Below are 55,934 nucleotides of genomic sequence, written 5' to 3' on the forward strand. Positions count from 1 at the left end.
TCCGAAACTGGCCCGGCTCCAATCCCGTAAACGGGGCAATCCACCCCGACCGCGACGCCGAGATCACCTGCACCACACCATGATCAACTACCGGCACCTCCAGACCCGCACCGGGTTACGAGACAGCAAGTATGGACGTCAATCGTGTCGCCCTGGCGCCACCCAGCAGATCGAGTACTAACGCCGCCGGTATTGCTCCGGAAATATCCATGTTCGCTGGCCCAGGTCTTGCTTCGGCGGGCGGTGCGGATTGGGACGAGATATCCGACTGGACCAGGTTCGGCACCGGCGCCGCACGGGCGATGGTCACGGTCTCGCAAGACAGACGGTCGACTGATGGGTCCGGGTTCGACCGTGAGCTGGCCGAGCGGCGCGGCGCCAGCCGGACAATCCCTTTCGGCGGATCTGCGAGTACGGTGCCGTGGTCGAGTTCCATCGCCAGGCTGCCGAGGAGCTGCGGCGGATCGCGGTGGAGTTGAGTGGCGGGCTCGACCGCGGCGGTGTCCTTCGCGCGCACATCGCCCGGCACACGAAGATCACCGTGCGCACGTTGACCATCTGGATCGGCCGACTCCGCCGGCGTGATCCCGAAGACCGGTGTGTTGTCGCGGAACGGCTCTCCGAGTCCGCAGGCCTGATCACGTCGCCGACGATGAGCAGAATAAGGCTGAGCAGGTAAGATGCCGAAGCGAAGATGATCAGCGCGGCGTCGTCTGGCATGCGTTTTTGTGATCGGCGCGGGCGCCTTGAAGCTGGCCATGGCGACCAGGAAGCCTGCTGGAGGAGTTGCCCGTGGTCGTCATTCGCGGCGGTGCGACAGCGTGCGGCGAGGGTGAACGACGCCCGAGGCCGGCGGTTGACTGGCAGGGATGGCTGGCGTGCGCGGCGGCGGCCGTGGGGTTCGTGCTGTGCCTGGTCGGCTGGCTGGCGGGCGGTGGCGCGTTCTCGTTGCCGTGGGCGCCGACCTTGGATCTGCGGCTGAGTTTCGCGCTCGACGGCCTCGGTGTGCTCTACGGGTTGCTGGCCACCGGTATCGGTGCCCTCGTCTTCGCCTACGGCACCCACTACTTGACCTTGCATCTGGAACATCAGCGCCGCCCGGCGGTGGAGCGGTGGCGGTTCTGGCCGTGGATGGTGCTGTTCGCGGTGGCGATGGTGGGGCTCGCCACCGCACAGGACCTGGTCCTGGTCTTCGTGTTCTTCGACCTGACCGCGGTGTGCTCGTACTTCCTCATCGGCTTCGACAGGGCCGAGCGGGAAGCGCGGACCGCGGCATTGATGGCGTTGCTGGTCACGGTGGTCGCCGCGGTGGCGATGCTCGTCGCCGCCGTGCTGCTCTACGCGGAGCACGGGACGTTCTCGATACCCGAGCTGCTGGTGCGGGCCGGTCCCTCGACGACCACCACCCTCGCGGCCGCGTTGCTGGCGGTGGCCGCGTTGGCCAAGAGTGCGCAGGTCCCGCTGCATTTCTGGCTGCCGCGGGCGATGGCGGCGCCGACCCCGGTGTCGGCCTACCTGCACTCGGCGGCGATGGTCGCGGCGGGCGCGCTGGTGATCGGGCGGGTGCACCCGCTGCTGGCCCGCAGCGAGGCGGTGCTCACCGGGATGGTGGTCGCGGGGGCGGCGTCGGTGGTGGTGGGCGGCGTGCTGGCGCTGCGGCGGGACGTGCTCAAGCATGTGCTCGCCTACTCCACGATCTCGCAGTACGGCTACGTGGTCATGATGTACGGGATAGGGGGAGCCGCCGGCAACGGTGCGGCGGCGTTCTACGTGCTGGCGCACGCGACGGCCAAGAGCGCACTGTTCATGACCGCGGGGGCGGTGACCATGGCCACCGGCGAGGACCGGTTGTCCCGGCTGGGTGGGCTCGGCCGCCGGATGCCGGTACTCGCGGTGGCGGCCGGGGCGGCGGCGGCATCGCTGGCCGCGCTGCCGCTGACGGTCGGGTTCTTCAAGGACGAGCTGTTCTTCGCCGCGGCGCTGGGACACGGGCCGCTGACCGCGGCGCTCGCCGTCCTCGCGGCGGTCTTGACGTTCGCCTACATCGGACGCTTCTGGCTGGGGCTCTTCCTCGGGCCCGTGCGCGGGCAGGTGGGCGCGACATCCGCGGTGCTCGTCGCCCCGGTGGTGATCCTGGCCGTGGTCGCGGTGTTCGGCGGCCTGGTCGTCGAACCGTTCGCGCGGCTGGCCGGGGACTCGGCCGGTGTCTCGGCCGGCGGACCGGTCACGATCTCCCCGGCCTACCACCTCGACGCTCGACCGGAGAACTTGATGACCGTCGCCGCGTGGGGGCTGGGCGCGCTGCTGTTGTTCCTGCCGCGGGTGGCGGACCGGGTGTCGCGGGCCGTGGCCGCGGTGGGGGAGCGGTTGGGGCCGCAGCGGGTCTACGAGGCCGCGCTGCACGCGCTGAACCGTCTCTCGGCCGTACTGCACGACCGGGAGGTACGGGACCTGCGAACCAGCATCGCCGCGGTACTGGTCCCGGCCGGGCTGTTGGTCGGCCTCGCGTTCGCCGCCACCCCGACGGCCGGCGCGTACGTCGTCGGCGTGGTCTCCGGGGCCGACTGGCTGATCCTGCCGCTGCTGGCATTGGTCGTCGTCGCGACCTTCGTGACCGCCAGGGCGCGGGCCCGGCTGGTCGTGGCGCTCGCCCTGTCCGTTGTCGGCTTCGCGCTCGCCGCGCTGTACGCACTGGTCGGCGCCCCCGACGTCGCGCTCGTGGCCGTCGTGGTCGAGACCATGCTCACCCTGGTCTTCGTCGCGGCCCTGACCCGGATGCCGCACGAACACGCCGAGCACGACGTCGTCGTGCCCGCCCATCGCAGCAGGCGCTGGCGCGACCCGCTCGCCGGCGGGGTCGCCGGGCTCGCCGTGTTCGTCTCGGTGTGGGGGTTCCTCTCCCAACCCGCAACTGACAGCGTCTCCGCCGAGCACATCCGGCTCACCCCGGCCGCGCACGGCGGCGACGTCGTCACGGTGATCGTCGCTGACTTCCGCGGCCTGGACACCCTGGTCGAGATCACGGTGCTGCTGGCCGCGGTGATCGGTGTGGCGACCCTGATGCGGCGCGGGAGGTTGTGGTGAGGCCCGATGATGTCGGCGTCCCGGACTCGGTTGTCCGGGCCGTGGCCCGGCTGCTGCCCCGCCCCAGCCTGATGGTCGCGGCCGCACTGATCGTCAAGGGGTACGCCGAGGTGGGCGACGGGTTCGCCGCCGGGGTGGTCGTCGCGCTGGCGGTCGCGCTGATCTACGTGGCGTTCGGCGCCGAGGGCGCGGAGCAGGGGCTGCCGATGCTGCGCTACGCCCCGACACTCGCGATCGGCGGCCTGCTTCTCGCGCTCGCGAGCGGGTTCTTCCCACTCGCGTTCGGCGAGCCGCCGGTGACCCATCGGCCCACCCCGGACGAGCACGTCGTCAAGATCGGCATGCTGGAGCTGTTCACGCCGCTGCTGTTCGACATCGGCATCTTCCTGCTCGTCGTCGGCGTGCTGACGATGTTGTTGCACCAGCTCGGCCGGCCGCTGGGGGAGGGCCGGCGATGATCCTCGCCTTCTCCCTCGCCGCGGCCGTCCTGTTCGGCTCCGGCGCATTCCTGTTGCTCAAGCGGGACCTGATCCGGATGGTCGCGGGCATCATGTTGATCTCGCAGTCCGCCGTCGTCACGATCATCGCCTCGAGCCTGAGCCGCGGGCAGGCGGCGATCGCGGTGGCGCCGGGCGACACGGTGAGCGACCCGCTGCCGCAGGCGCTGGCGTTGACCGCGCTGGTCATCGGGCTGGCCACGGTCGCGCTGCTGCTCGCCCTCGTGCACCGGGCCATCGTGGTCTTCCGTACCGCCGAGCAGGACGAGCTGGCCGCGACGGAGGCCGAGCACGAGGCCGCGCTGGAGCGGGCGCGGCAGGCCGATCGCGAGGAGGTCGAGACCAGCCCGGACGACGAGCGCCAGGCCGACAGCGAGCGGGCCCGCTGATGCTGCTGTCGACAATTCTGCTCGTGCCGTGGGCGTCGGGCGCCGTGCTCGTGGCGTTCGACGGCCGCCGGCGGGCGCTCGCCTGGCTCGCCGTCGCGTCGCTCGCGGCGAGCCTCGTCCTGCTGTGCGTGCTCGCCGCCGACGTGTTCACCGGGGGCAGCCGGCAGGTCGTCACCGGCGGCTGGCCCGCCGACGTGGGCATCGTGCTGAAGGCCGACGCGCTGGGCGTCGCCTTCGCGTTGCTGTCGGTCCTCGTCCTGCTCGCCGCCACCGCCCACGAGGCGATCGGCGGGGTGCGGTCGCGGACCTTCCCCGGCCTGGTCGTCCTGCTCGCCGCCGGGCTGACCGGCCTGTTCGTCACGGCCGACGTGTTCTCCTTCTATGTCTTCTTCGAGCTGGCCATGACCGCCTCGTACGTGCTCAGCGCCTACGGGGGCAAGCGGCGCCAGCTGCGGGCGGCGCTGGTGTTCACCGCGGTCAACCTGCTGGGCTCGTTCATCTTCCTGCTGTCGGTGGCCGGCACCTACCGGGTGACCGGGGCGCTCGCGATGGATCAGGTGGCCGAGCGCATGCCCGCCGTCAACCCCAACGCGGCGATCCTGATCGCCGCGGGGTTCTTCATCGCGTTCAGCGTCAAGCTCGGGCTGTTCCCCTTCCACTTCTGGCTGCCCACCGTCTACGCGGGCGCCCGGCCGGCCGTCGCGGCGATCCTCAGCGGGGCCGTCGCGAACATCGGTGCCTACGGCCTGCTGCGCTTCGGCGCCGGCCTGTTCCCCGACCAGCTGCGGCTCGCGGGAGTCGCGCTCGTCGTCCTCGGCGCCGCGTCGATCATCTACGGCGGCGTGCTCGCGGTGGCCCGTGGTGACACCGCCGAGATGCTGGCCTACTCCGCGATCGGGCAGGTCGGGTACGTGCTGGTCGCGGTGGGTGTGGGCGGCCCGGTCAGCCTGACGGCAGCGGTGCTGTACAGCGTGATCAACTCGCTGAACAAGGCGCTGCTGTTTCTCGCCTCGGGCGTACGGGGCGCGCTGGTCGCGGGCGCGTTCGCGATCGGGGCGCTCAGCGTGGCGGGCGTGCCGCCGGTGGCGGGGTTCGTCGGCAAGCTGGAACTGTTCCGCACCGGCATCGTGGCCGGCAGCGCCACCCTCATCGTGCTGCTCCTCGTCGGCAGTGCGCTGTCGCTCGTCTACATGTTCCAGGTCTACCAGCGCCGCTTCTGGCGCACGGACCCGCTGGCGGCCGCCGCGGCGACCTCGCTGCCGCAGCGACTGGTCACGGCGGCGCTGGCGCTGCTGGTGCTGGTCACCGGCTTGTGGCCCGAGCCGCTGCTCACGCTCAGCAGCCAGGCGGCGGGCGCCCTGCTGGATGGGGTTCCCTGATGACAGTCCGAACGGCACCGGAGGTTGGAATGATCGGCCCGCTGCTCCGCGTCATCACGCTCACCGCCGTCTACCTGCTCGTGTTGACGAGCCTGCACCCCGGGGACATCCTGACCGGGCTCGTGCTGTCGACGCTGGTAGTCGCCATCGCCTCGCGGGTCTCCTCGCCGAAACCGGCTCCGCTCGCCCCGCTGGGCCGCCGGCTGGCGGGCGTGCCGGCGCTCGTCGGCGGGACCCTGGTGGACCTGGCGAGAGGCACCTGGCAGACCGCCGTCGCCCTCCTCGGCCGAGGCCTGGCCGACGGCGGGCTCGTCGAGGTCCCGATACCCCGCACCGGCCAGGCGTCGGCCGCGGCCTGGGGGGTGCGGGTCGGGTTCGTGCCGGACACCGTCGTCGTCGAGGTCGACGAGAAGCGGGGCCGGATGCTGCTGCACGTGCTCGACGCGCGAGATCCCGCGGCCGTGGTCGCCGCGCAGCACGACTCCTACCAGCGGCGCCAGCGCCGGGTCTTTCCCTGACCGCCGTGCCCGCCTTCGTCGTCATCCCCGCCCTGTTTTGGGTGACACTCCTGCTGGTGGCCGGTGGTCTGGCGCTCGTCCGCGCCCGTGACGTGCTCCAGCGGGTCGTCGCGCTCGACCTCCTGGCGGTGATCGTCATCTCGCTGCTGGCGCTGCTGAGCTACCTGCGGGGGCAGGCGTACTACCTCGACGCCGCCGTGGCGCTTGCTCTGCTGTCCTTCGTCGCCACCGTGGCCGCGGCCCGGTACGTCGACTAGGGGAGTTCGAATGATCTCGATCCTGCTCGACGCGGTCGGAGGTGCGCTGCTCCTGCTGGGCCTGGCGCTGCTCACGATCAGCATCATCGGCGTCCTGCGGCAGCCCGACACCTACGGCCAGTTGCATGCCCAGGGCCTGGCCACCGGGCCCGGAGTGATCGCGATCCTGGCGTCCTCGGTCGCGACCGAGGACGCGGCGATCATCACCTTCGCCGTGCTCGCGATCGCGTTCGTCGCGCTCACCTCGCCGGTGTCCAGCCATGCGATCGCCCGCGTGGCCCACCGCCGCGACAGCCGGGACGTGGACGAGTCCGACGGCGAGTCCGACAGCGGGTCGGATGGCAAGGGCGAAGCATGAGAGCCGACGATCGACATCGTCGGCGGACAGATGTCGCGGCTGAGGCGATATCTGAGGCTAGACGATGGACATGACGACCGAGCCGCCGCTGTTGCTGGCGCTGGATCTGATCGGCACCTTCGCGTTCGGGCTCAACGGCGCCTTGACCGCGGTGCGGGCCGCCCGGCTCGACATCGTCGGCGTGGTCACGCTCGGGGTGATCACCGCGCTGGGTGGGGGCATCATCCGCGACGTCCTGGTCGGCGACGTGCCGCCGGCCACCTTCCGCGACTGGCGCTATCTGGCGTTGGCCGTCGGGGCGGACTGGCGGCGTTCGCACTCAGCCAGTGGCTGAACCGGCTGGAGATGCCGATCAACGTCCTGGACGCGGTCGGGTTGAGCGTGTTCGCGGTGATCGGCGCCAGCAAGGCCGTGGCTTTCGGGCTCGGCGTGGGGCCGGCCATCATTCTGGGTGTCATCACCGGGGTGGGCGGGGGCACGATCCGGGACACCCTCGTGCGGCAGGTCCCGACGGTGCTGCACAGCGACCTGTACGCGATCCCGGCCCTGATCGCCGCCGCGCTCACGGTCGCCGCCATCCATGCGGGGATCTATTGCCTGCCGGCCGCGCTGGGCGCGGTCGCGATCTGCTTCGCCATCCGGATGCTCGGCGTCGTCCTCAGGCTCAACGCGCCGCGTCCACCCGGCGATCGCGGCGTGCCGGACGAGCAGTGAGTCAGCGGGCCAGCCAGGCCAGCGCCGCCACGACCAACGCCTGGGTGCCGGTGTCCAGGGTCGGTTGGTTGACCGGGATGTCCTGGGACAGCCGGCCGGCCTGCTCCGCCTGGCGGTAGGCGTTCGGTTCGATGCCGCCGAGAACCCCAGTAGGTGGCGGGGATGCCGAGCGCGGTGGGGATGTCACTGAAGTTCTCGCTGGCGCTCTGCTGGTCCAGCGGCCCGGCCCGCCCGCCGACGAACTCGTCGAACGCGGCGGCGACCCGGCCGGTGGTCGCGGGGTCGTTGGCGGTCGACGGGAATGGTCGAACAGCTCGAACTCCGGGTCCTTCGAGCAGCCCGAAGCCTGGCACTCCGCGGGACACGATCGTCTCTGCAACCGGATCATGATCATCGCTGCGGAGTACCACCGGGTCGACCGTTGCCTGGGGCGTCGACCCGTGGCCACCCCGACCGTGCACGGTTATCCGCATGCTGTCGGCCGCGGAGAGCACCGGACCGGCGCGGGTGCCGAGCCATCCGGCCGGGTCCGCAGCACGTGCTGGGCCAGCGCCACCTCCGGGGCCGGGGTGATCCGAGCCAGGCCGTCGTCGAGCATCCCGTGGGCGCCGTCCCCGGTCTCCTCGCCGGCTGGAACAACGCCACCAGCGTTCCGGCCCACCGATCAGGCGCCGAGGCGAACAGGTGCGCGGCTCTCAACAGGCAGACGACATGCACGTCGTGACCGCAGGCGTGTGCCACCGGCACCTCGGCCCCGGCTTTCGCCCGTGGCCGAGCCCGTGGCCGTGCTCGCGTAGGCCAGGCCGGTCGCCTCGCGCACCGGCAGTGCGTCCATGTCCGCCCGCAGCAACACCACCGGCCCGTCACCGTTCTCCAACACCCCGACCACGTCGGTCCGCCGATCCCCGCACGCGTTCGAAGGCCGGAGCGCTCGAGCCGCTCGGCCACCCGCGGTCCGATGCTCCTGGTGCGTTCATGCCGGCGATGATCTCCGCCTCGCGTCAAGCAGTCGCGTCAGGGGGAAAGCCCGAAACGTCGCCCGTTGCGAGAGCGACGCCCCTTGAGAATCGGTCTCACCGTTCGGCGGGATTGGCGACGCTCGTTGTGGTCCGGGTGTGTTCCGCGTGGGCCCGCTCGAGCAGGGCCATCAGCTTCTCCTCTTCCCGGATTCGGGCTCGGTACCTCTCCGGGAGCTGCTTGAGTGTTGCTTCCTCGGCGAGCAGCGCGGCGAAGATCGCTGCGCGTCGATCTGGGTCGGTCTCGACGTCCACGTACTCGATCGCATGACGGCGGGCGGAGGCGATCACGTTCTGTGCCCTACCCCAGGCGCTGGTCATGGACGCGACGACGGTGACGAGCAGGACGCCGATGATCACACTCAGGGACAGTTCGGTGCTGATCTCCACCACCTCGACCGGCTGCCCGTTGTTGATGAACGGCACGTTGTTCTCGTGCAGCGCGTGCAGGATGAGCTTCACGCCGATGAACCCGAGGATCACGGCCAGCCCGTAGGCCAGGTAGATGAGCCGGTTCAGCAGCCCGTCGATGAGGAAGTACAACTGACGCAGTCCCAACAGCGAGAACGCCGTGGCGGTGAACACGAGGTAGACGTTCTGCGTGAGCCCGAAGATGGCCGGGATGGAGTCCAGCGCGAACAAGATGTCCGTGCCGCCGATGGCGACCATGACCAGCAGCATCGGCGTCATGGCCCGCCGGCCGTTCTCGATGGTGAACAGCCTGTCACTGTCGTAGGTGTCGGTGGTGTGGAAGAGCTTTCTGGCAAGCCGAACCACGATGTTGTCCGCCTCGTGGCTGTCCTCGCCTTCGGGCTTGAGAAGGTTGCCGGCGGTGACCAGCAAGATCACGCCGAAGATGTAGAAGACCCAGGCGAACAGGTTGATGAGGGCCGCGCCCAGCAGGATGAAGCCGGTACGGGCGATCAGGGAGAAGACGATCCCGAACAGCAGTACCTTCTGCTGGTCGGCGCGGGGCACCTTGAAGCTGGACATGATGATGAGGAAGACGAACAGGTTGTCCACCGACAACGCCTTCTCCGTCACATACCCGGCGAAGTACTCCGTTCCCATCGTCGAGCCGCCGAAGACGAACACGCCGACACCGAAGACGATCGCGATCCCCACGTAGACGGTCGACCAGAGCGCCGCCTCGCGAAGGCTCGGCACATGTGCCTTGCGCACGTGCGCCGCGAAGTCGAACAGCAGCAGACCTGCGATCCCGGCGATCGTGAGCCACCAGACGACCTGAGGCACATCCGCTCGCTGTCCGCCTTCTCCGGTACGAACTGTTTCGCCAGGGCACCACAGCGCGCTGTCGCACGCAACTGCGCCGGAGCGGTCGGGCGTCGTGCGGAGGTCCCACGCCGCGGGTGCGCGTTCCCTCGACTCGCTACCAGTTGGCCGGTGGATCGCTGGCCGGGAATGATCCGTGACCCCAGATTTCGACGATGTCGGGCGCGGTGCGCGGGTGGTGGGCGGCTGCGTCGCGGACGTCGGTTTCCGTGTCCTGGGAGGGCTGGTCCGCTCCGATGACCGCGACGGGGCAGCGGGCACCGTGGATCACCGCATGGCTGACCGAGCCGAGCAGCATCCCGCCAAAGGCTCCGCGCCCGCGGGTGCCGACCGCGACCAGTTCGGCGGCTGCCGAGGCTTCGACGAGGGCCCGTTCGGCCGGCCCGTGCTCGACCACGGTGGTGACGCTCAGCTGTGGGTGCGTCCGGTGGACCACCCGACGAGCCGTGTCAGCGATCTGCTGTGCGGCGCCGCGTAGCCGGTCCGGGCTGATCCCGGCGGGCGCCCGCTCGCCGGTGCAGGTGAGGATCTGCAGCGGGCTTGAAGTCGCGGCGGCGTGGTCGGCGGCGAACCGCACCGAGCCGGCGGCGCCCGGGGAGCCATCGGTTCCGACCACGACACCGCGTGCGGGTCCGGTCGGTCGGGGACTGGCGTCGGTCTTGACCACGACCACAGGACAGGAAGCACTGGCGGCGACCGCGAAGGCCACCGATCCCAACAGGGGTCCCAGGACGCGACCGTGGCCCCGGGTGCCGATCACCAGCAGTCCGGCGTCGGCGGCTGCCTGGAGAAGCGTTTGGGTGGGACTGGTCACCTTGGTCGCGCCGGCGACCCGGAGCTCGGGCTGGGCGGCCAGGGCCTCGATGACGCCGCGGAGGGTTACCTCCTCGGCAGCCTCCAACGCCCGAGGTGATGGATCGAGGAGGCCCGGCCCGGGCCCGAGGGTCATCCCCGGGTAGTTCGCGGCGTACACCACCAGCAGGGGCGCGTCCCGCCGGTTCGCTTCGGCGGCCGCCCATACCAACGCCTTCCGGGCGGGCGGCCTGCCGTTGTAGCCGACGACGACGGGCAGTTGCCCGATGCTCGGGGAGTACCGCTCGGACTCGTCGTAGCCCATGACTCATCCCTCCCGGGCCGCGAGGCAGGCCAGCCACGTCGCTCGGACCAGCTGGACCTCTCCCGCCATGCTGCCCGACGACCGGCAGCTTCGCCTGCCGCGACGGAACAGCCACAGATCTTGCTCGTGCGAGTTGCCTGTGCCACCGTCGGGTCATGGACGTCGAGGTGCGTAGGCGCGACCTGCCGGGGCTGGGCAAGCAGTTCGAGATCGGGTGTGCCAGCGGCGGGCGGGTCGCCGTGGTCGTGCAGAACAACGGCGCACGCCACCTCTACACGTTCGAACCGGACGCGGACGCGGCCAGCAGCGCGCTCCAGCTCGACGAAGCCCAGGCGCGTGTGCTCGGCGCGATTCTGGCGGGTGTCTACTTCCGGCCGGCCGAACATGACGAGCCGGCCGTGTTCGGTGCCGTGGCCATCGACTGGTTGACGGTAGAAGCGGACGCACCGGCCCTGGCGGTCGCCGACCTGGTGCTCGTAGACCATCCCTCGGCCACGCTCGTCGCCATCATGCGTGGCGAGGAGACGCTCGTGAAGCCGGGACCCGACGAGCTGCTGCGCGCGGGCGACCAAATCCTGATCGCCGGCCACCGCGCCGACATCTTCGAGGTCCGCGCGAAGATCGTGGAAGCTGCGCGTACCTGACAGGGGCCTCGACCGCGGCCACGTCGGTGCTGCTCGACCAATCGACGGCCGACCGCGTGGAGATCGTCGCAGATCCGATAGACCCAGGTGGAGGCTTGGCTGCCGACCTTCAGCGGAAGCGTTGTGGCACCTATCGAGGACGATATTGCCAGATCAGTCTGATAGGTCGAAAATAACTAACATCCTGGCGAAAGTGATCGCGAGGTCCGGAAACCCTGCCCACGACCCGTGTCGAATCGACCTGCGGTCACCGGTGTCTTTGAAGGAGCGACATGTGTGAATCGTGCGATGTGGCCGGCGAGGACAGGCCGGACGCGAGGGTGTCTCGCCGTCAACTCCTCGCCGGACTCGGGCTCGGGGCGTCCCTGATCGGGGTGACTGCTCTGGCGACGCCCGCGTCGGCGGCCACGCTGAAGAACGCGGCCTGGTGCAATCCGGCGCTGGGCTACTTTCCCAATGGCGGCCACTACGGAGCGCCGCGGCCGGGCGGCCCGCATGCCGGCCAAGACATCACCAACTCCACCGGCACCGCCGTTTACGCGGCGGCGGCCGGGACGGTGATCCGCCGCGAGTGGGGCGGCGGGCTGGGGGGCCGTACCGGCAACGCCATCGTCATCTCCCACGGTGGCGGTGTCTACACCTATTACGGTCATCTCGATACGTACCGGGTTTCGCTCAACCAGTCCGTGTCGGCCGGTCAGCGCATCGCCGACATGGGCGCGACGGGCAACGTGACCGGTCCACACCTGCACTTCGAGACGCACTCCGGCGGGCTGGGACCGACCGTCAATCCGGTCACCTTCATGTCCGCCCGCGGAGCCGACCTCGGCGGCGGCTGGCCGAGAATCGATCCCGACGCACGCGGTGCGACCGTGTCGGTCATCCAACATCTGATGAACCAGCGCGGCTCCGGGCTCGTGGTCGACGGTCACTACGGCTCGATCTCGGTGAGCGCGGTCAAGCGGTTCCAGTCCGCCAGCGGCCTCGTCGCCGACGGCCAGGTCGGCCCGGCGACGTGGCCAAAGCTGATCTATTCGTTGAACCAGGGGGCCAGTGGCCATCACGTCCGCGGGCTCCAGGTCGCGCTCAACAAGCGCAGCGCGAGCCTGCTGGTGGATGGCGGCTTCGGTTCGGTGACCAGCACAGCGGTACGCAGTTTCCAGAAGGTCAACCGACTGGTGGTCGACGGCAACGCCGGCCCGATCACCTGGCAGGCACTGGTCGGCTGACCTCGCATCCGGGCCGTGACCCCTCCCGGTCGTCACGGCCCGGATCGGGCGTCTAACAGACCACCTGGGCGCTGGTCGACGGAGCCGGAGGGGCTCGGTCTTCTTTGGGTGGTTCCGGACCAAGGACCCGAAGCAGATCGACCGATGTGGTGTCAGGTCAGCTGATGGGGCCTACGAGCTTCCATCCCGACCGCCACGGCCACCCGTTGCGTATGTTCATGGAGATGTTGAGAAACGCCATCTGCTCCAACGCCCTGGCCGCCGGGAGATCACCCACGTCGACCGGCCGGTAGCCGACCGAGGACAGGAACTCGGCCACGATCGTCTTCGCTGTGTCGTTGCTGCCGGCATAGAAGCCGTCCAACTGTGCGTCGTCGACAACGGGCTCGGCTTGGTTGCCGGCGAACACCGTGTTGAACGCCTTGACCACAAATGCTTCCGGAACCGCGTCCTGCAATACCTCTGCGCCTGACCGGTCGGTCACGGCGAGTCCAGACCCATCGGGCAGCAACGGGTTCGTCGCATCGATCACCGGCTTGCCCGCAACTCCCTCCGCGATCTCGCGGGCGACGCCGGCCACCGAGTCGTAGGGCACCGCGATCACGACGGCATCCGCATCGCGCACGCCGTCGCCGTTCGACGCCGCCCACGAGACGTGGAGGCGATCCGCGACCGTCTTCGCGGTGTCCTGAGTTCTCGCGGTGATCACCACGTCGTGTCCCGCGCGCGTGCTTGCCAGGGCAATCGCCTGTCCCACGTTCCCGGCGCCGATGACCGCCAGTTTCATCTCCGCTCACCTCTCCTGAGAAAGTCACGCGATACGTGCGGGCTGGCGCGGCGCGAACGGCGCGCTGCGACAGCGCGCCTCCTCAGCCAACTCCCGGCTTCCACCGACGGGGTGCCACGTCCGGCCAGATCGAAACGGGCGTCGGACGGTCCGCCGGTCGGCTCGCTCCTCCGCCGCCAGGCTGACCGATCGGGACGGAGGCTAATCGTCGATGGCGAGCGCCATGATCATCGCTTGCCTTTTCCCGGTGTCGGCCATATCGATCCTGGTGAGCTCCGTCATCTTCCGGAGCCGGTCGCGGATGGTGTTCGGGTGCACGCCCAGCCTGTCCGCGCCTTGCGCGATGTCGCCACCGGCCTCAAGCCATGCCCGCAGGGTCGGAACGTATCGGGTGCCGTGCTGCGCGTCGTATTTGCGCAGTTCGACGATGGGACCGCGAGCCCGGGTCCTGCCGGCCCACGACTCCGAGTTCTGTAGCCGCGCCAGTTCGCCCGCCACGACTGGTAACGGTTTTTGGCACGCGAGGTGCTCCACCCGGCTATCCGGGGAGCGACCGGCGATTCAGTGCCGCTCTGCGAGCCGCTTGCGTATACCAACCGCGCCGCGACCCGCAGATGAGCTACCGAGTTACAGCCCGCCAATGTTCGACAGCGGCGAAGCCGTGGGCTTCCGCTCACAGGAGGAGCCGGCGGACACTAGATCAGCGACCAGCTGCTCCCAGCCGATGAAGATACCGGTCATCCCGGATGGCGCGGTGGCCAAGGACCCGAGAACGTACCGGTACCGGTCGTGTGCGTCGGGAATGCCGGCGAGTTCCAGGTTCTCGGCGAACTGTTCCCGGTCGGCATAGGCGCGGATGTGAACGACTTCGACACCGCCGAGGTACAGCTCCGCATCGGCGATGCGCGACTCGCCGGCGGGCACCCGCCGGAAGGTGATCGAACGCACCGGGTACGTGGAGTCCCTCCTCGTTGTCCCGCCAGGTCAGCGGCGGGAAAGCGTGCCACGTCGTGTCAGCTGCATCGCGATCATCGCGTCCAGTCGTAGATCAAGCCCGGACATCTCGCTGTGGGTCACCGCGAACTCCTCGCGGCCCTACTCTTCGGACCGCGACCACCGCGTCGGCAGGGGCACCTCGAGGTAGTCGCGGGCACGCAGCCATTCGATGGCCCGGCCATGCAGCAGGCTCGACGTGGCCAGCTGGGGCACTGGTGTCGAGGCGAACAGCGGACTTCCCCCGCCCGGGTGGGCCGAGGGCCGCCTTTGGGTACGAATGGACGAGACACGGATGGTCGTCGGCCCGGTCAGCACGCCCGGTCACGACAGCGGGCACCTCGCTACCGTGGTTCCGCGGCAGGTCCTCCAGGGCGAACCAGCCGCGCATCGTGCGAGTTGGCTCGGGAAGAGCCGAAACACCGGTCGGTGCCGCGTCTGGTCGCGCATTTGTTGCGTGAGGTGGAGTCCAAGACTTTCGCTTGTGGTGACTGATCTTGCTGTTGACGATTTGGATCGGGCGGGTGGTCGGCACGGCTCTGTTCGGCGGTCCCGCTGCACCGGGTGCTGGACGTTGACGATCCGGGTTCCACTCGTGCTGATTCAGGTTGGGTATGCCGGCGTCCGAACTCCAGTAGAGTGCGGCCTGATGGCGGATTCAGGGGTGGGGGTTCATGGGTTGTGGACGGGTACGAGGTTGAGATTGGTCAGCTGCGGGATGCGTCGAGGGCGGCGGGGTCGGCCGCGGATCAGGCCAGGGCGGTGCACCCGGGTAGCGGCTTAGGTGCGATCGCGGCGGCGTTGCCCGGTGGAGATGCGGCAAAGAGCGCGCCGACCCTGGCAACGACGTTCGACGAGCGCGCGACGGGGTGGGCTGGCGAGATCGACAGGTGGAGGGAAACGGTCTCGTCGGCGGCGAAGACATACTCTGAAAATGAGGATGCTGCCGAGAGGGCTTTCGGGGGATGACTGTCGGCTACGACGATGTCCGCAAATGGGACGCTGACGAGCTCGATACGTCTGCCACCAACCTGCGTGGGCGGCGGGACAAACTCGTCGGGCTACAGGACGAACTCGACGACGCCAGGAGGTTGCCGGACTGGCACGGCTCCGCCGGCGAGCGTGCCCGCAGTTCGCTGGGCGATACGCGTAACAAGGCCGAGACGCTGATCGCGGAGCTGTCCGCCGTCGAACGCGCCCTGCGAAACGCGTCGGACGACGTCTCCGCCCTGAAGACCCGGGTCTCCAACAACGACTCCCTCGCCGACAAGTACGAGTTCAGCATCTCCGCCGACGGCACGGTCGTGGACAACAAGCCCGCCGACAACGGCCCCGCGCCGAGGTCGCGATTCGAGGCCGAGGAGCGCGCCGCCGCCCAACGGCACCGCGAAATGATCAAGAAGCAGCTGGAGCAGGAAACAAAGGCGATACTCACCGCGGCGAACAGCATCGACGCCTCTCTCGCGCGGGTCATGCAGCTCGCGCAGGACGGCAAGATCAGCGACCACGGAGCGACCACCCTGGCCGACGCCAGGGGCGCCGGCCAGGTCGATGCCAAGGTGGTCGAGATGGAGCAGTCGCTGCGAGACGCCGGACTGCTGACCGGGCCGCCCGCGTCCGACCACTACCGGCAATGGCTCGAGAATGCCGTGCGCCGAGGCGTGCCGGTCGAAACGATCATGAAGATCGCCGCCGATCACCACATCACGCCGGAGGACTTCGAGGTTCTCGACGGAATGGAGGAGATCCGCGAGGACGAGGACGGCGACGGGATCGCCAAGTCATACTTCTTGATGCCGACCGACATCAGCGGAGACGACGCCGCCAAGGCGGTGCGGATGACCTACATCCTCAACGCGGGCACCGACTACGGCACCGAAGGAGAGGCGACCGACTTCGGACCGACCCCGTACGGATCTGGGGAACTGCAGCGAATCGTCGACCGGCAACGGGCAAATGACTGGAGCTACAACGACGATGTGGCGTTCGTTCACGGCAACGGTGGACGGCTGGTGACCACCCCGAACGGCATGATGATGGGCTTGGGTGGGAACCTCATCCAAGATCAGTTCAGCCAGCGGGGCGGAACCACCTGGGGCGACACGTTCATGCTGAACATCGACGACCCGGCAGATCCCGCGCAGCAGCTTCGCGAGGTGGCCGGGTCGGGCCACGCGTGGTACGACGGCGAAGGCGGCCCTCAGCGGGGCGATCTCGACATGGACCGGCTGCTCCACCACGAGGAGCGCCACTCCCAACAATGGGCACGCGAGGGCTACACGGAATTCCTCGCCTCCTACGCGTGGGAACAGATCACAGGCGGCAATGAGACCGAGGAAGACGCGGGACTTTCCGATGGCGGATATCGCTAGATGGTCGCGCATCGCCTGCGCCGCCCTGCTCGTGGTGTCGGCGACCGCGGCGTGCGACACCGAGGCGCAGTATGCGCCGTCGCTGCCGCCGGCGGCCGGGTTCCGTGTCGATGACGGCGTCCTGAAATTGTGGACGGGAACCCCCTGTCGGGGCGTCACCGGCGTGACATTGATCTTCGACTCCGGCACCGCGAAGAGCGCGCAACAGGTGTGGTCCGCACCGCGGCCGGGGGTGTCGTTGGAGCGCATGGACCTGCTGGGGACCGCCCAGGGATCATCTCCGGACAGTACTGGATCTCTCCTGGTCAAGAAACGCCTGCCGGCGGACTACGACTGGACCAAGGCCGACTCGATCGTCTTCTCCGTCGACGGCCCGAGGGCGTACGGTGCCAGGGTCGACGTCGACCAGGTGCTGACAGAGTCGGCCCGGCATCCGTCCCGGAGCTACCTGTTCGGCCAGGCCGGCTGGATGGACGCGTCGGACGTACAACGAGAGAACCAGAAGTCGTTCCTGACCGTCTGCACTCCCGACCCGGGGTGATGGAGGTGCCCGGCCGGTCTCGACCTCGACACACCCCAACTTGCGGAGTCGAATATGGACGCGCCAGGTAGTACCACCCGTACAAGCCCGCTGCGGACGGCGCTGCGGCGCCTCGTGCTCGGTGCGTTTTTCTGTGTCGTCGTATTGATCGTGTTGCTCGTCGGCGCGGCGGTGCTCAGCGTCACCGGGTTGTCCTTCGACCCGCACGGCTACGGAATGTTCGCGGGGATCCTGTTCGCCGTGGTGCTCATGCCGGTCGCGCTGATGCTGTGGGTGCTGTACCGGTCGATGCGGCGAGGCGGCAATTGACCAGCGGCGCAACTACCTCGACACAGCTCGTGGCAAATCTCGGAGTCCGTCGACCCTTCGATCTCGTGGTAGAGGCTGAGATCGACCGCGAGGACCAGTGAGATTCACTCGGAGGAAGTCCCCGAGGTAGCCCCACAGCCACCGGCCGAAGCGGAACGGATGGCAGTTCGTCTCCTGCACCGGGGGCGATTGTGGCACGGATATGGGCGACGACCCGGCTAGCTGAGCTAGCCGATACCGAGGCCCGGCTGCTGAGACTGAGGTGTGGCACCTGGACCCTCAGACCATGCCCGCCCGAACTCACGTCCCCGACGAATGAGCCCGTCCGGCCAGCATTCGAACTGGCGTGGAATTCATAGATCACGACAGACCAAAGCGGTACGTTGTGCGGTACCCGGGGAGCGGCTCGAAATAGAGGCATCGAAAGTCGTGGGTAAGAGAGTGTCCGAGGACGATCTTGCGCACGATCCCTACGTCTGGGCGTGCCCTGATCTCGCCCCTATACCGCATTTTATGGGGCCGCCGGCCTGGGCTGGCCGCGACAGGGCATGTGCGTGACGCCGTTGAAGTGGCGTTCGACCCAGATGAGGCTTTGTGGGGAGCGAAGCTTCCAACGCGTCCTCGTCCAGCCGGCAGTCCCACGCCACGCAGGCGTCCTCCAGCCGCCGGTGCACCTCCGCGACCGGCCGGCCCGTGAACCCGATGAACACCTCGTCCAACGCCCATACCAGCGACACCACCGCCGGCCCCGGCGCACGCTCATCCACCACACCCATCCTCACCCCGCCAACACGGGCGCGACCAGCGGAAACACCCGAACGAGGTGGGGCGAAATCAGAGTGCCGCACACTGCTCTGTTGTGTCTGTGTGCCGTTCCGTCCGGCTGCTCGCACAGCATGGGCGACAGACCTTCCTGCGGTCTTCCACCTGCCTCACAGTCGCTGCGGGTCGTTGGTCACACAGTCCCGCTCGTGATGCGGTTCGTTAACACATTCCGATATAGGCATATGATGGCCGCCATGGCACGAGCGGCGACGACCTCGGACGCGTCAACGCGATCGCCGAGCCGCAGCGGCGGGAGATCCTGGTGCTGCTGCGGGGCGGCGAGCGGCCGGTGACCGAGCTGGCGCGGGATCTGGGGATGAGCCAGCCGCAGGCGTCCATTCAGCGAGACTTGAATCTCGTTATCCAGTCTGCGTTGAGTTGATCGGCCTGTCGACGGTGCCCGACCACCAGTTGCCGATCCGGCGGAACATTCAGACCGAGATAGTCGAGCACCTTTTGTGCAGTGCGGGGCGGATCTGCCGCCAACTCCTCATACGTCACCTCGCAAGGCACGGTGCTGTGAGAGGCGAACCAGACTGTCCAGTCCGCCTCGGATCTCTCGATCGTGGCGACAAGCCGACCAATCAGCTCTTCGTCGTAATGAGGATCCTGACCTCCGGGCGCGACGGCTTCGCCCGGATGCCAGAAATGGGTTTGCAGTGACTTTGCCCACGACACCGCCTGGGCCACGACGTCGCGTCGCCGCAGGTGAACGAATCTGAGTTGACCCAACTGGGCGCTCAATAGGTCTACATCCGTCACCGTTGGTATAGATGCGGCGGCGGCAAGGCCACTTATCAGTTCCGGCAGCGTCTCTGCCATGATCCTCCCGCCAAAGACACCGTTCGACGTCTTGCCGGCGGTTAGCGCCGCTCGAACGAACGCTTCGTCGATCCGTCCATCACGCGGTCGGGCTATACGCCAGTCGTCGGCGTACTCATTCAAACTCTTGCGATTGAAGTAGGAGGCTGGGTGGCCAGCAACCCCGGACGAGTCCAGCAGACCGCACAGCAAGGTACTTCCCGAGCGGGGTGTCGCGCAGATCAGGTACGAGTCAAAATCTGGGCGTGTCACAATGGAAGACGGTAACCAAGCGTTGACCTGGGACCAACCGAATTCCCGCACGTCGGTGGGCGCGTGAAGACGGCTCTCCGGCATATATGACGTGCAACGTGTTCGGCACCCAGCGGCTGCTCGAGGCGGTGCGTTCGGCGCCGTCGGTCCGCCGCGTCGTGTTCGCCTCGAGCGGCTCGGTGTACGGGGCGACGACGGCCGAGTCGGCGCACGAAGGGCTCGTGCCGCAACCGCACAGTCCATACGGCGCAACCAAACTCGCCGCCGAGCACCTGTGCGGGATGTACGCCGAGAACTTCGGCGTACCCACTGTCGCCCTGCTGTACTTCTACGCCTATGGCCCCCGGCAACGGCCGGACGTCGCGGTGTACCGGGCCATCGAGAGCGCCCTGCGGGGGAGACGTTCCCGGTCTTCGGCAACGGCGCGCGGCGTGACTTCACCTATGTCGGCGACATCGTGGACGCGACGCTGCGTGCCGCATCCGCGGACCTCGAGCCGGCCGCGGTGATGAACGTGTGCACGGCGACCGCGACGAGCGTCGACGACGTCCTCGCCGAGGTCGAGGCAGCGCCCGGACGACCACTCGTCCGGGCCGCGGAGGCGAACCGCGCGGGCTACGTGGCCGGTGGTGCGGGTGCCAACGAGCGGGCGCCTGCTCGGCTGGGCACCCACGACAACGCTCGCGGACGGCGTACGCCGCCAGGTCGAGTGGCAGCGAACCGCTATCTGACAGGGAACCGAGCTGTTCAGCACGAGAAAACGCGCAGACATACCTGGGGGTATTCGTTGCGGTCGCGAAACGCGCCGATTCCCATTGTTCAAGAGTTCATTGGCCCGCGATGAAGGAGTCATTGATCGATATCGTCGACCGGGCCGTCGTCGAGCAGGCCACGATCAGAGCCGTCGCCTTCGACTTCGACGACACCATTGTCCGCAGCCCGGTGTCGTGGCGGTCCGTCATGGCCGAGCTCTTCGTCGAGGTGCTGTACCCGGATGTACTGGCGGCCGACCGCGCCTCGCTGCACACCGGCATGACCGAGCGCATCACCGCGGACTCCGGTGTCTCGCTGTCCGTGTTCATGGACCGGCTTGCCGAGCAGGCCGCGCGCGCCGGAGTCGCCGGTGCGCGTTCCGCGGGCGAGTACCGGGCGCTGTTCGACGCGTGCTGGAGGTCGGCCGCCGACGATGACGACCCGGCACATCAGAGCAGGGCGATCGCGATGTTCGGCGAAGGCCTGCTGTGGTTGAACGCCACCAGGTCACTCGTCCTCGGCGACCTGCGCACGGCCGACGACGTGTGGCGGTTCGTCCACTCGCGCGGCGAGGTGACGCGATGACCGGGGCCAAGCCGCGGCTGCTTGTCCTGTACGACAAGGGATCCTGTGGTCCGCTCGAGATCCATGGCTCCCTCTCGCCGCTCGCCGGGCTGGAGTTCGCGATCGGCCGCAGCGAGCACGCACGGCAGGCGGTGCCGATCCTCGAAGGCCTGGGGACGGTGCGTCCGATCGACGACGTGCTCGATGACCGCGCCGAGGTGCCTGCGGGCGGGTACGCGGGCGTGCTGACGTACAGCGAGCGCATGCTCGACGACTGCTCCGTGCTCATCGAGCGGTGGGACCTGCCCGGTCATTCCACCGAGGTCGTCGCGGGCCTGACGGACAAGTCGGTGCAGCGGGCGCGCCTGGCGCGTGCGGGGCTCGGCGACGTCCGGAGCGTGCCGGCGCGGACGGCGGACGAGTTCGCGGCGGCGTTCGCGGAGGTCGGCACGCCATGCGTCGTGAAGCCCGTGCGTGGCGAGGGGAGCAGGCAGACGTTCCGCGTGCTGGACCCGGACGAGGCACGCCGGCTGACCGGCGAGCTCACGGCGGAGCCAGGCGGGACGGCGCCCGAGCACTACGTCGTCGAGGAGATGCTCCGAGGCGAGGAGCCGGGCCCGTTCGCCGACTACGTCTCCGTCGAGACGATCAGCCGGGCTGGCGTCCATCGCACGGTCGGGGTGACGAGCAAGTTCCCGCTCGCGGAGCCCTTCCGGGAGACGGGCCAGCTGTGGCCCTGCCATCGACCGGTCTCCTGGCAGGCGGAGATCGAGCGTTCGTCGGCGACGTGCTCGACGCGCTCGGCGTGCGCTGGGGAGTGACCCACGCCGAGCTCAAGCTGACGGTATCGGGCCCGCGGGTGATCGAGGTCAACGGGCGGCTGGGCGGCGACGTCGCTGACCTGTGCCTGCGCGCGCTCGACTTCGACATCATCGCGGAGGCGGGCCGGGTGGCGCTGAACACCGGGACCGGATTCGCCGGGCCGTACCGCGGTTCGGACGTGATCTTCCAGTTCAACAACCTCGCGCCGGCGTCGGCCCGGCAACTTGTGGGGGTGCGCGGGGTCCGCGAGCTGCGCAAGGTCGCGGGCATCGCCCGGTACTCCACCCGGATCTTCCCGGGCACGTCGATGGAGGACTCGGTCGGCACGCAGGAGTTGGACACGATCTACGGCGTCGCCGGCAGCCCCGGTCACCTGGCGGCGGTGCTGGCGGAGGCACTGACCGTGCTGACGTTCGAGTTCGCCGACCGCGACGGCGCACGTTCGGTCGTGCCCGCACTGCGTCTGCCGTCCGCCGGGTTCCTGGGGGGAGGGGTGAGCGTGACAGACCAGCATGCCGCCGCCGGGTCGACCCGCACGTTCCTCGTGCTCGGGCTGGTCGACGCCCTGGGCACCGGGTCGTTCGTGTCGAGCAACATCGTCTACTTCAACACGGTGCTGGCCTTGTCGGGCGGCACCGTGTCGGCCGTGCTCTCACTCGCCGGCTTCGTCGCGCTCGTCTGTCTCGTGCCGCTCGGCCGGTGGGTGGACCGGCTCGACGCCCGCGTCGTCCTCAACGTCGGTATGTGCGTGGCGTTCCTGGCCTACCTCGTCGAAGGGCAGCATCGTCCTGTTCGTCGTCGCGACGTGCGGGATCGTCATGCTGCAACGCACGATCGCGCCGGTGATCGCCGCCGCGATCGGCCGGGCGGCGGCGGACCGGGTGGTGGTGCGCGCGAAGAACCGCGTCGCCGCCAACCTCGAGCTGTCGCTGGGCGGGGCGGTGTCCGCGGTCTGCGTCGGGATCGGCACCCCTGCCGCAATGCGTGCGCTCGTGCTGATCAACCGCGCGTCCTATGTGGTCTGTGCGGTGGTGGCGCTGGCCCTGCCGGCGATAAAGGGGGAGGCCGCCGGACGGTGGCGCAGAACCTCGCGTGTGCCCTGATAGTCGCCGGCTGCGCGCTGGTCGGGCTCGCCGCGCAGGTTCCGGTGGACGTGGTCGTGGCGCTCGTCGTGGCGGCGGTGATCCTGCTGTCGTTCGCCGAGCTGTTGCAGGCCGCCGGCGCCTGGCACCTGTCCTACGAGCTGGCCGACGACCGGCAGCTGACCGAGTACCAGTCGGTGTTCAGCCTGGGCGTCGCGGCGCAGAGCGCGTTCGGCCCGATCCTCGTCGCGTCGGTGACGGTCGCGTTGCCGGGCGGGGCCGGCCGGGTCCGTGCTGTCCGCGGTGGTGCTCGGCATCGCCGCGGCCGGCGGCCGGCCCCACGCGCCAGTTCCGCTGGGCTTCAGCGGTACCTTCCGTCCCAATCCGGACGTATCGTCGGTGCTTTGCGCGTTCACACTTTGGGAACACCGAGATCGGCGAAGAGCCGTCGCGTGGCCGGGTCGACCGAATACAGCACGGTGCCGCGGACCGAACGCGTCATGAGCACGCCGTAGGCATTGCGGATCGCGCGTGAGAGGTCGTCGGTACGGATCCTGCTGGCTTTGCTCAGTACGTGTTCGCGGTGGACCTTCCAGCCATTGCCACTCCAGGTGAGGTCCGGTCCCACGATCACACCACCCCATTCGTACTCGAGGCCCTGGGCGGTGTGGACGCAGCCGACCCGCCCGAAGAGCAGGAGGCGGAGGAGATCCGCGCTGCCGGGTCGCCTGTGCTGGCCGATCATTCGCCGGTCGTCTACGGCTTGCGCCCCCGCGCCGACACCAGTGTGGGGCCGTAGATCACCGGGTCACAGGTCTCGTCGTCGAAGTCGGCGATCACCTTGTCCACCTCCGCGGGCGACACCAGCCCCGCGTCGATGAGCCGCTCGCGGAACTGGACGAACTGCGTCTGCCAGCTCGGAACCTGCGGCATGCGTCGGGGGAGAGCGACCGCCTCGGTGTCGACGTCCGCGGTGCCGGCGGCGTGCAGGATGCCGGTCAGCTTCGCGCCCATGTACGGGTCGCCGCCGCCCATGCGGAGTATCCCACCGGGTGCCGCGGCGACCTTCCGCCACGTGCCGTCCGGCGGGTAGGAGATCAGCAGGCTGGCCAGGTCGTACTCCTCGACGAGCAGCCATCCACCGGGCACCAGCGCGCGGAGCAGCTTGTCCACGATCGCGCGCGGATCCGGCAGGTGCGCCAGGACCAGCCGCGCGCAAATCAGGTCGTTGACGGATTCGCCTAGCGCGTCGGTGGCCACGTCGTGGCGCAGCACCTGGACGTTCGGCGCGTCCAACGCCCGCAGCCACGTGGTTTCGATGTCGGTTGCGACGACGTGGCCGGTGTCGCCGACGTTGTCGGCGAGCCATCGTGTCACGGTCCCGCTGCCTGCGCCGACCTCCATGCAGCGCCAGCCTTCGGTGAAGCTCCATGCCTCGGAACCACAAGGTAGCGGCGACTAGCGGCCTCGCAGAAACGCCGGCAGCGGAGCCCCGACCCACACTCCGGAGACCTGTCCGCGTTCAAGAGTTCTTGTGGGGCCACGAATCCGGTTCGGGATGATCGTGAGGTGAGAGCGCGAGGTGGTTCGCCGGTGCGGTGGTGGCAGGCAGTCTTGGTGATCGTCGTTCCGGTGGTGCTGGCCACACGGGCGCGATATTGGTGTTGCGCCACCATGATGGCCGTCCCGGACCCGCTGCCGACCGTCTACTTCGGAGGCTCCTCGCGCGCGGCGCTGCCGGTCGTCAGCTGCTGCGCAGTGTGAGGTTCAGAGCCAAACGCCCGTGGAAAACGACGGACCATGCTCCCGGAACATTGCTACCGAGTCATTCGGCCCGGTCGACATGCACCGGGTTGAGCACCCGTGACAGGAAGGTACGCGTGCGTTCCTCCTGCGGGTTACCGATGACCTGTTCCGGCGGGCCCTCCTCGACGACGACGCCGTCGTCCATGAACAGCACCTTGTCCGCGACCTCACGAGCGAACTGCATCTCGTGCGTGACGACGAGCATCGTCATGCCCTCGTCGGCCAGCCGACGCATCACGACGAGCACGTCCCCGACCAGCTCCGGGTCCAGCGCGGACGTCGGCTCGTCGAACAGCATCACGTCGGGGTTCATCGACAACGCCCTGGCGATCGCCACCCGCTGCTGCTGGCCGCCGGAGAGCTCGCCCGGCATCGCGGTCTCGCGGCCCGCGAGACCGACCCGCTCGAGATTCGCGAGTCCGGTCTGCTTCGCCTCGGCCTTGCTGCGCTTGAGCACCTTGGTCTGCGCGATCGTGAGGTTGTTCAGCACGTCCAGGTGGGAGAACAGGTTGAACGACTGGAAGACCATGCCGATCTTCGTCCGGGCGGCGTCGATGTCGACGTCCGGGTCGGTCAGCTCGACCCCGTCCACGACGACCGAGCCTGCGGTCGGCTCCTCCAGCACGTTCACGCAGCGCAGCAACGTGGACTTGCCGGACCCGGAGGGCCCGATGACGCACACCACCTCACCGCGCTTGACCTGCACGTCGATCCCGCGCAGCACCTCGACGTGGCCGAACGATTTGCGCAAGCCGGTGATGTCGACCGCGAGTTCGGGAGTCTCTGCCGCCGTACTCATGCGTTCACCTCGGTCGATTCGGGTGTGCTGATCTTGCTGCCACCGGTTCGCCGCTCCAGGTGCCGGGACAGGTAGGAGAGCGGGATCGTGATGATCAGGTAACAGACGCCGGCCACCAGGACTGGCGTGAGGCTCCGGGACTCGTTCAGCGCGACCCGACCGAACTGGGTCAGCTCGTACTCGGACACCGAGGCGCCGAGGAACAGCGCCAGCGAGGAGTCCTTGGTGAGCAGGATCAACTCGTTGGTCAGCGGCGGCAGGATGATCTTGAACGCCTGCGGAATGACAATGGTGACCATCGTGCGGCCCGGCGACATGCCCAGCGAGCGGGCCGCCTCGACCTGACCACGCGGCACCGCCTGGATCCCGGCCCGCAGGGTCTCGGCCATGTAGGCCGACGCGACGATGCCGAGCGCGATCATCAGCGCCACGTACTTGTCGAGGAAGGTGTCGAACGCCAGCGGGACACCGGTACCCACGGCCAGGATGACCAGCAGGGCCGGCAGGCCGCGGAAGAACTCGATGTACAGGCCCGAGATCCAGCGGTACACCCGCACGGTTGACAGCCGCATCAGCGCGAGCACGAGCGCGAGCCCCAGCCCGAACCCGAAGCCCAGCGCGGTGTAGATGACCGTGTTGACCAGGGCGACGGTGATGACCTCCGGGAACATGTCCCGGGCGACCTCGAGGTCGAAAAACGTGTCGCGGATCTTGCGCCAGTTGGCGGTGAACGCCACGACGAGAACGACCGCGAGCAGGATGCCGTACTGCACCATGCGGATGACCCGCGCCCGCTTGCGCTTGGACATGGCCATGGGAAGTCAACTCCTCGAGAGTTGGATCGACCAAAGCGAACGGGGCCCGCGCGGCACGCGCGAGCCCCTGGACGACCGGCTACTTGGCGGGCGGCTTCGTGCCGAACCACTTCTCGTAGAGCCGGTCGTACTCGCCGCTCGACTGGGCCTCGGCCAGTACCTCGTTGACCACGTCCAGCAGGGCGGTGTTGCCCTTGCGGACGCCCATGCCGTACTGCTCGCCGGTGTCGAACTCCTTGACGACCTGGAAGTCGGTCTTCTCCTTGACCCAGTCGTAGAGCACGCCGTTGTCGTTGATCCCGGCGTCGACCTGGCCGGACTCCACCGCCGTCAGCAGCAGGCCGAGGTCCTCGAAGTTGACGATGTCCGCACCCTCGGCGTTCTCGTTGGCGTAGTCGAAGCCGGTCGTGGAGTTCTGGGCGCCGAGCTTCTTGCCGCCGAGATCGGTGATGTCCGCGATGCCGGACCCCTTCTTCGCGACCAGCGCCTGAGTGGCCTCGAAGTACGGGTCGGAGAAGTCGATGTTCTGCTTGCGCTCGTCGGTGATCGTCATGCCGGCGGACGAGATGTCGCACTTGCCGGAGTTGAAGTCCGCACCGGACTGGATGCCGTCGAACGGGGTGTCGATGACTTCTTGCTCGACGCCCAGCTTGTCGGCGACCATCTGGACGAGGTCGATGTCGAAGCCGATGACCTCGCCGTTCTCCTCGTACTCGAACGGCTTGTACGGCAGGCCGGTGCAGTTGGTCAGCGTCCCCTCGTTCACCAGTTCCGGGCCACCGTTGCCGGCCTCACCGCCGTCGCCGGAGTCGTCCCCGCAGCCCGCGAGCACCAGGGCCAGCGCAGGCACGAGCACCAACAGTTTCAGCGTGGGGCGACGCGTCACGGTGTCAACTCCTCGTCACTCAGATCTGCTCGAGTGAGGCGCATACTGCCACCCCGCACCGACAAGGCCCAACACCCGCGGTCATTGTTGCGTGCTCTTAACCGATGGCGGGCCACCCCGCCAGCAGCACCGGGACCACCGCCGTCCCGTCTGGTGTATCGTGCCCAGGCGTTCGCCCGGTCTCACCATCGAGTACTCACTGAACGTGATGAGTTCAGTCCATGGCGGAGTCCCAGCTCGTCCTGGTCCGGCGGGGGAGCAGTGCTCTCATTGCGCAACAGCCGCGCGAACCGGATCGAGCGCGCAGCTGAGGGCGGGTAGCCGGGCTGTCGTCGACAACGGCGGCCGACACACGGAGGGGGTGCGCCGGGCGGCCCGAGCTTGGTCCCGAACTAACTGTCCATCATGGACACTTCCTATTTCGCAAATGCCGAGGGCATGCGCGAAGGGCCGTGGCGTGCTCGTGGGACTTGGTCAGTCGGCGGGTATCTTTCGGTTGGAGTAGTACGGTTCGTTGAACGAGAGCTCCTCGGCGAGCCAGTGGCCCAGGGCGCGGAACAGTTTCGTGTAGTAGCCCTCCTCGTAGGCGGTCGGCGTGACCCACCAGCTGACGTCCACGTCGTGCTTCAGCAGTTCCTCGGTCAGCTGGGTGCGCCGGCCCATCGGATAGAGGTAGCAGCATCCGAGATACCGGTCGTTCGTGTTGTACACGGCGTAGGTGTATGAGTCCCCCGTCCCGGAATTCGGCCTCGTGCCAGACCAGGTCGACGAAGTAGAAATCTTCGGTGACCTCCTCGGTCGGCGCCACCCCGAGTCCGCCGGATGATCTCGAGACTCGCGTTGATCCCCGCACGTCTTCCCGCAGGTCCGCGCGCGAGATCGCCCTGGTCACCAGGTCTTCGTAGGTCAGTGTCTCAGGGACCGTGTGTCTCGGCGACACGACGAGTTTCTTGATGAACTCGCGGCACTCCATTTCTCCTCCTCGGCGTCCGGTCAACGCGGCGACGGCTGTCGGACTACGACCGGCCAGTGGACCAAGCATGAGACCTTGCTGGACCCCGACAACGTGGCGGCGGGGCCTGTGGTTCGGATTCGTCTGTCCACTCCGGACCGATCATTCGGTCGCGGAGGCCGGCGCATCCGGCGATTGTCGATGTGGAGACATTGACTGCGCGGCGGTTCGGCGTCAGACAGCCCGTCGCCGACGTGTGCACCTGCGCGCGTCGACACCCGACGGCCGCGACAGGACCCCGTCGGCACGCGTCCGCCTGGAACTTCCTCACCGGCATGTACTGCAAAGCCGGCGGATACCCATGGAGTCCGTGCCTTGCTATGTCGGTGTTGGGTTCTATCGACCGCTGGGCACAGCGTTCCCCACCATGTAAACCAGCCTGGTGCAAGCCTTCGACGGCACGGCGACGGACTGGTGTGATTGGAGCTGCTGAATGCGTGAGCTGCAAAGAAGATGTGGATCCAGTCGGGTACCCCGCCGCGGTCACCGTAATCATTACCGAGTGCCGGGTACTCTGCGTGCAACAAGCTCACTTATCGCTTCTGCTTACGCCGGACCACTGAAGACTTCCTCTGGCAGGTCTTTCCAAAGGTCGCCTACGCCCATGACGACCTGCCAATGGTCCCACGATCTGAGGCGCCCCGAATTTCCGGACAGCTTTCTTACTGTTAATTCGTGCTGCGAGCTGTCGGTTCAGGTACTCGTTGTGGACCTCTAGTGGGGTCTTGTAGTCGAGCCCTGCGTGGAGACGTTGCCGATTGTAGAAGCCCTCGATGTATTTGACAATCTCCTGTCGAGCCTGCGCTCGTGTGGTGAATGTCATGCGGTTGGTCCATTCGTTCTTCAGTGCGCCGAAGAAGGATTCGGCCATTGCGTTGTCCCAGCAGATCCCGGTCCTGCCGACCGATTGTCGCATGTTCATGTCGGCGAGTTTGGTGGCGAACTCGTAAGACGTGTAGTTCGAGCCTCGGTCGGAGTGGAAGATGCATCCTGACTGGATATCGCTGGTACCGGCCGCGGAATCGATCGCAGTACAGATGAGGGAGGTCCTGTAGTGATCGGCCATGGCCCAGCCGACGACCATTTTCGAGTAGCAGTCGATGACCGTGGACAGGTATACCCATCCTTCGCCGGTGCCGATGTAGGTGATGTGGCCGACCAGTTTGGTGCCCGGCTGTTCGGCGGTGAAGTTCCGGCCGGCCAGGTCCGGGATGCGGTGCGCCTGCTCGGCCTCGGTGGTGGTCGGCCGCCAGGGTCGTGGCTGGCAGGACACCAGGCCCAGCTCACGCATCAGCTGCCGGACGAGCTCGTCTGAGGCGTGCTCGCCCGAGCGCAGGAGCACCGCGTGGATGCGCCGGTAGCCGTAGGTGCCATGGTTGGCCCGGAAGATCGCCGTGATCAACGTGGCGAGCCGCTCGCGCCGCTGCGCCGCCGGCGACGGTGGCCGGTCTTTCCACTCGTAGTAGCCCGACGTGGACACATCCAGCCATTCGCACATCTTGACAACCGGGTAGTTGTCCTTCTCGCCGTCGACGAACGCGAACTTGACGCTCACCGATACTCCTGGGCGAAGAAGGCCGCAGCTTTTCCCAAGAACTCATTGCGCATCTTGAGTTCCTGATTCTCGCGCTCCAGTTCACGCAGCCGCGCCCGCTCGCTCACCCGCGACGGCTCCTCCTCCACCGGATGCGCCTTCCGATACTGCGCTACCCAGTTCCCCAGAGTCCCCGCGTTGATACCGAGTTCCCGAGCCACCTGAGCGACTGGCCGCGAACCCTCAACCACCATCTTGACAGCCTCATCCCGAAACTCGGGAGAGAACCTCCGAGGCCTTTCCGGCACTGATCATCCTCCGTTTCCGGCGGAACCTTATTAGGTTCCCCGTCCGGAAAGTGGGAGGCTCGCCAGAGATGTGCGCGGTGTCTTCTACGCGACGAGTGCCATCATTGTGGGAATCCTCGTTGGTAACGTACTGCGGCTCCCCTCGCCGGAGCTGCTGGGAGGCTTGCTCTGTGGGATCGCGCTCAGCGCGGTCCCGCTCTTCGCGGACGCGGTCGTGCCGAGCTTCCTGTACGACATCGCATTGCTCAAGGTCGGCGTGCAGGCTGGCGAACGCTTCACTCGCCAGACCATCGGGAGCCTGGGGCGTTTGCTTCCCCTTCTCGTTGTCGTGATGGTGCTGTTGATCGTCGGCTGCGGACTTCTCGCGTTACTGCTGTGGAACGTGACCGGGGAGTCGCTGCTCGACTGCTATCTGGCGACGTCTCCGGGAGGACTGCCGGTCATCCTGGCCACTGTCGGCGACACGTCCGGAAACGCGACGTTCGTTTCGGCCGCGCAGATCCTGAGGATCCTCGTCATTCTGGCCGCGCTCCCGTTCGCGGCCGCTGCCGTCGCGAGGCGCCGCCGCCCCCCGCCCTAAGTGGACTTACAACGTACCCGTTGACGCTGGCGCCGACGCTACCCTAAGCTATCTATCGAGCGCTCGGTTGGGCACTCGAGATAGGCACCCCCACTGTTGCCAGACGAACGGACCGGTGTGTCATGATCGCAGCGCGTGGTTCCGAGCGGACCGAACGAGGTCCGTTGACAGGGCTGCGAGTTGTCGACCTCACGTCCGTCGTCGTGGGTCCCTACTGCACGCTCGCGCTCGCCGACATGGGAGCCGACGTCATCAAGGTCGAGTCGCCGGCCGGTGACACGATGCGTGACATTGGCCCACGGCGGAATCCGGGCATGGGTTCGCAGTTCCTGAGTCTCAACAGGAACAAGCGCAGCGTGGTGCTCGACCTCAAGAAGCCCGCGGCGCGGGAGGCGTTGTCGCGGCTGGTCGAGACGGCCGACGTGTTCATCCACAACATGCGCCGGCCGGCCATCGAACGGCTCGGGCTGACCTACGGCGCGATCGCCGCGGTCAACGAGCGGATCGTGTACTGCACCATCCACGGTTTCCACAGCGCCGGGCCATATCGCGACAAGGCCGCCTACGACGACACCATCCAGGGTGCCAGTGGCCTTGCCGCGATCCAGTCCAGGAACGGCGAGCCGCCACGGTATGTGGTGAGCGCGATCGCCGACAAGACTCCGGCGATGGTGGCGCTGTCGAGCGTGCTCGCGGCCCTGCTGTACCGGGAGCGTACCGGCCGGGGCCAGGAGCTCGAGGTGCCCATGTTCGAGTCCATGACGGCCTACGTCATGAGCGAGCACCTCTACGGGAAGACGTTCGAGCCGCCTCTGGGGCCCACCATCTACTCGCGGCAGGTGTCGCCGTTCCGGCGGCCGCATCCCACCGCTGACGGCTATATCTGCGCGTTGATGTACACCGACGAGCAGTGGGACCGGTTCTTCCGGATGATCAGTCGCGCGGAACTGATTTCCGACCCGCGGTTTCTCACGATCGGCACCCGTACCGACAACATCGACGAGCTGTATTCGATTGTGGGCGAGGCACTGCGCGGCAGGTCCACGGCGGACTGGTTGAGTGCGTTCGAAGATGCCGACATCCCCGCCATGCCGGTGAACACGCCGGACGATCTGTTGAACGACAAGCACCTACGGGCGACCGATTTCTTTTACCTCACCGAGCATCCCACCGAGGGAACGGTGCGTAACGTCCGTTATCCGGCGAGTTTCTCGGACACCCCGATACCACTCGCCGAACCGGCCCCGACACCTGGCCAGCACAGTCACCACGTGCTCGCCGAGTTGGGATACGGCGAAGAAGAACTGAAATCCATGGTCGCCGCTGGTGCAATCAATCCACCTGCATCCAATCAATGACCCCTTAGAAAAGGTGTGGATTATGTTTCTATCCCGGGCGGTTTCGTCGCGCGCGCGATCGCGGAGAATGCTCGCTACGCTGGCGGTTGTCCTGCTGGCCACGGTGACTGGCTGCGCCGGTGGCGGTGATGACTCCGGCGGCCAGGCGGGGGAGCAGGGCTCGCCGGACACGGTTCGAATCCTGGTCAACCCAGGGTCCAACAGCCACGTGCCGATCTACGTCGCCCAGGACGCCGGCATCTTCCGCGAGAACGGCCTGGACGTGCAGATCGTGACCAACGCGACCGCGATTCAGCCGCTGCTCACCGGCGACGTCGACGTCGCGTTTCCCTCGCCGGGCCAGGCGTTGATCGCAAACGAGCAGGGACACGACCTACGCATCTTCATGACGCTCATCGACAAGGTCCTCCAGGCCGTGGTGGTCAGGGACGAGCCAAAGTCCGGCGACACGGAATACCCCGACGTGTTGCGGCAGCTGACGGGGAAGACTCTCGGTGTCACGGTCCGTGGTGGTGCTGTCGACCTGAACCTCCGCTACGTGTTGCGTGAGGCGGGGCTCAACCCCGACTCCGACGTCACCATCGTGCCGACCGGGAACGCCAGCGCCATGCTCGCGGCTATGCAGGGCGGGCGCGTCGACGGGATCATGTCGCTGCAGCCCATCACCGCGCAGCTCGTCACCAAGGGGTCCGGCCACGTGCTGGTCGACCTCGCCAAGGGCGAGGGGCCCGAGGCCATGAACCAGCCGTTCATCACCGGCGTAGCGGCAAAGTCGTTCATCGACGCCAAGCCCGAGGTGCTGGACAAGCTGGTCGAGTCGTTGAGGCAGGCGCAGGAGTACATCCACGACTCCGCCAACAAGGCCGAGTTCGCCGACATCGTGAAGAAGCGCGTCTACAGCACGCTCACTCCCTCCGAGATCGACCAGATCTTGGCCGAGCTGGGCGCGACCACGAAGACCATCTGCTTCGCCAGCAAGGATCTCGGCAACATCGCGGAGGTGCTGATCACCGAGGGCGTCGTCAAGAAGCAGGCCGATGCCTCGTCGACGATCTACACCAAGGCTCAGGAGGCGGCTGGATGCGCGGCGAGCTAGGGGATCGTCAGGTACGCGCGGAGCTCGCCGGTGTCAACCACAGCTTTCCGGCAGCGGACGGCAGCGCGGTCGCGACGCTGAACAACGTCGATCTCAAGGTGAGGGGCGCCGAGTTCATCAGCATCATCGGTCCGAGCGGATGCGGCAAGACGACGATCATGAACATGATCGCCGGACTGATCATCCCGGACAGCGGGTCCGTTCTGCTCGGCGGTGAGCCCGTTGCCGGTCCGCAGGCCGGAAAGGTCAGCTACATGTTCGCCAGGGACGGGCTGTTTCCGTGGCGAACAGCCATCGACAACGTCAACCTCGCGATGCAGATGCGGCGAAACAAGCCCATGCCGGGGCGGGCGAAGGAGATTCTCGCGTCCGTCGGTCTCGCGGGGTTCGAGCGGCACTACCCGAGCCAGCTCTCCCAAGGCATGCGGCAGCGTGTCGCGTTGGCCAGAACGCTCGCCGTCGAGGCGGACCTGTGGTTGATGGACGAGCCGTTCGCCGCGCTCGACGCGCACACGCGAACCCTGATCCAGGACGAGTTCATCAGCATCTGGGAAAAGTCCCGCAAGACGGCCATCCTGGTGACGCACGACCTCGGCGAGGCGATCACCCTCTCCGACCGGGTCGTGGTGATGACGGCCCGGCCGGGTGAGATCAAGGCCGTCTACGAGATCGACCTGCCCAGGCCGAGAAGCGTGATCGACCTGCAGAACGACAGTGCCTTCACGTCGCTCTACTCCCAGCTGTGGACCGACCTGCGCGGTGAGTTCGCCAGTGACCGTGGAACGACGACATGAGTGCACAGCCGTCCAATGCGAACCGTGTGGCCGTGCTCCGGGAGCGGATGTCGACGGTCGTCGGTCGAACCCTGATGTTCGTGATCCTGCTGGGGATCTGGCTACTGGCGGCCAACCTCCAACCGAACTTCGTGCCGACGCCGTGGGCCGTGCTGAGCACGGTGGGTACCTGGCTCGGGGACGGGACGATCAGTGACAACATCGGCACCACCCTGTACGAGGTGTTCGTCGGCGCCGCCCTCGCGTTCGGCATCGGTATCCCCGTGGGGCTCGTCCTGGCACAGTCACGGTTCCTGGACAACGCCACTCGGCCCTACATCGACGTGATGAACGCGATCCCGCGGATCGGGCTCGCGCCGCTGTTCGTGTTGTGGTTCGGCTTGGGCCAGACGTCGAAGATCGCGCTTGTCTTCTCGGTCCTGTTCTTCATCGTGGTGATCAACGTCCACGCGGGGGTGAAGAGCGTCGAGCGTGAGCACATCGTGCTGGCGACACTGCTCGGTGCGTCCCGGTGGGACATCGCGATGAAGGTGCTGCTTCCCTCGCTCGTGCCGTGGATCATCGCGAGCCTGCGTCTCACCAGCGCCTACGGCGTCTCCGCCGCGGTGATCGGGGAGTTCGTCGCCGGCAGCAACGGGCTGGGCTACCTGCTCGCCTACCACTCCTCGGTGCTCAACCCCTCGGGATCCTTCGCCGCGTTGTTCCTGCTTGCGCTCGTATCGTTGACTCTGACGTTCTTGACGATGCTCCTCGAACGGCACGCCTTGCGCTGGCGAAACCCCGGCGGGCGAGTACGCGCGGCGCAGCGTCGCCGGGAACCGACCGGCGTCTGAAGCCCTGGAGATGACGACAATGGAAGCCAAGTACTACGAGGACCTGGTCGTGGGGTTCACCGTCGAGTCCATGGGACGAACCGTGACCGAGCCGGACGTCGTGATGTTCAACAACATCATGAAGATCATGAACCCGATCCATTCCGATCCGGAACACGTGCGCGACTCGATGTTCGACGGGATGGTCGCACCCGCGCCGTTCATCCTCACGGTCAGCCTGGGTCTGCTCAGCGGGACCGGCTACCTGACCGGCAGCGTGCTTGGCGTGCTGGAGTACGAGAACCTCAAGTTCCTTCTCCCGGTACGTCCCGGCGACACGTTGTACGCGTCCGTCGAGGTCGTCGCCCGGCGAGAGACCTCGGACGGCAAGCGGGGCGTCGTGTCTCTGCGGGACAATACGACGAACCAACGTGGCGAAACCGTCTACATCGGACTCAGGAAGATATTGGTTCGCAAGCGAAGCTCGCTCGGCACGGACGCCGACGAAGAACGATAACTCGAAACGGGGTAGCTCCATGATTCTCCACCAGGTAACGACCGTCGAGGCCGGCGAGGCGTTGGGTCGAAGTCCGCTTGGTGTCATCACATGTGGCGCCACGGAACAGCACGGTCCGCATCTCCCGTTGAGCACGGACACGATCGGGGGTTGGGCGCTCGCACGAAAGGTCGCCGAGCGACTGGACTGCGTCCTCGCCCCGCCCATTCCGGTTGGTTGCTCCGACTACCACCTGAACTGGCCGGGAACGCTGAGCATCTCGCCGGCCACGATGACGTCCACGATCTGCGAGATCGCCGAGAGCCTGCAGACGCACGGGGTGAAGAACATCCTGATCGTCAACGGCCACGGCGGCAACCGGTCGGCCGTGGACGTCGCGGCTTCGCAACTGGTGCGGACCGGTGGTGTCTCGGTTGTCGTGGCGTACTTCCAGGGGCTGGCGTTCAAGGCGGCGGGCGGCGAGATGGATCTCGGTCACGCCGGCCACGTCGAGACCGCCGTGGTGTTGCGCGAGGCGCCGGAGCTGGTCAAGATGGAGCTGGCCACCGGGGGTACCGACCTGGCCGAGGCGCTACGCCGGGAGCGGGAGTTCTCGGCACGCGACATCTACCGGCCCATGCTGGACTGGGAGAGCGTGTCGGAGAGCGGATGGTTCGGCGACGCGGCCGCGGCGACCGCCGAGCAGGCGGATCCGCTGCTCGAGAAGATGGCCGATCGCGTCGTGGAGTACGTGTCCAATGCCTTCGTCAAGTAGCTCCGCACGGAGGAGCAGGCGGCCCCGTGCCTCGTTGCACGGGGTGCGCGTCCTGGACCTCACGCACATCGTCGCGGGCCCGTTCTGCACCCTGCTGCTGGCCGACGCCGGCGCGGACGTGGTGAAGATCGAGCCGCCCGGGCGCGGCGAGACGAGCAGGCGCCAGGGCCCGTTCCTCCAGGGTGCGGGCGACGAGTCGACCAGCGCCTACTTCATGCGGCTGAACCGGAACAAGAAGAGCGTGACGCTCGACCTGAAGTCGCCGGAGGGCAAGCACCTATTCCTGCGCCTGGTGGCGCGCAGCGACGTGGTGGTGGAGAACTTCGCACCCGGGGTGATGAGCCGGCTGGGTCTCGGTTACGAGGTGCTGCGCAACGCCAACCCGAAGATCGTCTACGCGGCCCTGAGCGGCTATGGCGATGCGGCTGACTACCCGACGCCCTACGCGCACCATCCGGCGATGGCGGTCGCGATCGAGGCGTTCAGCGGGCTGATGGACCTGGCGGGCGGCGCGGCGACGAATCCGGCCGTGCTCGGCTTCCCGGTCGGTGACATCTTCGCCGGGAGCCTGGCGGCGTTCGGGATCGCCGCCGCGGTTCGCGACGCCGAGACGACCGGTGAGGGCCAACACCTGGACGTGGCGATGTTCGACGCCGCGGTGGCGCTCAACGAGCGGGCGCTGACGCACTACTCGCTCTCCGGCGAGGTCCTGTCGCGGAACAACGAGACCCAGGTGGGGCCGATGGCGGTCTACCTAACCAAGGACGGGCACCTCACTCTCGCCGCGGCGATCGAGGACATCTGGCGCAAGTTCTGTGCCGCCATCGAGCGGCCGGACCTGGTGGCCGCACCGGGGTTCGAGACCGGCCGCGACCGGGCCCGCAACCACGACCGGCTCCGTCCGCACATCGAGGCGTGGACCAGGACCCGGACCACCCAGGAAGCCGTCGACGTGCTCATCGAGCACGGGGTGCCGGCGGCCGCCGTACGCGACGCGCGTGCGGTGTTCGAGGACCCGGCCCTGGTCAGCCGGCGGATGCTCGTGGACGTGAACCATCCGATCGCGGGCCAGGTCAGGTTGGTCGGGAACCCGGTGAAGTTCCTCGAGAGCGATGCGGTGCCCGCCGAACCGCCGTCGTTGCTGGGTCAGCACACGGTGGACTTCCTCGGCGAGGTCCTCGGTCTCGACCAGGCCGAGCTCGGCCGGCTGCGAGAGGAGAGCGTGATCTGAGATGGAAGCTGTGGGTTATGACGATCTGACCGTGGGGCAGGTCTTCGAGTCGATCGGCCGGACGGTCACCGAGACGGATCTGGTCGTCTTCAACAACATGATGTGGATTACCAGTCCGACGCACACGGACGAGGAGTTCATGCGTGCGAGCGGCGGGGCCGTCGCGGCGGGGACGTTCACCCTGAGCATGGTCATGGGGTTGATCGCGGCGACGGGGTGGACGCACGGCACGTTGCTCGGGGTGCTCGCACAGGAGTCCATCCGTTACGTCGGTCCCGTGCGGGCCGGCGACACGCTCCACGCCACGTGTGAGGTGCTGGAGAAAAGGGAGACCAGCAAGCCGGACCGGGGAGTGGCCATGGTTCGCGATCGCGCCTACGTCGGCAACGACACCCTTGTCCTCGAAGGACAGCGCAGCCTGCTGATGCGGCGAGCGGTCGATGCGTAGTGCGACGTTCGGTCCAGGCGCCGGCTCAACCGGGAGATCGAGTAGGTTGTGTCGACCGGCGCACGTGCGTGAAACCGGGTGAAGGTGTCGTAGATGGTGAGTAACGGAGCTGGGCCGGACAACGCGAACACGGCTGATCGCCTGTTGACCGTCGCCGCGCACTTGTTCCGGGAGAAGGGATACGCGGCGACCACGACTCGTGAGCTCGCGGCGGCTCTCGGGGTGAAGTCCGCGTCGCTCTACTATCACATGCGCAGCAAGGAAGATCTGCTCTACGACATCTGCGTGGACAGCATCCAGCGCATCGACGCCGAGGTGCGCGCCAAGGTGGCCGAGGCGACCGATCCCCTTGACGAGCTTCGTGCCTTCGTCACCACCCACCTCCGGGTGGTGCTGATGGACCATGACCGGCACGCGACGATGTTGCTGGAGCTTCGGTTCCTGCCGGAGGATCGGCGTCGGGAGGTGCTCGAGCTTCGGAAATCCTATGTGCGGGTCGCTCGCCAGATCTTACAGAATTTGCAGGAGAAGGAGCTGATTCGGCGCGACCTTACGACGACGAACCTCTCTCTGGCAATTTTCAACACCCTGAACTGGACAATACTCTGGTATCACCCGGACGGCGCGTCCAGCCTCGATGATGTGATCGAGTTCCTGCTCAGTTTCATCATGGCGGGCGTCCAGACGCCAGGAACTCCGATGCCTGACGGAGCGGCGATGACGGCCCGGCCCAGACGACGGAAGTAGCCGTCTGCGTATTTCGGAACGCATTCGCCTCGGGGCGCGGTCACGGCCATTCCTCGTGAATAGCGCACGGTTTCCTTGATCAATTCATGCAGAGTTACAGAAATTTGTCAAAATCTACCTAGCGAGCGCTCGGCAGATGAGCTAGTCTTGGTATCAAGTGGACACTCGTGGATCCCCGATTCCAGTGATGAATCATCACATCCGCAGTGGAACCGAAGAGGAGGCATGGTGGTACAACCACAGGGTCGAGTCGATCGTGATGGTTCGGGCCGGCGCACACGGTTCGAGGACATCGAGGTCGGTGCCGAGCTAGGCAGTCTCGAATGGTCGGTGCAGCCGGAGAACGTCGCCGGGCTGCTCGACAACGATGCCGACTACCACGAGTGGTATGTGGACTCATCGCCCTTCGGTGGTGCGATCGTCCCGCCGTTGGCCACGTACCCGCCGGTTCGGCTGCTCTTCACCCGCAGCTACAACGTACGCGGCCTGTTCATCGAGTTCGAGTCGGAGTTCCGTCGCCCGTTCTTCTTCGGCGAGCGGCTGACGATCTCCGGACGCGTGGCCGACAAGTTCATCAAGCGGGACCGCGAGTACGTCATCTACGAGGCCGAGGGACGCGACGAGAAGGGCGAGATCGTCTTCACCACGAGGCGCACGCACGTCCTCGACTACCTCACTCGCTCGGTCCCGAAGAACGCCGAGGGGATCGACAGCGGCATCGTCACCAACTAGCCGGACACACCAACCAGAGAAGAGGACGCGGCGGCATGGCGTTGTACACCAAGGAATCAGTGCGGCTAGGAGCCAGCCTGCCGGAGATCTCCCGGCAGTGGAACATCGAACTGTTCACGAACCGGCACGTGCAGGTGTACGGATCGGGGCGAATCGTCGAGGAGGAGTGGCCCGAGCAGAACATCCACTCCGACCACGACGCGGCCCGCCGGGAGGGGCTGGCCGAGGTCGTGGGCTCGGCGCCGCAACCGATCGCGCAGATCCACCGCAGCATGATGATGGCCTTCGGCGCGGGCTGGGTGGCCGGCGGCCGGATCAAGGCAAAGATGATCAAGCCGCTGCTGGAGCACGACTTCACCACTGCCAAGGGCCGGGTGACCGGGCTGTCCCTGGAGTCCGGCGCGGACCGGCTGCGGGTCGCCTGCGAAGCGTGGGTCGAGCGCCGCGACGGCACGAAGATCATGGTCGCCACTGCCAGCGCCGTGATGCGGGACTGACCGGGCGGACGCCGTGGACCTTGGCTCGTATCGAGTGCTGGACGCCTCGCACAACTCGATAGGCGCGGCACTGTGCGCGAAGGTGCTCGCCGCGCTGGGTATGCGGGTGACCCGGATCGTTCGGCCGGACGCGCCCGATCCGCTCCGTAGGCTGCGCCCGACGATCGGGTCGGGTGACGCGGCCGTCAGCCTGCCGTTCCAGTTCCTGCACGCGGACAAGGCGGTGGTACAGCTCGAGCGGGGCGACCGGGCGCGCCGCGACGAGCTCCTCGCCGACGTCGACGTCATCGTGCAGGGCGCGCCCGGTGCCGAGCTCGTCGAGTTCGTTCCGGCGGAGGTCCTCGCCGTCGCGCCGAGTGCCGTCGTGGTGACCATCACCCCGCTCGGGGTCGAGGTCACGACGGACGTGGGTGACGACTTCGTGGCGTTCCACCGCTCCGGCCTCGGATACATTACGCCACGGGCGCTGCCGGGGTTCCCGACCGGCGAGTTGCCCCCGCTCAAGCCGTTCTCCCGCATGCTGGAGATGCTCGCCGCGATGCAGGGGGTCGTGGCCTGCCTCTCGGGACTCATCGGGCGCCGCGTGAGCGGGCTCGGGGACAGCGTCGACATCAGCACGGTGCACAGCGCGTTGCCGTTGGTACGCCGCGAGATCACGGCATGGTTGTATGACGGCGAGGTCGCCACCCGAGGGGAGCGGATCTGGAAGGTCGCACCGGCCGGGATTTACCAATGCCGGGACGGGTTCGTCTTCCTGCACGTGGTCGAGGAGGGGCAGTGGCAGCGGCTCTGCCAGCTCCTCGACAGGCCCGATCTGGGCGCCGACCCGCAGATGGCCACCGCCGTCGACAGGTTCACACAGCCGGAGCGGCTCGCGGCCGCGCTTGATCCGTGGTTCGCGCCGCTCACCGTCGCCGAGGCCGTGGCGAAGGGACAGCAGGCGCACGTCCCGATCGCACCGGTCGCCCGCATGCCCGACCTGCTCGCCGATGACAGCCTGTGGGCGCGATCGTTCTTCACCAAGGTGCCGGTAGTCGACCGGGAACCGGTTGCCATGCCGAGGATCCCGATCACCTGGGTCGGCGAAGGCGGCGACCCCGCGTCCCGAGAGCCGTCCCGCCCGCCCCGGCCACCAGCGGACGGCAAGCACCGGCCGCCGCTCGCGGGTTACCGGATCGTGGCGTTCACCCACGTCTGGGCCGGGCCGCTGTGTGGTCAGCTCCTGGCCGATCTGGGCGCGGACGTCATCCGGGTGGAAAGCCACAAGCGTATCGACGTCCACCGGACGGGTGGCCCATACGCGGGCGGGGTCAAGGGCATCAACCGCAGTGGTGTCTGGAACAGCCAGAACCGCGGCGTCCGGTCGTGCACCATCAACCTGGCGACGGCCGAGGGCGTCAAGTTGGCGCGCCGGCTGGTGGCGACCGCCGACGCGGTGATCGAGAACTTCTCGCCGGGGACACTGGAGCGGATCGGTCTGGGCTTCGACGTGCTCCGTTCGGTACGGCCCGGCATCGTGCTCGCGTCGTTGTCGGCATACGGGCAGTCGGGTGCGAAGCGCGCACATGTCGGCTACGGCCCGATGATGGACGCGGCAAGCGGCATGATGGCGGTCGCCGAATACGGCGACGGCATCCCGCGCGCGGTCAACGGCTGGGCGGCCGACATCGGCGGGGCGATGATGGGCGCGGTGCAGATCCTGGCCGCACTGCTCGATGAGCGCCGTACCGAAGCCGTGTGGGCCGACGTCTCCGAGTACGAATGCGCCGTCGTGGGTCAGTTCGAGGCGTTGCTGTCCTACGCGGCCGACGGACAGGACGTCCGTCCACAAGGCAACCGTGGGCCGTTCGGCGAGCTCACCGACTGCTTCGAGACAACGCTGCCCGATCGGTGGGTCGCCGTCTCGATCACCGAACCAGACTCGTTGGCTCGGGTGCGCGACCTGCTCGGCCTACCCACCGACACCGCCGGAGACGAGGTCATGCGCGCGTTGCGTAACTGGGTCGGCGGGCGGCAGACAGAGCACGTCGTGGCGGAGCTGTCGCGGCTCGGCGTTGCGTGTGGCTTGGTCAGCACGGTGCACGACCTCGTGGTCGACCCGATCCTGACGGCCAGGAATGCGTTCGTCGACACGCGACATGCGGAGTTGGGCACGATCTCCTTGTACGGACCCGTGTGGCGGTTCGACCGCATGCCGATGGCTACCGGCGCGCCGGCGCCCTGTCTTGGTGAGCACAACCGTGAGGTCTTCGTGGGCCTGCTCGGCGTCACGGACGAGGAGTTGGCCAGGTTCGAAAGCGCGGAGGTGATCTTTTGAGCTGGATCGACTGTACACAGGTGGTCGACACGCTGATGCCGCAACCGGCCGGCGTGCCGGAGTTCTCGCTGCGCGGCGTGCGGACCTTCGTGGACCACGGGATGAGCATGCAGCAGCTGTGCTTGTTGAGTCATCACGGCACGCACGTCGACGCGCCGCTGCACTTCTTTCCCGACGGGCAGGCGATCGCCGACGTGCCGTTGAACGTGCTGTGCGGTGACGGGGTGGTCATCGGCTTCGACGGCGCGTCGCTGACGCCGGTGACCGGCGACGACCTCCGCCGGCACGCGCACCTCATCAGGCCGGGGGACCGCGTGCTGATCCGCACCGGCTGGTCGGAGCACTACGGCCGGCCGTCCTACTGGGACTCGCCGTATCTCACCGGGGAGGCGGCGGAGTACCTGGTGAGTCTGGGGATCTCCTTGCTGGGCATCGACACCGTGTCGCCGGACGCGCCGCCGTATCAGGGGCGGGCCGCGTCCTTCGACTACCCGGTGCACCGCGTGCTGCTGGGGGCCGGCATACCGATCGTCGAGAACCTTCGGCTGGACCGCGCGTCCGATTTTCGCTGTGCGGTGATGGCCTTACCCATTCCGGTGCGCGACGGTGACGGCGCCCCGGCACGAGTCCTGGTCCGCCCGCACGGCACGTAGCTGTTGCGAAGTAGCACATCGAGAGGAGCCAGCAGTGCGACGACGACTGATGGTTTCGAATGCTGGAAGAACACTCATCCTGGCGACCGTGGTCGCGATGCTGTCGGCGGCGTGCGGGAGCTCGGGTAACACGCCGATTCCAGGCGGCGGCGGTGCCCTTGCCTCGGCGCTCCCGGGAACCGACGACAAGCTGATCCAGCAGGCCCAGGAGGAAGGGCAGCTGGTTCTGTACGGCTCTCCCCGGGACGAGGCGATGAAGGCGGACGCCGACGCCTTTCGGGCGGCCTACGGGATCAACGTCTCGTTCACGCGCATCGCGGGCGCGCCGCTGACATCCCGTGTGGACGCTGAGGTCAACGCCGGCCGGGTGGCGGTGGACGTGGTGTTCTCGCCGGACGTCGCCGCGCTGGACCGGTGGGCTGCGGGCGGCGCGCTCGAGCCCATACCCGAGGTGGACTATCCCACGCGGGAGAGGTACTACGCCGTGATGCAGATCGTCGGCCAGGGCATCGTCTACAACACCGATCTGGTGTCCGGCGGTGACGTGCCGAAGACCTGGAATGACCTGCTCAACCCGAAGTTTAAGGACATGGTCGTCATCGGGGATCCGTCGACTTCCGGTGCGTACAGTCAGAACTACTTCGCGCTCCTGAAGGACAAGCGGTACGGCGAGGACTACTTCGACAAGCTCAAGGCGCAGAGTCCGAGGGTGGAGACGCTGGCCATCGTCAACCAGTCGGTCGCGGCCGGCGACGCCGCCATCGGGTTCACGAGCTTCCCCACCGATCCGAACATCATCAAGTCGACCGCGCCGACCGCCCCCATCGAGTTCGCGTACCTCGACGTCGTGTCCACGGCGAACACCTACCTCGCGACGATGGCGAACTCGCCGCATCCGAACGCGGCCAAGCTCTTCGCCGCCTTCATGATGTCGCGGGAGGGACAGACGGCACACAACGGCGATGACCGAGCCACGTCACCGCTGGGTGAGCTGGACGGAACGCTGCCCGCCCCCGACCCGGACGTGGTGTCCGACGTCACCGTGGTGGAGGCGACCAAGGAACTGTCCACTGTGGTGGATCTGTTCCGCAGGTTGTACTGACGATGATCGAGGTCACCGGACTCAACAAGACCTTCCGTGCGACGGGAAAGTCTGCGGCCGAGACGGTCGCGGTGAATGACATGACGTTCTCGGTCGAGCGGGGGGAGATGGTCGCCCTGGTCGGGCCCAGCGGATCGGGGAAGTCGACGCTGCTGCGCTGCCTTGCCGGGCTGGAGCCGCCGGACTCCGGGGAGATATCGATCGGCTCGCAGGTCGTGTACTCCAGCGACCGGCGGATCGACGTCCCGACCAACAAGCGCAACGTCGGCGTGGTGTTCCAGAGCTACGCGCTGTGGCCGCACCTGACCGTCGAGGAGAACGTCGTCTATCCGCTGCGGCGGCGCGGTGTCCGGGAGAAGCAGCGCGTCGAGCTCGCCGAGCGGTATCTGGAACTGGTCTCGTGTGGCCCCGTGGCCAAGCGGTACCCGCACCAGCTCAGCGGCGGGCAGCAACAGCGGGTCGCACTGGCCAGGGCGCTGATCTACGAGCCACCGGTGGTGCTGTTCGACGAGCCGCTGTCCAACCTCGACGCGACCCTGCGTGAACAGCTGCGCTACGAGCTGCGCCGGATCCAGAAGGAGCTGAAGTTCACCGGCGTCTACGTGACCCACGACCAGCAGGAGGCGTTCACCGTCAGCGACCGCACGGCGCTGCTCTCCCACGGTGACCTGTTGCAGTACGGCACCGCGGCCCAGCTCTACGACGCCCCCGAGAGCGCGGCGGTCGCGTCGTTCCTCGGCGCGACGAACACGCTGCGCGGCACCGCCACCCAGGCGGCGGGCCGGTGGACGCTCGCCACGGAGGCCGGTCAGCTCGACGCGACCGGCGCCGTGCACGGGGCGCTGACGGTCGGGGGAGAGGCGGTGTTGCTGGCCCGTGCCGACGAGGTGTCCGTCCGCCCGGGCTCCGGAGCGGGGCTCGCCGGCCGCGTGCTCGACGTGTTGACGCTGGGCAACCGACGTGAGTACGTCGTCGTGCTCCGGGGCGGCACGCGCTGGCGAGTGCGGATGGCGCCGCCGTTCCCGGAGGTCGACCGCGACACGACGGTCGAGGTGGTGGCGGGACGTACCTACGTCTATCCGGCCGGCGACAGCTCGGGGAGCGAGGCGTGAACCGGCTCGCGGCCGTCTCGCGGAGGTTGCCCACCCTCGCCGTCGTCGCGCTGCTGGCCGTGCTCATCGGTTACCCGATCGGTCTGCTGTTATGGCGGACGATCGTGCCCGAGGACCGCCCGGCGCAGCCCGCCCGGCTCTTCGGCCCGTTCGTGGAGGCCTTCACCAACGACGCGACGCTGAGCGCGCTGTGGGGCACGCTGTGGTTGACCGCGATCGTGCTGGTGATCGCCGTGCCGCTCGCCGTGCTGCTGGCCTGGGCCGCCAGCTGCACCGACGCCCCGCTGGCGGGCAAGCTCGCCTTCCTGCCGATCATCTCGCTGGCCATCTCGCCACTGGTCGGCGCGATCGGCTGGCTCATCCTGCTCTCTCCACGGGCGGGGCTGCTCAACGTGCTGCTCCGATCGGTGTTCGGCATGGACAGCGTCGACGGGCCGCTCGACGCGCACAGCCAGCCAGTGATCATCCTGGTGATGGTGCTGTACATCGTGCCCTATATCTACGGGCCCACCTTCGCGGCGTTCGCCCGGATCGACGGCTCGCTCTTCGAGGCGGCGCGGGCCAGCGGCGCCAGCACCATGACCGCCGTTCGTACGGTGGTGGTCCCGGTGATCCGCCCGGCGATCCTGGCGGGCACCCTAATCGGCGGCGTCAGCGCGGCCGCGGTGTTCGCCATCCCACTGGTGCTGGCCGGCGGCACCGGGCTGCGCGTCATCCCCACGTTGATCTACCAGGCAGTGGTCGGCGAGGGCCGACTGGACATCGCCACCGCGTTGGCCTCCATACTCGGCGCGCTGACGATCGTCGGTATGGCACTGTACCTGCGCGCGCTCGGCCCAGCCAGCTTCGCCACCATCACCGGCAAGGGCCTGCGCCGGCTGCGGATCCGGCTGGGCGGGTGGCGGTTCGTGCTGACCGGCATCGTGGTGGTGTACCTGTGCCTGTCGATCGTGTTGCCACTCGGCGCGTTGGTCTACCTGTCGTTCTCCGGGTTCTGGTCGGCGAACGTGTTCTCCCAGCCGCTGTCGCTCGGCCAGTACGACCTCATCCTCAACTCGACCGAACACATCAGGGCGCTCGTCAACAGCGGCTGGATATCGGCGCTCGCCGCGTCCCTGGCCCTGCTGCTCGGCTCCCTCGGCGCCTACGTGGCGTTGCGGCGCGGGGGCCGGGTCGGCAAGTCACTGTCCTACGGGTTCATCCTGCCGATCGGCATCCCGCCGATCGTGGCCGGCGTGGCGATCCTCTACGCGTTCGTCGGCCCGCCGTTCCCCCTGTACGGCACGGTCGCGATCATGGTGGTCGGTTACGTGGTGATCGCCTTGCCGGTGTCGTTCCAGTACGCGGAGTCGGGACTGCGACAGATCGGCCGGGAGCTGGCCGAGGCAGCTCAGACGGTGGGCGACACCCCGGGCGGCACCCTGCTCCGCATCACGGCGCCCCTGGTCCGACGGCCGCTCTTCGTGGCGTGGGGGATCGTGTTCATCAACCTCTTCCGCGACCTCGGTGTCTCGGTCATGGTGTACACGCCGCAGACCCTGGTCGCGCCGATCTCGCTACTGGGCTTCTTCGAAACGGGTTCCCTACCCACCGCGGCGGCCTACTCCGTCGTCATCACCGTCGTGTCCGGCGTGGTGGTGTGGGTGATCCTCTTTCTCAACCACGAGCGGCGGCAGAAGGAACGCGGACGGAAAACCCCGCTATCGGCCGTCGGCCGGTGAGAACCGCTCGTGCCGGCGCAGGAGCCGTTGCGCCAGGGTGACCACCGGCGCGTCGATCATGGCGCCATCGAGGACGGTGACGCCGCCCGGTGCGACCGCGGCGGCCTCGACCACCCGCCGTGCCCACTCGACGTCCACATCGGACGGCAAGAAGGCACGGTTGACGGCCTGTACTTGCCGGGGGTGGACGCAGAGTTTCCCGCTGAACCCCACCGTGCGTGCGACGTCGATGTCGTCGTCCAGCACCGCCTCGTCGTCCAGTTGGGTGGTCACGCCGTCGATCGGCCCGGGGAGACCGGCCGCGGCCGAGGCGACAACCAGCGCGCCGCGGCTCCATACGAACGCGGCGTGCGACGTCGGCGCGACGCCCAGGGCCGCCGCGAGGTCGATGGTCCCGAGGGCGAGTCGTATCACGCCAGGGGCGGCCGCGATCTCGCCGGCATCGCGCACCCCGAGCGGCGTCTCGATCAGCGGGATCAACGCGTGCTGCTGTCCGAGGCGGTTGTGGACGTCCTCGACCTGTGCGGTCGATTCAGCTTTCGGCAGCATGACCGCGACGCGGCACCCGGCCAGCGCCGCGATCTCCTGTTCGTGGGTGGCCGTGCCGACCGCGTTGACCCGAACCACGGCCGGGTTGTCGGCTTGGACCCAGCGCAGGACGTTGTCCAGCGCAGCACGTTTCTTCTCCGGCGGCACCGCATCTTCGAGATCCAAGATCACGACGTCGGCGCCGCTGCCCCGCGCTTTGTCGAACCGCTCCGGCCGGTTGCCGGGGACGAAGAGCAGGCTGCGCGAGTCCGCGGCGGGATTGTTCATGCCAGCACCGCGGTGAAGCGCCAGTCCAGCACGGGACGAGTGCTGCCATCGGGATCGCGGGCATCCACTTCGGACCGCAGATCAACGAGCCCACCGCCCGCCGACAGCGGGTGCAGTCCCGTGACGGTGAGCAAGGATCCGAGAGTGTCGCCCTCATGGACAGGACCGGTGTGGTCGCAGCCCTCCCACCCGGCGACGGTCACCATGGCTGGCAGCGCGCGCGTAGCCTGGTGAAAGGCGAGGCCGATCGTGTGTCCGCCGTAAACCAACCGGCGGCCCCCCGCCGCCGCGGCGTCGTGATGAACGCTCGCGAGATTGCCCGTGAGGCGGGCGAGTTCGGGAGCGCTGGACACGAGATCCCGTCCGCTGATTCGCCAGGAGTCCCCGACGGCGAGGGCGTCGAAATGCCGGCCGGGCACCCGATTCCGGAACGCCTGAAGGTTCCAGGCCTCGACGCCGGCGGCGAGTTGGTCCGGCCTGGGTTGGCGTCCGATCTGGTTGAGATCGTCCGCTCGATCGATCGACGCGTCCTCGGAGGAGAGTGGAATCATCGCGCAGCGCCAGTAATCGAGCACAACTCGTTGATGTTGATCAGTCGTGGTGATGTGGAGCGCGGCTTGGCCAGTCGGCGGGCGCCCCGGCTTACGGCGGGTCTCCCGCAGTCCCTCCACAGTAGTCACAGTGGTCAGCGTGACGCCGACCTGCGGGAAGCGCCGGAAGAACAGGCCGCGGTAGAAGAGGTTCGCCCGCACGTTCTGGGTCACGTACGTGGATTGTCCGATTGAGACGTCCCACACCAGGGCGGGTGAAACCATGCCAGGCTCGCCGATCACGGCATCCGCGAGGCCGTGATCGAGGCTGAGCCGCAACCGGTTACCGACGACACTTCTGTGCGTCGCCTGGATCCCGTCGGTAAGCGTCAATGGCGGTGCATCGTCGAACGTCTGACCCACCGTCAGCTCATCGGCATACGGTCCACGCAGAATTATTGGCACAGTCGGTTGCTCATTCATCATGTCAAAGTTTTCCAAATATGCGACCAAAGCTCAACGTCGCTATACCGCTCCGCCGTGAGATTGTTATCACACGTCTCGCCGCCCGGGCGTCCGCCAGCGCCCCGCGGTGAGTCAGAAAGCGAACAGCGATGCTCGCGAACTTTCGTTTGAAATCGCCCGCAAATCGAAACCATGACCAGGTTCAGAGAATACCGCGTGCGCCAACCGGTTGATCGTGGAGCCTGAGTACCGCCGCTTGCCTGCGGGCTGATGTATTTCCCGGGGACGAGTTGATACCATGCAGCTCAACGACTTCGTCACCTGGATCAACGCCTACTGCGCCACCCACCACCGGGCCGACGTCATCCCCCGGTCAACAAGCGGCCCTGGCGGCTAATACTACAGCGGCAGGGTGTGATGTTTGGTGTGTTGTCGCTGGTAGTGGCTGTGTCGGGCGCGGGTTTGGTGGCGGCGACGCCAGTCTGACAAGTGATCGGTGTGTGTTTCGGGCCGGTTCGGGTGGGTCAGAATGGCCCAGAGTCGTCTGATTTCGTTGCAGGATAAGGGGATCAGTTGTTCGATGTTGCTGATGGTGCCCCTTTTTGGTCGTCTCGAAGGCGTTCGCGGTGTGCGGTGACGGCGAGGAACGCGGCGGCGAGCATGGACAGGGTGATGCGCCGGTACCAGGCGTCGTACTTGCGGACCTGGTAGTCGTCCAGGCCGGTCTCGTTCTTGGCGAACTGGAATGTTTCCTCGACCGCCCAACGGGATCCGGCTACTCGAACGAGTTCAACGATCGGTACGGGCGTGCTGGTGTGGCAGATGTAGTAGGCCAACTCGCTGGGCTTGGAGATCGAGCGCCGCACCAGCAGCAGGTGCTCGTCGGCGCCGGGATCGATGAGAAGCCAGTCATAGAGGCGCTGTCCTTTGCTGACCTGGCCACAGGACAGGCGTTGTCAGCCTCGTTTCGGTGCGGCCCCGGCGAGTTCATCGGCTCGACGGGGTCCGGTCGGGGTGGTGAACCTGGCGTCGCAGGACACGGCCATGACGTAGTCGATTTCTTGCTCGTCCAACCAGATCCGTAGGCCGGGGTTGTCGCCGTAGGCCTCGTCTGCAGTGAACCGGCCCACCACCTGTTTGCCGTGCTCGGCGATGATCCGTTCCAGCATCCGCCGCGCCAGCCTCGGTTTGGTGGCGAACTCGACCTTGCCGCCCGTCTCGGCTCCGATCCCGGCTTCGGCGCAGCGGTCCCCGGTCATCGGTCCACGACCTCGGTACATAGAGCTCTCGGTCGACCAACGCCCGCCCACGCGGCGACACGTAGGTGAGGAATACGCCGAGTTGGCAGTTCTCGACCCGCTCAGCCGTGCCGGGGTACTGCCGCCGCACACCGGCGGACTTGGTTCCCTTCTTCAGAAATCCGGTCTCGTCGGCCACCACCACCCCGGCGGGATCGTCGAGGTTGTCCAGCACATAACCACGCAGATCATCACGAACCGCATCGGCGTCCCAGCGATAGAAGTTCAGCAGCCGTGCATCCCGCCCGGGGTCAGATCACCAGCCTGCTTGGCGATGGTCCAGGAGTTCTTCCGCCTGGTCACCGCGCTGGAGTTGGCGGGCTGGCCGGTCCAGGTCGAGCACCATCCGCAACACGCGGCGCTGCGTTCCTACGCCGGCCCCGCCACCGTCGACATATCTCCGGTCCGGCGAGCCGGCGCGGGCGTGGACCGGCGACGAGCATCCCGACGAGCCCAAGGTGTTCAACCTGGCCGCTCCGCTGCAAGTCACGGTACGGGCCCCGATGCTCGCCGGGCTCTCCCCGGAGTTGTTGGGTCGGGTCACCGGTCTCGACGCCCACGAGATCCCCGGCGACCGGCCGGTCGGTCAGATCGTCGCCGAGATCGACCAGGTGCTCGGCGCGGCCCGTCGTCGGGACGTCGCCGACACCCCCACCAGCGCCGAATGCGGCATCTGCGATGACAGCTACCCCCCGAGGCGGGCCTGTTCGAACCGACCCCCAGTCCGGTTCAGGTCTGTTCGTGCTGCCCGTTCGACGGCGACCTGCTCGGGCCCGGTCCGACCTACCTGGCGTATCAGATCGACCAGGCCACGACGCAGGACCTGGCAATGCCGGCTGGATGGGCCGGCGTCCAGATGCTGCTGTGCTGCCTTGGCGGCCCTAACCTGCCCGAGTTCCTCGACACCGCGTGGCGGGCTGCCGGGACCGTCTACGAGCCGCTGGAGTACTGGTCGGACCCGGCGACGGTGTGGATCTGGTTGCCGTCCCCATCGCACCGGCCTGCCGCAATGGCCGAACTCGGCTGCGGGGCGTCGGTGGCGCACATCACGGCCGCCCTCGACCGGGCACACCCTGACCTGCGCGCCGCGTTCCGCACCCAGCTGGACCAGGAGATCACCGAGTACCTGCGTAGTGACTACGGCGACGACTTCGAACACGACACCGAAGCGGCCCGCAGCCGTGACAGGCTACAAGTACCCGAGGCTGTCCTCGATCGGTTCTGGCCCGCCGCCATCGCCCCACACCGTCGCGATACTGACCCAGCAGGACGACCGGCCGACCCGCCGCAGCCCGTGGCACGTCCTGGAATCGTTCGAACTCACAGACTGGATCCACGCCCTCGACCCCTACCTGGACGCCTACCACGTCGAAGCCGTCCTGCGCGACGCCATCCCCTTCATCCGCGACACCCTGGACCCGGCCGACCATGACAGTGAGCCGGCGGGCACCGCCGATTCTTCACCTGGTGACCCTGTCTAAAGAGCTCGGCCGCACTCCGCACGGGTCTCCGGCGTCGGTGCTGGTACCGGGCTCGAGAGTGATGCGCCGGGCGGAGTGCTTGTGGCCGCGGCGCAGCCGCTCGATGCTGGCCACCACGTCGGCAGGGGTGGCAGTGGATTGATGATGCGGGACGCTGGGCCGGTCGGCCAGACCCGCCTCACCGAACTTACGGTGGCGGTTCACCCACTTCGACGCGCACTGCCTCGAGACACCCATCTCAGCGGCGACATGCGCGATCGGACGGGTCTGGCAACGCTGCACGAGACGGCGACGGCCTCCACGGACAGCGGGGCATTACGGTGGAGCATCAGACGGGTCTTTCCGGTCAGCGGATGTGTTGGTCGCACTTCCATCCTGCCGCCGGAAGACCCGTCCCTCGTCTCAGGCCCTACCCGCCGTCACCAACGTCATGACCCGCAACAGTTGAGGGTGGACAGCCAGTATTTGACGGGTTCGGGTTTGTCCGGGGGCCATTCGGCGATCAGTCACTCGTCGGGCAGGCTGCTGTCTGGGTGGTGGGGGATGTTGCGGTTGGCGAGCGGACGCGGATGGCCAGGAAGTGTCCCCGCATCGCCGCGGTGGGGTTGTTCTTGGTTTTCTTGCTGCCTTTCCGCCAGGTGACCTGTCGGCAGGTATCGCGCCCGGCGGCGAGCGCGAGTTCGCGCAACGTGTTGGGTGGGTTCGGGTAGCGCGGTTTGGGTGGACGGCCCCGGCCGGTCGGCGGGGCAGGCTGGGTTGGCACCGCGTCACCAGGGTGGGCGGTGGCGGTGGGATCGACCTGTAGCACGTAGGGCAGGCCGCGTTCGGTCAACCCCAGCCGGAACTCCGCGGCGTCCCCGTAGCCGGAATCACTCACCACCGGCCGCTTCGGCAACCCCACCCACCAGCCGACCCGTCCGACCCGTCCGATTCGGTGCCGTCCGATTCGGTGTCGGTTGGGGTGAGCATCTCGTCGAGCATGTCCAGTGCCTGTCGCCATTTCTCCCGGTGCCGCACCTCGTCGGGGATCCCGGCCCGCGCACGCCGAGCACACACCTGCTCGGCAACCGCCGGGTCGTCGATGGTGGTGTCATCCCACGAGGGTGGGCAGAACAGCCGCCAGTTCGCCGCCAGCGAGGCGTGATCGGTGACCATCTGCACGCTCACCCCGATCTGACAGTTCCCGACCTTGCCCAGCGTGCCCGAGTACTGCCGGGCCACACACGGCGACGACGTGCCGTGTGTGGCGAACCCGCTGTCGTCCACCACGTACGCCTCCGGCGCGATCGCCTCCACCGCCCAGCGCGCCACGTTGGCCCGCACCACCCGGTAGTCCCAGGTCGAGGACGTGATGAACTGCTGCAACCCCTGATGATCCACCCCAAGCCGCTCCGCCATCGGCTGCATCGACTTCCGCGCCCCATCGGTCAACAGGCCACGCATATACAACTCGCTCTTGGCCCGCTGATCCGACCGCGCCGGCCCACCCAGCATCTGCCCAGCGAACTCCACCAACCGCGGACGCACCCGCTCAATCTCCTCAGGAGTCACACCAGAAACACAACCACCATCCACAAAGGACAATCAAGCTGACACGCCGACATAACAAAGCACTACTAGAGTGACGCCGCCGAAATCGGACTGGCGGGCGACTGTGTGGTTCAACCCCTGGATGTATCAGAACGCCGAGCAGGTGTGGGCTGGTCTCGCGCATGCGATCATCAGCCAGGTCACCGACCGCCTTCGGCCCGGCGACCGCGAACGCTTCGAGACTCATCTCCACGCGCTGCTCGAAGTCGTCGGTGATCACCACCCGGCGCTCCGCGAGTGCCTGGCCGGCCAGGTAGACCTTCGGACAGCCGCAGTCGCAGGTGCCGCAGAAGGTCGCCACGTGCCGCCAGCCATCAGCCATCATCTCCCTCTCCCAGGAGGCCGTTCCGATCAGGGTCGTCCTGACGGTCGGCTACGACCGGCGGTGGATTCCGGCGAGCACGCGGCTTCACCCGATCGAGGACCTCAGGACCGGCTGGACCGGCCTACCCGGAACGCCTCCAGCACCCCGATGGCGAGCACTACGACCGCGCCGAGAATCCACACCCAGGCGGGAATCCCGCCCGAGTCGCTTGTGGTCGCCGCGTCCGACACCGCACCGGACGCCCCATGAGCCGCCGCATGGGCCGCCGCATCGGACGCCGTGGACGATGCGGTGCTCGGCGGCGTCGTGGTAGTCGGCGGCCGCGGCACTGCCGAGGTGGTGACGGCGGAGACGATCGTGAACGTGACCGTGCCGGTGACCGCGTCGCCGTCCTCGGCGATCACCTTGTAGGTAAGCGTGTAGGGGCCGGCCGGTCCACTCGGCCGCACTGGGGCGGTCACCACCGGCCCGGTGGCGGTGGCCTTTCCGACGGTCCACGACGCGCCGTTCCCGCCGGTGACCGTGATCGGGTTCGCGGGGAGCGTCACGTGCCCGGTGAACGAGAGCACGATCAGCTTTGGCGCGGCGAGCGTCGCGCCCTCGGCGGGTGAGCTCCCGTTCAGCTCCGTTTGCGCGAACGCGGGTGTCGCCGTGGCCACCACCGCCGCCCCGCTGAGCAGCAACGCGGCCGCGGCTCGTCGAACGCTCATCGCGGTGTCCTCCACAGTCGCCCGCGGTTGTGTGAGGTCCGCCATCATGCCCCATGCGACCGCGTGGGATGTCGGGCAGTCGCGGTGGGAACTTTCGGTCGCCTGGGCACGACAGCCAGCGACGTGCAGTGTCAGACCTGAAGGGGCGACCGCATGCCAGGACGACCGGCGCCACCGCGAAGGACTCGGGCGGGACGCTGATGTGGGCGCCGGTTAGGTCGGGGGTGGCCGACACCAGGGGACCTCCGTGGCGGGGCGGTCCAGGAGGATCTTCGCCTCTGTGGTGCCGAGGTTGACGATCACCCGGCGCTGCCCGCGGTGTAGGACCAGCCACGAGTCGCCGGCCTCGACGGTGAACTCGTCCAGGCGCGGGTCGGCCAGCTCCGGGTGGGCGCGGCGCAGGCCGATCAGCGCGCGGTAGGTGTCGTACACCGCGCGGTGCGCCGGGTCGGACAGCTCGGACCAGCGCAGCGTCGAGCGGCGCACGGTCGCCTCGTCCATCGGGTCCGGAACCTCGGCTGCGCCCCAGCCGTGATCGGCGTAGACCAGCTATGAAGATCAAGATCGCGTTGTCACTCGCAGTGTCCAGGGAATCACCCCATGGCCGGTCGCTCCATTCCTGACGTAGGTAATTCCAGCCCTCGGCCTTCACACACTTGTCGTTCGCCGGAATGCGCCAGTGGCAACCCAGTTATGATCCGGGGCGACGCGTTCGTAATGCGTCACAGTGTTCGTCCGCCCGATATACAGGCACACCTTTAACCCCGTGTGTGCCCGCGAGGTCACCACCTGGGCGCCAGCACCGCATCGACCCGTGGCTACGCGAGCACTTGGCCGACGCACCACCGCATCACACTCCCATACTCGCGCCGTTCGCTCGCTGGTATCTGCTACCGAAAGCGCGGCGTTCGGCGCGTCGGCGAGGAGTCGGTGAGTCCGCCATCACCACGATCCCTTCCAGCGTTCTCGCTGCCTCCCGGCTACTGACGTGGCTCGACACACTCCACATCAGTCTGACCAACCTCACTCAGTCGCATGTGGATGAATGGCTCGATACCGGCCGGGGCCACTACCGTACCTGTACCCGTTCATCGCCTGGGCCGCCAAGCACCAGCTGATCGACGATGACATCCGCGTGCCGGTTCCCCAGTATCCGCCGAAGCTGCGGCATCTCAGCACCGAGGAGCGAACCGCACAGCTGCGCAAATGCCTGGACGACAACGAGATGCCGCTGCATCTGCGTGTCGGTGCAACACTCACCATCCTCTTCGGCTTCCCGATCACCGCAACAGTTCGCCTGCGCCGCAGCGACATACTTACCGATCGTGACGCAACGTTCCTGCGCGTTGGTAGCCATCAACTCGCGCTTCCGTCCAGGCTCGCCACGCTCGTTCACGAACTGGCCAAACAACCGCCGCCGGCAGGCAGTGGCCTCGGACTGGCAGTGCAATCGTCCACGCTGCTGTTTCCTGGACGGTCCCCGCAGCGGCCGCTCGCGCCGACCGACCTCTACCGACAGCTCGCGGCCCGCGACATCAGCGTCCTGCCCGCCCGCAACAGCGCCCGGCTCGCGCTCGCCGCCGAAATGCCCGCCCCGATGCTCGCCGGCCTCACCGGCATCGAGATCGTGACCGCCGTCGCATGGAACGCACGAGTCGGCCATGACTGGACGGCGTTCGTCGCAGCACGGGCCTCCTCAATAACGATCTGACGCGCACAAAGGTGAAAGGTGATTGTGTCCGCGGGTCTGGACCGCGCTGCTAGCGGATTCTGACCCGCACAAGTTGATCATTGCTGTGATCAACGTCCGTCCGATCCGTCGATGTCCCCTCGGTGACCAGTGCCTCCGCGAGCGACGAGGCAGTGGAGGAAGTAGCTCCCCTCGGTCCGGGCCCGGAGTTGCTCGAGGTCTCCGCGCCGGACCAGAGCCTCGCTGCCGTGGGCGGCGCTATGCCCAGGATGAACAACGCGATCATCAGTAGCAGCATGAATTCGTCGTCGAGTCATCCGGACAGCCCTTCTACGTTCTCTGGAGTATGTGGTCACATGAACCATGACACCGTGCAATACGGATCCGGTATCGGCCACGATCGGTCGAACTGGAATGTCAGATCTACCTCCGCGCGCGACGAGCGATAGTAGTCCCCGCCGAAGGTGTGCCACTGGTTATCCTGGATTGCCGCGTCCGTCTGAATGCCCGGTCCCGCATGATCTCCCCACCAGATGTTTGCCTCGTTTCCACCGCTCTCAGTGCCTTTATTAATTCGATATTCGATTCGTCCGACATACCGTACATATTCTCCGTTGTAGACGTACCAGAAGCGGAGTTCTCCATGGAATCCGGCGGTCGCGCAATGCCGATACGCTGGTCCAGAGGTGACAGAGAACTGGCTCGACGACGCACTCGCGCCACCAGGGAACACCAGCAACGCCACGACCAGCGATGCGACGACGGCCAACAGAGAGACGAA

The 55,934-nt window shown here is 67.5% G+C and carries 59 protein-coding genes and 5 pseudogenes; 39 read left to right on the forward strand and 25 right to left on the reverse strand.

The genetic code is table 11. The features are described from left to right. Positions 1-115: 115 nt before the first annotated feature. Entirely contained in the window at positions 116-760 is a 645-nt protein-coding gene (locus ACRDTB_RS08130) for a hypothetical protein (protein ID WP_431429389.1), read from the reverse strand. Between the two features lie 32 nt (positions 761-792). Here ACRDTB_RS08130 and mbhE point away from each other — a divergent pair, with 32 nt between their 5' ends. The 9 genes from mbhE to ACRDTB_RS08175 all read left to right on the forward strand — a co-directional run bounded on the left by mbhE (position 793) and on the right by ACRDTB_RS08175 (position 7,196). Beyond that, positions 793-3,084 carry a hydrogen gas-evolving membrane-bound hydrogenase subunit E gene (mbhE, locus tag ACRDTB_RS08135; protein WP_431429391.1) on the forward strand — a complete coding sequence of 764 codons (2,292 nt, stop codon included), beginning with the start codon at positions 793-795 and terminating at the stop codon, positions 3,082-3,084. Further along, entirely contained in the window at positions 3,081-3,542 is a 462-nt protein-coding gene (locus tag ACRDTB_RS08140; RefSeq protein WP_431429392.1) for an MnhB domain-containing protein, read from the forward strand. The genes mbhE and ACRDTB_RS08140 overlap by 4 nt, the downstream gene beginning before the upstream one ends. Next, positions 3,539-3,970 (forward strand): sodium:proton antiporter, encoded by a 432-nt coding sequence (locus ACRDTB_RS08145; RefSeq protein ID WP_431429393.1) that lies wholly within the window; start codon positions 3,539-3,541, stop codon positions 3,968-3,970. The genes ACRDTB_RS08140 and ACRDTB_RS08145 overlap by 4 nt, the downstream gene beginning before the upstream one ends. After that, positions 3,970-5,349: a complex I subunit 5 family protein gene (locus ACRDTB_RS08150; protein WP_431429394.1), complete on the forward strand. Its 1,380-nt coding sequence runs from the start codon at positions 3,970-3,972 to the stop codon at positions 5,347-5,349. Before ACRDTB_RS08145 ends, ACRDTB_RS08150 begins: the two co-directional genes overlap by 1 nt. Then, on the forward strand, positions 5,349-5,867 hold the full coding sequence (locus tag ACRDTB_RS08155) for a Na+/H+ antiporter subunit E (protein WP_431429395.1): 519 nt from the start codon (positions 5,349-5,351) through the stop codon (positions 5,865-5,867). Before ACRDTB_RS08150 ends, ACRDTB_RS08155 begins: the two co-directional genes overlap by 1 nt. Before the next feature lie 41 nt (positions 5,868-5,908). After that, the gene (locus ACRDTB_RS08160) at positions 5,909-6,124 is read left to right on the forward strand and encodes a monovalent cation/H+ antiporter complex subunit F (RefSeq protein ID WP_431429396.1); all 216 of its coding nucleotides are present in this window, start codon (positions 5,909-5,911) and stop codon (positions 6,122-6,124) included. Between the two features lie 10 nt (positions 6,125-6,134). Then, positions 6,135-6,482: a cation:proton antiporter gene (locus ACRDTB_RS08165; protein ID WP_431429397.1), complete on the forward strand. Its 348-nt coding sequence runs from the start codon at positions 6,135-6,137 to the stop codon at positions 6,480-6,482. Positions 6,483-6,546: 64 nt separating this feature from the next. Further along, on the forward strand, positions 6,547-6,816 hold the full coding sequence (locus ACRDTB_RS08170; RefSeq protein WP_431429398.1) for a trimeric intracellular cation channel family protein: 270 nt from the start codon (positions 6,547-6,549) through the stop codon (positions 6,814-6,816). Positions 6,817-6,827: 11 nt separating this feature from the next. Further along, complete coding sequence (locus ACRDTB_RS08175) at positions 6,828-7,196, forward strand: trimeric intracellular cation channel family protein (RefSeq protein WP_431429399.1); 369 nt, start codon at positions 6,828-6,830, stop codon at positions 7,194-7,196. 1 nt (position 7,197) lies between these two features. On the opposite strand, the gene ACRDTB_RS08180 is transcribed toward ACRDTB_RS08175, so the two are convergent. From ACRDTB_RS08180 to ACRDTB_RS08190, 3 genes are all read right to left on the reverse strand, one after another. Continuing rightward, positions 7,198-7,383, reverse strand: a complete 186-nt coding sequence (locus tag ACRDTB_RS08180; RefSeq protein ID WP_431429400.1) for a hypothetical protein — start codon at positions 7,381-7,383, stop codon at positions 7,198-7,200. Positions 7,384-8,269: 886 nt separating this feature from the next. Then, complete coding sequence (locus ACRDTB_RS08185) at positions 8,270-9,466, reverse strand: TerC family protein (RefSeq protein WP_431429401.1); 1,197 nt, start codon at positions 9,464-9,466, stop codon at positions 8,270-8,272. A gap of 136 nt (positions 9,467-9,602) precedes the next feature. Continuing rightward, positions 9,603-10,622, reverse strand: coding sequence for a universal stress protein (locus ACRDTB_RS08190; protein ID WP_431429402.1), 1,020 nt, complete (start codon positions 10,620-10,622; stop codon positions 9,603-9,605). Positions 10,623-10,777: 155 nt separating this feature from the next. On the opposite strand from ACRDTB_RS08190, the gene ACRDTB_RS08195 reads away from it, so the two are divergent. Continuing rightward, on the forward strand, positions 10,778-11,266 hold the full coding sequence (locus ACRDTB_RS08195) for a cation:proton antiporter regulatory subunit (RefSeq protein WP_431429403.1): 489 nt from the start codon (positions 10,778-10,780) through the stop codon (positions 11,264-11,266). Between the two features lie 374 nt (positions 11,267-11,640). Further along, a complete protein-coding gene (locus tag ACRDTB_RS08200; protein WP_431429404.1) occupies positions 11,641-12,495 on the forward strand; it encodes a peptidoglycan DD-metalloendopeptidase family protein in 855 nt (284 codons plus the stop codon). A 157-nt stretch (positions 12,496-12,652) separates the two neighbouring features. On the opposite strand, the gene ACRDTB_RS08205 is transcribed toward ACRDTB_RS08200, so the two are convergent. The 3 genes from ACRDTB_RS08205 to ACRDTB_RS08215 form a co-directional block, all read right to left on the reverse strand. Then, positions 12,653-13,282 (reverse strand): NADPH-dependent F420 reductase, encoded by a 630-nt coding sequence (locus tag ACRDTB_RS08205; RefSeq protein WP_431429405.1) that lies wholly within the window; start codon positions 13,280-13,282, stop codon positions 12,653-12,655. A gap of 201 nt (positions 13,283-13,483) precedes the next feature. Continuing rightward, positions 13,484-13,780, reverse strand: a complete 297-nt coding sequence (locus tag ACRDTB_RS08210; RefSeq protein ID WP_431429406.1) for a helix-turn-helix domain-containing protein — start codon at positions 13,778-13,780, stop codon at positions 13,484-13,486. Between the two features lie 129 nt (positions 13,781-13,909). Further along, positions 13,910-14,206 carry a hypothetical protein gene (locus ACRDTB_RS08215; protein WP_431429407.1) on the reverse strand — a complete coding sequence of 99 codons (297 nt, stop codon included), beginning with the start codon at positions 14,204-14,206 and terminating at the stop codon, positions 13,910-13,912. Between the two features lie 750 nt (positions 14,207-14,956). Here ACRDTB_RS08215 and ACRDTB_RS08220 point away from each other — a divergent pair. The 5 genes and pseudogenes from ACRDTB_RS08220 to ACRDTB_RS08240 form a co-directional block, all read left to right on the forward strand. Further along, a complete protein-coding gene (locus ACRDTB_RS08220; protein WP_431429408.1) occupies positions 14,957-15,244 on the forward strand; it encodes a hypothetical protein in 288 nt (95 codons plus the stop codon). Beyond that, entirely contained in the window at positions 15,241-16,647 is a 1,407-nt protein-coding gene (locus ACRDTB_RS08225) for a hypothetical protein (RefSeq protein WP_431429409.1), read from the forward strand. Before ACRDTB_RS08220 ends, ACRDTB_RS08225 begins: the two co-directional genes overlap by 4 nt. Then, entirely contained in the window at positions 16,631-17,188 is a 558-nt protein-coding gene (locus tag ACRDTB_RS08230; protein WP_431429410.1) for a hypothetical protein, read from the forward strand. Before ACRDTB_RS08225 ends, ACRDTB_RS08230 begins: the two co-directional genes overlap by 17 nt. 54 nt (positions 17,189-17,242) lie before the next feature. Next, on the forward strand, positions 17,243-17,497 hold the full coding sequence (locus ACRDTB_RS08235; protein ID WP_431429411.1) for a hypothetical protein: 255 nt from the start codon (positions 17,243-17,245) through the stop codon (positions 17,495-17,497). Between the two features lie 1,019 nt (positions 17,498-18,516). Then, positions 18,517-18,683, forward strand: a pseudogene (locus ACRDTB_RS08240) (ArsR family transcriptional regulator); the annotation flags it as partial. Here ACRDTB_RS08240 and ACRDTB_RS08245 read toward each other — a convergent pair. Then, positions 18,662-19,480 carry a Stf0 family sulfotransferase gene (locus ACRDTB_RS08245; RefSeq protein WP_431429412.1) on the reverse strand — a complete coding sequence of 273 codons (819 nt, stop codon included), beginning with the start codon at positions 19,478-19,480 and terminating at the stop codon, positions 18,662-18,664. The pseudogene ACRDTB_RS08240 and the gene ACRDTB_RS08245 overlap by 22 nt on opposite strands. Before the next feature lie 2 nt (positions 19,481-19,482). Between ACRDTB_RS08245 and ACRDTB_RS08250 the strand changes: the two genes are divergently transcribed. From ACRDTB_RS08250 to ACRDTB_RS08265, 4 genes are all read left to right on the forward strand, one after another. Continuing rightward, complete coding sequence (locus tag ACRDTB_RS08250) at positions 19,483-19,905, forward strand: NAD-dependent epimerase/dehydratase family protein (protein ID WP_431429413.1); 423 nt, start codon at positions 19,483-19,485, stop codon at positions 19,903-19,905. Positions 19,906-20,248: 343 nt separating this feature from the next. Beyond that, positions 20,249-20,734: a hypothetical protein gene (locus ACRDTB_RS08255; RefSeq protein WP_431429414.1), complete on the forward strand. Its 486-nt coding sequence runs from the start codon at positions 20,249-20,251 to the stop codon at positions 20,732-20,734. After that, positions 20,731-21,534: an ATP-grasp domain-containing protein gene (locus tag ACRDTB_RS08260; protein ID WP_431429415.1), complete on the forward strand. Its 804-nt coding sequence runs from the start codon at positions 20,731-20,733 to the stop codon at positions 21,532-21,534. The genes ACRDTB_RS08255 and ACRDTB_RS08260 overlap by 4 nt, the downstream gene beginning before the upstream one ends. After that, on the forward strand, positions 21,444-23,132 hold the full coding sequence (locus ACRDTB_RS08265) for a hypothetical protein (protein ID WP_431429416.1): 1,689 nt from the start codon (positions 21,444-21,446) through the stop codon (positions 23,130-23,132). Before ACRDTB_RS08260 ends, ACRDTB_RS08265 begins: the two co-directional genes overlap by 91 nt. Here ACRDTB_RS08265 and ACRDTB_RS08270 read toward each other — a convergent pair. The 7 genes and pseudogenes from ACRDTB_RS08270 to ACRDTB_RS08300 all read right to left on the reverse strand — a co-directional run. Then, the gene (locus ACRDTB_RS08270) at positions 23,030-23,362 is read right to left on the reverse strand and encodes a DNA/RNA helicase domain-containing protein (protein WP_431429417.1); all 333 of its coding nucleotides are present in this window, start codon (positions 23,360-23,362) and stop codon (positions 23,030-23,032) included. The two genes, ACRDTB_RS08265 and ACRDTB_RS08270, sit on opposite strands and share 103 nt — an antisense overlap. A gap of 11 nt (positions 23,363-23,373) precedes the next feature. After that, the gene (locus ACRDTB_RS08275; protein WP_431429418.1) at positions 23,374-24,021 is read right to left on the reverse strand and encodes a methyltransferase domain-containing protein; all 648 of its coding nucleotides are present in this window, start codon (positions 24,019-24,021) and stop codon (positions 23,374-23,376) included. A 421-nt stretch (positions 24,022-24,442) separates the two neighbouring features. Beyond that, complete coding sequence (locus ACRDTB_RS08280) at positions 24,443-25,222, reverse strand: amino acid ABC transporter ATP-binding protein (RefSeq protein WP_431429419.1); 780 nt, start codon at positions 25,220-25,222, stop codon at positions 24,443-24,445. After that, the gene (locus tag ACRDTB_RS08285) at positions 25,219-26,037 is read right to left on the reverse strand and encodes an amino acid ABC transporter permease (RefSeq protein ID WP_431429420.1); all 819 of its coding nucleotides are present in this window, start codon (positions 26,035-26,037) and stop codon (positions 25,219-25,221) included. Before ACRDTB_RS08285 ends, ACRDTB_RS08280 begins: the two co-directional genes overlap by 4 nt. Before the next feature lie 79 nt (positions 26,038-26,116). Continuing rightward, a complete protein-coding gene (locus ACRDTB_RS08290) occupies positions 26,117-26,923 on the reverse strand; it encodes an ABC transporter substrate-binding protein (RefSeq protein ID WP_431429422.1) in 807 nt (268 codons plus the stop codon). Between the two features lie 474 nt (positions 26,924-27,397). Continuing rightward, positions 27,398-27,634, reverse strand: a complete 237-nt coding sequence (locus ACRDTB_RS08295; RefSeq protein ID WP_431429423.1) for a hypothetical protein — start codon at positions 27,632-27,634, stop codon at positions 27,398-27,400. Between the two features lie 986 nt (positions 27,635-28,620). Then, positions 28,621-29,777 (reverse strand): annotated as a pseudogene (locus ACRDTB_RS08300) (IS3 family transposase); the annotation flags it as partial. A gap of 70 nt (positions 29,778-29,847) precedes the next feature. On the opposite strand from ACRDTB_RS08300, the gene ACRDTB_RS08305 reads away from it, so the two are divergent. The 17 genes from ACRDTB_RS08305 (at position 29,848) to ACRDTB_RS08385 (ending at position 46,248) form a co-directional block, all read left to right on the forward strand. Then, positions 29,848-30,357, forward strand: a complete 510-nt coding sequence (locus ACRDTB_RS08305) for an AbrB family transcriptional regulator (protein ID WP_431429424.1) — start codon at positions 29,848-29,850, stop codon at positions 30,355-30,357. 122 nt (positions 30,358-30,479) lie between these two features. Continuing rightward, positions 30,480-31,715: a CaiB/BaiF CoA transferase family protein gene (locus ACRDTB_RS08310; protein ID WP_431429425.1), complete on the forward strand. Its 1,236-nt coding sequence runs from the start codon at positions 30,480-30,482 to the stop codon at positions 31,713-31,715. Beyond that, a complete protein-coding gene (locus ACRDTB_RS08315) occupies positions 31,684-32,811 on the forward strand; it encodes an ABC transporter substrate-binding protein (protein WP_431429426.1) in 1,128 nt (375 codons plus the stop codon). The genes ACRDTB_RS08310 and ACRDTB_RS08315 overlap by 32 nt, the downstream gene beginning before the upstream one ends. Next, complete coding sequence (locus tag ACRDTB_RS08320) at positions 32,796-33,605, forward strand: ABC transporter ATP-binding protein (protein WP_431429427.1); 810 nt, start codon at positions 32,796-32,798, stop codon at positions 33,603-33,605. Before ACRDTB_RS08315 ends, ACRDTB_RS08320 begins: the two co-directional genes overlap by 16 nt. Further along, positions 33,602-34,438, forward strand: coding sequence for an ABC transporter permease (locus ACRDTB_RS08325; protein WP_431429428.1), 837 nt, complete (start codon positions 33,602-33,604; stop codon positions 34,436-34,438). Before ACRDTB_RS08320 ends, ACRDTB_RS08325 begins: the two co-directional genes overlap by 4 nt. 10 nt (positions 34,439-34,448) lie before the next feature. Further along, positions 34,449-34,934: a MaoC family dehydratase gene (locus ACRDTB_RS08330; RefSeq protein ID WP_431429429.1), complete on the forward strand. Its 486-nt coding sequence runs from the start codon at positions 34,449-34,451 to the stop codon at positions 34,932-34,934. Positions 34,935-34,953: 19 nt separating this feature from the next. Beyond that, entirely contained in the window at positions 34,954-35,688 is a 735-nt protein-coding gene (locus tag ACRDTB_RS08335) for a creatininase family protein (protein WP_431429430.1), read from the forward strand. Positions 35,689-35,731: 43 nt separating this feature from the next. Then, positions 35,732-36,919 (forward strand): CaiB/BaiF CoA transferase family protein, encoded by a 1,188-nt coding sequence (locus ACRDTB_RS08340; protein ID WP_431429463.1) that lies wholly within the window; start codon positions 35,732-35,734, stop codon positions 36,917-36,919. Positions 36,920-36,950: 31 nt separating this feature from the next. Continuing rightward, positions 36,951-37,367 carry a MaoC/PaaZ C-terminal domain-containing protein gene (locus ACRDTB_RS08345; RefSeq protein WP_431429431.1) on the forward strand — a complete coding sequence of 139 codons (417 nt, stop codon included), beginning with the start codon at positions 36,951-36,953 and terminating at the stop codon, positions 37,365-37,367. Between the two features lie 93 nt (positions 37,368-37,460). Beyond that, complete coding sequence (locus ACRDTB_RS08350; protein ID WP_431429432.1) at positions 37,461-38,114, forward strand: TetR/AcrR family transcriptional regulator; 654 nt, start codon at positions 37,461-37,463, stop codon at positions 38,112-38,114. A 225-nt stretch (positions 38,115-38,339) separates the two neighbouring features. Beyond that, a complete protein-coding gene (locus ACRDTB_RS08355; protein ID WP_431429433.1) occupies positions 38,340-38,846 on the forward strand; it encodes a MaoC family dehydratase in 507 nt (168 codons plus the stop codon). Between the two features lie 35 nt (positions 38,847-38,881). After that, positions 38,882-39,343 carry a hypothetical protein gene (locus ACRDTB_RS08360; protein ID WP_431429434.1) on the forward strand — a complete coding sequence of 154 codons (462 nt, stop codon included), beginning with the start codon at positions 38,882-38,884 and terminating at the stop codon, positions 39,341-39,343. 13 nt (positions 39,344-39,356) lie between these two features. Further along, positions 39,357-41,660, forward strand: a complete 2,304-nt coding sequence (locus ACRDTB_RS08365) for a CoA transferase (RefSeq protein ID WP_431429435.1) — start codon at positions 39,357-39,359, stop codon at positions 41,658-41,660. Continuing rightward, on the forward strand, positions 41,657-42,313 hold the full coding sequence (locus ACRDTB_RS08370; RefSeq protein ID WP_431429436.1) for a cyclase family protein: 657 nt from the start codon (positions 41,657-41,659) through the stop codon (positions 42,311-42,313). The genes ACRDTB_RS08365 and ACRDTB_RS08370 overlap by 4 nt, the downstream gene beginning before the upstream one ends. Before the next feature lie 97 nt (positions 42,314-42,410). Then, entirely contained in the window at positions 42,411-43,415 is a 1,005-nt protein-coding gene (locus tag ACRDTB_RS08375; RefSeq protein WP_431429464.1) for an ABC transporter substrate-binding protein, read from the forward strand. A 2-nt stretch (positions 43,416-43,417) separates the two neighbouring features. Continuing rightward, entirely contained in the window at positions 43,418-44,527 is a 1,110-nt protein-coding gene (locus tag ACRDTB_RS08380) for an ABC transporter ATP-binding protein (protein ID WP_431429437.1), read from the forward strand. After that, positions 44,524-46,248 (forward strand): ABC transporter permease, encoded by a 1,725-nt coding sequence (locus ACRDTB_RS08385; protein ID WP_431429438.1) that lies wholly within the window; start codon positions 44,524-44,526, stop codon positions 46,246-46,248. The genes ACRDTB_RS08380 and ACRDTB_RS08385 overlap by 4 nt, the downstream gene beginning before the upstream one ends. On the opposite strand, the gene ACRDTB_RS08390 is transcribed toward ACRDTB_RS08385, so the two are convergent. The 4 genes and pseudogenes from ACRDTB_RS08390 to ACRDTB_RS08405 all read right to left on the reverse strand — a co-directional run bounded on the left by ACRDTB_RS08390 (position 46,228) and on the right by ACRDTB_RS08405 (position 49,532). Beyond that, positions 46,228-47,064 carry an HpcH/HpaI aldolase/citrate lyase family protein gene (locus tag ACRDTB_RS08390; protein ID WP_431429439.1) on the reverse strand — a complete coding sequence of 279 codons (837 nt, stop codon included), beginning with the start codon at positions 47,062-47,064 and terminating at the stop codon, positions 46,228-46,230. The two genes, ACRDTB_RS08385 and ACRDTB_RS08390, sit on opposite strands and share 21 nt — an antisense overlap. Continuing rightward, the gene (locus ACRDTB_RS08395; RefSeq protein ID WP_431429440.1) at positions 47,061-48,017 is read right to left on the reverse strand and encodes a hypothetical protein; all 957 of its coding nucleotides are present in this window, start codon (positions 48,015-48,017) and stop codon (positions 47,061-47,063) included. Before ACRDTB_RS08395 ends, ACRDTB_RS08390 begins: the two co-directional genes overlap by 4 nt. Before the next feature lie 611 nt (positions 48,018-48,628). Then, positions 48,629-48,925 (reverse strand): hypothetical protein, encoded by a 297-nt coding sequence (locus ACRDTB_RS08400; RefSeq protein ID WP_431429441.1) that lies wholly within the window; start codon positions 48,923-48,925, stop codon positions 48,629-48,631. Between the two features lie 90 nt (positions 48,926-49,015). After that, positions 49,016-49,532 (reverse strand): annotated as a pseudogene (locus ACRDTB_RS08405) (transposase). A gap of 958 nt (positions 49,533-50,490) precedes the next feature. On the opposite strand from ACRDTB_RS08405, the gene ACRDTB_RS08410 reads away from it, so the two are divergent. Beyond that, a complete protein-coding gene (locus ACRDTB_RS08410; RefSeq protein ID WP_431429442.1) occupies positions 50,491-50,838 on the forward strand; it encodes a hypothetical protein in 348 nt (115 codons plus the stop codon). A 51-nt stretch (positions 50,839-50,889) separates the two neighbouring features. Here the strand turns inward: ACRDTB_RS08410 and ACRDTB_RS08415 are convergent. The 5 genes and pseudogenes from ACRDTB_RS08415 to ACRDTB_RS08435 all read right to left on the reverse strand — a co-directional run. Then, positions 50,890-51,167: pseudogene (locus ACRDTB_RS08415) on the reverse strand (helix-turn-helix domain-containing protein); the annotation flags it as partial. Positions 51,168-51,284: 117 nt separating this feature from the next. Then, positions 51,285-52,389: pseudogene (locus ACRDTB_RS08420) on the reverse strand (IS701 family transposase); the annotation flags it as partial. After that, entirely contained in the window at positions 52,379-52,753 is a 375-nt protein-coding gene (locus ACRDTB_RS08425) for a hypothetical protein (protein WP_431429443.1), read from the reverse strand. The pseudogene ACRDTB_RS08420 and the gene ACRDTB_RS08425, both read right to left, overlap by 11 nt. Positions 52,754-52,854: 101 nt before the next feature. Further along, positions 52,855-53,463: a copper resistance CopC family protein gene (locus ACRDTB_RS08430; protein WP_431429444.1), complete on the reverse strand. Its 609-nt coding sequence runs from the start codon at positions 53,461-53,463 to the stop codon at positions 52,855-52,857. Between the two features lie 213 nt (positions 53,464-53,676). After that, positions 53,677-53,964: a DUF3459 domain-containing protein gene (locus tag ACRDTB_RS08435; protein ID WP_431429445.1), complete on the reverse strand. Its 288-nt coding sequence runs from the start codon at positions 53,962-53,964 to the stop codon at positions 53,677-53,679. A gap of 544 nt (positions 53,965-54,508) precedes the next feature. Between ACRDTB_RS08435 and ACRDTB_RS08440 the strand changes: the two genes are divergently transcribed. Beyond that, entirely contained in the window at positions 54,509-55,174 is a 666-nt protein-coding gene (locus tag ACRDTB_RS08440; RefSeq protein ID WP_431429446.1) for a hypothetical protein, read from the forward strand. Between the two features lie 331 nt (positions 55,175-55,505). Here the strand turns inward: ACRDTB_RS08440 and ACRDTB_RS08445 are convergent, their stop codons facing one another. Next, positions 55,506-55,898, reverse strand: a complete 393-nt coding sequence (locus ACRDTB_RS08445) for a hypothetical protein (protein WP_431429448.1) — start codon at positions 55,896-55,898, stop codon at positions 55,506-55,508. Positions 55,899-55,934: the final 36 nt, after the last annotated feature.

The organism is Actinophytocola sp., assembly GCF_050699935.1.
Lineage (GTDB): Bacteria > Actinomycetota > Actinomycetes > Mycobacteriales > Pseudonocardiaceae > Actinophytocola.

Bases quoted from the DNA above. Each gene is read 5' to 3' on its own strand.
- ACRDTB_RS08130 (WP_431429389.1), bottom strand. From the start codon at position 760: ATGGCCAGCTTCAAGGCGCCCGCGCCGATCACAAAAACGCATGCCAGA.
- ACRDTB_RS08145 (WP_431429393.1), top strand. From the start codon at position 3,539: ATGATCCTCGCCTTCTCCCTCGCCGCGGCCGTCCTGTTCGGCTCCGGC.
- ACRDTB_RS08150 (WP_431429394.1), top strand. From the start codon at position 3,970: ATGCTGCTGTCGACAATTCTGCTCGTGCCGTGGGCGTCGGGCGCCGTG.
- ACRDTB_RS08155 (WP_431429395.1), top strand. From the start codon at position 5,349: ATGACAGTCCGAACGGCACCGGAGGTTGGAATGATCGGCCCGCTGCTC.
- ACRDTB_RS08165 (WP_431429397.1), top strand. From the start codon at position 6,135: ATGATCTCGATCCTGCTCGACGCGGTCGGAGGTGCGCTGCTCCTGCTG.
- ACRDTB_RS08170 (WP_431429398.1), top strand. From the start codon at position 6,547: ATGGACATGACGACCGAGCCGCCGCTGTTGCTGGCGCTGGATCTGATC.
- ACRDTB_RS08175 (WP_431429399.1), top strand. From the start codon at position 6,828: ATGCCGATCAACGTCCTGGACGCGGTCGGGTTGAGCGTGTTCGCGGTG.
- ACRDTB_RS08190 (WP_431429402.1), bottom strand. From the start codon at position 10,622: ATGGGCTACGACGAGTCCGAGCGGTACTCCCCGAGCATCGGGCAACTG.
- ACRDTB_RS08195 (WP_431429403.1), top strand. From the start codon at position 10,778: ATGGACGTCGAGGTGCGTAGGCGCGACCTGCCGGGGCTGGGCAAGCAG.
- ACRDTB_RS08205 (WP_431429405.1), bottom strand. From the start codon at position 13,282: ATGAAACTGGCGGTCATCGGCGCCGGGAACGTGGGACAGGCGATTGCC.
- ACRDTB_RS08225 (WP_431429409.1), top strand. From the start codon at position 15,241: ATGACTGTCGGCTACGACGATGTCCGCAAATGGGACGCTGACGAGCTC.
- ACRDTB_RS08230 (WP_431429410.1), top strand. From the start codon at position 16,631: ATGGCGGATATCGCTAGATGGTCGCGCATCGCCTGCGCCGCCCTGCTC.
- ACRDTB_RS08235 (WP_431429411.1), top strand. From the start codon at position 17,243: ATGGACGCGCCAGGTAGTACCACCCGTACAAGCCCGCTGCGGACGGCG.
- ACRDTB_RS08245 (WP_431429412.1), bottom strand. From the start codon at position 19,480: ATGCCGGAGAGCCGTCTTCACGCGCCCACCGACGTGCGGGAATTCGGT.
- ACRDTB_RS08250 (WP_431429413.1), top strand. From the start codon at position 19,483: ATGACGTGCAACGTGTTCGGCACCCAGCGGCTGCTCGAGGCGGTGCGT.
- ACRDTB_RS08260 (WP_431429415.1), top strand. From the start codon at position 20,731: ATGACCGGGGCCAAGCCGCGGCTGCTTGTCCTGTACGACAAGGGATCC.
- ACRDTB_RS08270 (WP_431429417.1), bottom strand. From the start codon at position 23,362: ATGATCGGCCAGCACAGGCGACCCGGCAGCGCGGATCTCCTCCGCCTC.
- ACRDTB_RS08275 (WP_431429418.1), bottom strand. From the start codon at position 24,021: ATGGAGGTCGGCGCAGGCAGCGGGACCGTGACACGATGGCTCGCCGAC.
- ACRDTB_RS08280 (WP_431429419.1), bottom strand. From the start codon at position 25,222: ATGAGTACGGCGGCAGAGACTCCCGAACTCGCGGTCGACATCACCGGC.
- ACRDTB_RS08285 (WP_431429420.1), bottom strand. From the start codon at position 26,037: ATGGCCATGTCCAAGCGCAAGCGGGCGCGGGTCATCCGCATGGTGCAG.
- ACRDTB_RS08310 (WP_431429425.1), top strand. From the start codon at position 30,480: ATGATCGCAGCGCGTGGTTCCGAGCGGACCGAACGAGGTCCGTTGACA.
- ACRDTB_RS08320 (WP_431429427.1), top strand. From the start codon at position 32,796: ATGCGCGGCGAGCTAGGGGATCGTCAGGTACGCGCGGAGCTCGCCGGT.
- ACRDTB_RS08325 (WP_431429428.1), top strand. From the start codon at position 33,602: ATGAGTGCACAGCCGTCCAATGCGAACCGTGTGGCCGTGCTCCGGGAG.
- ACRDTB_RS08330 (WP_431429429.1), top strand. From the start codon at position 34,449: ATGACGACAATGGAAGCCAAGTACTACGAGGACCTGGTCGTGGGGTTC.
- ACRDTB_RS08335 (WP_431429430.1), top strand. From the start codon at position 34,954: ATGATTCTCCACCAGGTAACGACCGTCGAGGCCGGCGAGGCGTTGGGT.
- ACRDTB_RS08350 (WP_431429432.1), top strand. From the start codon at position 37,461: ATGGTGAGTAACGGAGCTGGGCCGGACAACGCGAACACGGCTGATCGC.
- ACRDTB_RS08355 (WP_431429433.1), top strand. From the start codon at position 38,340: ATGGTGGTACAACCACAGGGTCGAGTCGATCGTGATGGTTCGGGCCGG.
- ACRDTB_RS08360 (WP_431429434.1), top strand. From the start codon at position 38,882: ATGGCGTTGTACACCAAGGAATCAGTGCGGCTAGGAGCCAGCCTGCCG.
- ACRDTB_RS08375 (WP_431429464.1), top strand. From the start codon at position 42,411: ATGCTGTCGGCGGCGTGCGGGAGCTCGGGTAACACGCCGATTCCAGGC.
- ACRDTB_RS08380 (WP_431429437.1), top strand. From the start codon at position 43,418: ATGATCGAGGTCACCGGACTCAACAAGACCTTCCGTGCGACGGGAAAG.
- ACRDTB_RS08390 (WP_431429439.1), bottom strand. From the start codon at position 47,064: ATGAACAATCCCGCCGCGGACTCGCGCAGCCTGCTCTTCGTCCCCGGC.
- ACRDTB_RS08425 (WP_431429443.1), bottom strand. From the start codon at position 52,753: ATGATGGCTGATGGCTGGCGGCACGTGGCGACCTTCTGCGGCACCTGC.
- ACRDTB_RS08430 (WP_431429444.1), bottom strand. From the start codon at position 53,463: ATGAGCGTTCGACGAGCCGCGGCCGCGTTGCTGCTCAGCGGGGCGGCG.
- ACRDTB_RS08435 (WP_431429445.1), bottom strand. From the start codon at position 53,964: ATGGACGAGGCGACCGTGCGCCGCTCGACGCTGCGCTGGTCCGAGCTG.
- ACRDTB_RS08440 (WP_431429446.1), top strand. From the start codon at position 54,509: ATGGCTCGATACCGGCCGGGGCCACTACCGTACCTGTACCCGTTCATC.